The organism is Cognatundibacterium aquatile (assembly GCF_014699135.1).
GTDB classification, from domain to species: Bacteria; Pseudomonadota; Gammaproteobacteria; order Burkholderiales; family Burkholderiaceae_D; genus Undibacterium; species Undibacterium aquatile.
In genome coordinates this window covers 173302-228633 of the sequence record NZ_JACOFT010000005.1, presented here as the reverse complement: position 1 = coordinate 228633, position 55332 = coordinate 173302, and the positions used below count along the sequence as shown (strand labels likewise).

The 55332-nt window shown below is 51.8% G+C and carries 63 protein-coding genes (2 of these 63 cut by a window edge); 23 read left to right on the top strand and 40 right to left on the bottom strand.

All coding sequences use genetic code 11. From position 1 onward, the window contains the following. Positions 1 to 933: the 3' portion of a GGDEF domain-containing protein gene (locus H8K26_RS14375; RefSeq protein WP_190480479.1), read on the top strand. 198 nt of this gene lie to the left of the window's left edge; 933 of the gene's 1131 nt are visible here — the last part of the coding sequence; its start codon lies off the left edge, out of view; its stop codon occupies positions 931 to 933. An 18-nt stretch (positions 934 to 951) separates the two neighbouring features. Here the strand turns inward: H8K26_RS14375 and H8K26_RS14370 are convergent, their stop codons facing one another. The 3 genes from H8K26_RS14370 to rsmD form a co-directional block, all read right to left on the bottom strand. Next, a complete protein-coding gene (locus H8K26_RS14370) occupies positions 952 to 1209 on the bottom strand; it encodes a YfhL family 4Fe-4S dicluster ferredoxin (RefSeq protein ID WP_186884475.1) in 258 nt (85 codons plus the stop codon). Between the two features lie 51 nt (positions 1210 to 1260). Next, a complete protein-coding gene (gene coaD, locus H8K26_RS14365) occupies positions 1261 to 1755 on the bottom strand; it encodes a pantetheine-phosphate adenylyltransferase (RefSeq protein ID WP_186884474.1) in 495 nt (164 codons plus the stop codon). 64 nt (positions 1756 to 1819) lie between these two features. Continuing rightward, positions 1820 to 2479 carry a 16S rRNA (guanine(966)-N(2))-methyltransferase RsmD gene (gene rsmD, locus H8K26_RS14360; protein ID WP_190480477.1) on the bottom strand — a complete coding sequence of 220 codons (660 nt, stop codon included), beginning with the start codon at positions 2477 to 2479 and terminating at the stop codon, positions 1820 to 1822. Between the two features lie 111 nt (positions 2480 to 2590). Between rsmD and ftsY the strand changes: the two genes are divergently transcribed. The 4 genes from ftsY to rpoH all read left to right on the top strand — a co-directional run bounded on the left by ftsY (position 2591) and on the right by rpoH (position 6534). After that, positions 2591 to 3703: a signal recognition particle-docking protein FtsY gene (gene ftsY, locus H8K26_RS14355; protein ID WP_190480475.1), complete on the top strand. Its 1113-nt coding sequence runs from the start codon at positions 2591 to 2593 to the stop codon at positions 3701 to 3703. A 26-nt stretch (positions 3704 to 3729) separates the two neighbouring features. Next, a complete protein-coding gene (locus H8K26_RS14350; protein WP_190480473.1) occupies positions 3730 to 4404 on the top strand; it encodes a cell division ATP-binding protein FtsE in 675 nt (224 codons plus the stop codon). Positions 4405 to 4439: 35 nt separating this feature from the next. After that, positions 4440 to 5354 carry a cell division protein FtsX gene (locus tag H8K26_RS14345; protein ID WP_190480471.1) on the top strand — a complete coding sequence of 305 codons (915 nt, stop codon included), beginning with the start codon at positions 4440 to 4442 and terminating at the stop codon, positions 5352 to 5354. Between the two features lie 289 nt (positions 5355 to 5643). After that, positions 5644 to 6534, top strand: a complete 891-nt coding sequence (rpoH, locus tag H8K26_RS14340) for an RNA polymerase sigma factor RpoH (protein WP_186884469.1) — start codon at positions 5644 to 5646, stop codon at positions 6532 to 6534. A 199-nt stretch (positions 6535 to 6733) separates the two neighbouring features. Here the strand turns inward: rpoH and H8K26_RS14335 are convergent, their stop codons facing one another. Genes H8K26_RS14335 through H8K26_RS14315 form a run of 5 tightly spaced genes read right to left on the bottom strand, consistent with a single transcriptional unit; the run spans position 6734 to position 10602 of the window. Further along, positions 6734 to 7315, bottom strand: coding sequence for an SCO family protein (locus H8K26_RS14335; RefSeq protein ID WP_190480469.1), 582 nt, complete (start codon positions 7313 to 7315; stop codon positions 6734 to 6736). Continuing rightward, positions 7312 to 8196 (bottom strand): heme o synthase, encoded by an 885-nt coding sequence (gene cyoE / locus H8K26_RS14330; RefSeq protein ID WP_186897727.1) that lies wholly within the window; start codon positions 8194 to 8196, stop codon positions 7312 to 7314. The genes H8K26_RS14335 and cyoE overlap by 4 nt, the downstream gene beginning before the upstream one ends. A 5-nt stretch (positions 8197 to 8201) precedes the next feature. After that, positions 8202 to 9275, bottom strand: coding sequence for a COX15/CtaA family protein (locus tag H8K26_RS14325; protein ID WP_190480467.1), 1074 nt, complete (start codon positions 9273 to 9275; stop codon positions 8202 to 8204). A 3-nt stretch (positions 9276 to 9278) separates the two neighbouring features. Beyond that, a complete protein-coding gene (locus tag H8K26_RS14320) occupies positions 9279 to 9827 on the bottom strand; it encodes an SCO family protein (protein ID WP_223827047.1) in 549 nt (182 codons plus the stop codon). A 46-nt stretch (positions 9828 to 9873) separates the two neighbouring features. After that, the gene (locus H8K26_RS14315) at positions 9874 to 10602 is read right to left on the bottom strand and encodes an SURF1 family protein (protein WP_190480464.1); all 729 of its coding nucleotides are present in this window, start codon (positions 10600 to 10602) and stop codon (positions 9874 to 9876) included. 59 nt (positions 10603 to 10661) lie between these two features. Here H8K26_RS14315 and H8K26_RS14310 point away from each other — a divergent pair, with 59 nt between their 5' ends. Further along, on the top strand, positions 10662 to 10862 hold the full coding sequence (locus H8K26_RS14310; protein ID WP_186884463.1) for a twin transmembrane helix small protein: 201 nt from the start codon (positions 10662 to 10664) through the stop codon (positions 10860 to 10862). 89 nt (positions 10863 to 10951) lie between these two features. Here the strand turns inward: H8K26_RS14310 and H8K26_RS14305 are convergent, their stop codons facing one another. From H8K26_RS14305 to H8K26_RS14280, 7 genes are all read right to left on the bottom strand, one after another. Beyond that, on the bottom strand, positions 10952 to 11812 hold the full coding sequence (locus H8K26_RS14305; protein WP_190480462.1) for a cytochrome c oxidase subunit 3: 861 nt from the start codon (positions 11810 to 11812) through the stop codon (positions 10952 to 10954). Between the two features lie 39 nt (positions 11813 to 11851). Then, entirely contained in the window at positions 11852 to 12067 is a 216-nt protein-coding gene (locus tag H8K26_RS14300; RefSeq protein ID WP_186884461.1) for a DUF2970 domain-containing protein, read from the bottom strand. Further along, the gene (locus H8K26_RS14295; protein WP_190480460.1) at positions 12064 to 12654 is read right to left on the bottom strand and encodes a cytochrome c oxidase assembly protein; all 591 of its coding nucleotides are present in this window, start codon (positions 12652 to 12654) and stop codon (positions 12064 to 12066) included. The genes H8K26_RS14300 and H8K26_RS14295 overlap by 4 nt, the downstream gene beginning before the upstream one ends. A gap of 13 nt (positions 12655 to 12667) precedes the next feature. After that, positions 12668 to 12775, bottom strand: coding sequence for a cytochrome oxidase small assembly protein (locus H8K26_RS17800; protein WP_222610806.1), 108 nt, complete (start codon positions 12773 to 12775; stop codon positions 12668 to 12670). 49 nt (positions 12776 to 12824) lie between these two features. Continuing rightward, the gene (gene ctaD, locus H8K26_RS14290; protein ID WP_186884459.1) at positions 12825 to 14420 is read right to left on the bottom strand and encodes a cytochrome c oxidase subunit I; all 1596 of its coding nucleotides are present in this window, start codon (positions 14418 to 14420) and stop codon (positions 12825 to 12827) included. Positions 14421 to 14452: 32 nt separating this feature from the next. Continuing rightward, positions 14453 to 15625 carry a cytochrome c oxidase subunit II gene (coxB, locus tag H8K26_RS14285; RefSeq protein ID WP_186884458.1) on the bottom strand — a complete coding sequence of 391 codons (1173 nt, stop codon included), beginning with the start codon at positions 15623 to 15625 and terminating at the stop codon, positions 14453 to 14455. A 232-nt stretch (positions 15626 to 15857) separates the two neighbouring features. Beyond that, on the bottom strand, positions 15858 to 16772 hold the full coding sequence (locus H8K26_RS14280; protein WP_190480458.1) for a methyltransferase domain-containing protein: 915 nt from the start codon (positions 16770 to 16772) through the stop codon (positions 15858 to 15860). 89 nt (positions 16773 to 16861) lie between these two features. Between H8K26_RS14280 and H8K26_RS14275 the strand changes: the two genes are divergently transcribed. Then, positions 16862 to 17608, top strand: coding sequence for a ComF family protein (locus H8K26_RS14275; RefSeq protein ID WP_223827037.1), 747 nt, complete (start codon positions 16862 to 16864; stop codon positions 17606 to 17608). 9 nt (positions 17609 to 17617) lie between these two features. Then, complete coding sequence (trmL, locus tag H8K26_RS14270; protein ID WP_190480456.1) at positions 17618 to 18088, top strand: tRNA (uridine(34)/cytosine(34)/5-carboxymethylaminomethyluridine(34)-2'-O)-methyltransferase TrmL; 471 nt, start codon at positions 17618 to 17620, stop codon at positions 18086 to 18088. Between the two features lie 46 nt (positions 18089 to 18134). On the opposite strand, the gene rfaE2 is transcribed toward trmL, so the two are convergent. From rfaE2 to H8K26_RS14205, 13 genes are all read right to left on the bottom strand, one after another. Beyond that, entirely contained in the window at positions 18135 to 18614 is a 480-nt protein-coding gene (gene rfaE2 / locus H8K26_RS14265; protein ID WP_190480454.1) for a D-glycero-beta-D-manno-heptose 1-phosphate adenylyltransferase, read from the bottom strand. Positions 18615 to 18766: 152 nt separating this feature from the next. After that, positions 18767 to 19699 carry a CysB family HTH-type transcriptional regulator gene (locus tag H8K26_RS14260; RefSeq protein ID WP_190480452.1) on the bottom strand — a complete coding sequence of 311 codons (933 nt, stop codon included), beginning with the start codon at positions 19697 to 19699 and terminating at the stop codon, positions 18767 to 18769. A 13-nt stretch (positions 19700 to 19712) separates the two neighbouring features. Continuing rightward, positions 19713 to 20777: a sulfate/molybdate ABC transporter ATP-binding protein gene (locus tag H8K26_RS14255; RefSeq protein WP_186884453.1), complete on the bottom strand. Its 1065-nt coding sequence runs from the start codon at positions 20775 to 20777 to the stop codon at positions 19713 to 19715. Between the two features lie 15 nt (positions 20778 to 20792). Beyond that, on the bottom strand, positions 20793 to 21698 hold the full coding sequence (gene cysW / locus H8K26_RS14250) for a sulfate ABC transporter permease subunit CysW (protein ID WP_190480450.1): 906 nt from the start codon (positions 21696 to 21698) through the stop codon (positions 20793 to 20795). Further along, complete coding sequence (gene cysT / locus H8K26_RS14245; protein WP_190480448.1) at positions 21698 to 22558, bottom strand: sulfate ABC transporter permease subunit CysT; 861 nt, start codon at positions 22556 to 22558, stop codon at positions 21698 to 21700. The genes cysW and cysT overlap by 1 nt, the downstream gene beginning before the upstream one ends. 175 nt (positions 22559 to 22733) lie before the next feature. After that, a complete protein-coding gene (locus H8K26_RS14240; protein WP_190480446.1) occupies positions 22734 to 23603 on the bottom strand; it encodes an EAL domain-containing protein in 870 nt (289 codons plus the stop codon). 96 nt (positions 23604 to 23699) lie between these two features. Beyond that, positions 23700 to 23915 (bottom strand): TOBE domain-containing protein, encoded by a 216-nt coding sequence (locus tag H8K26_RS14235; RefSeq protein WP_186884449.1) that lies wholly within the window; start codon positions 23913 to 23915, stop codon positions 23700 to 23702. A gap of 167 nt (positions 23916 to 24082) precedes the next feature. After that, the gene (locus tag H8K26_RS14230) at positions 24083 to 24892 is read right to left on the bottom strand and encodes an ATP-binding cassette domain-containing protein (RefSeq protein WP_190480628.1); all 810 of its coding nucleotides are present in this window, start codon (positions 24890 to 24892) and stop codon (positions 24083 to 24085) included. A gap of 230 nt (positions 24893 to 25122) precedes the next feature. Then, positions 25123 to 26019, bottom strand: coding sequence for an aliphatic sulfonate ABC transporter permease SsuC (gene ssuC, locus H8K26_RS14225; RefSeq protein WP_190480443.1), 897 nt, complete (start codon positions 26017 to 26019; stop codon positions 25123 to 25125). A gap of 9 nt (positions 26020 to 26028) precedes the next feature. Continuing rightward, positions 26029 to 27174: an FMNH2-dependent alkanesulfonate monooxygenase gene (gene ssuD, locus H8K26_RS14220; RefSeq protein ID WP_186897829.1), complete on the bottom strand. Its 1146-nt coding sequence runs from the start codon at positions 27172 to 27174 to the stop codon at positions 26029 to 26031. 19 nt (positions 27175 to 27193) lie between these two features. Next, positions 27194 to 28252 carry a sulfonate ABC transporter substrate-binding protein gene (locus H8K26_RS14215; RefSeq protein WP_190480441.1) on the bottom strand — a complete coding sequence of 353 codons (1059 nt, stop codon included), beginning with the start codon at positions 28250 to 28252 and terminating at the stop codon, positions 27194 to 27196. 172 nt (positions 28253 to 28424) lie between these two features. Then, positions 28425 to 29009, bottom strand: coding sequence for an NADPH-dependent FMN reductase (gene ssuE / locus H8K26_RS14210; protein ID WP_190480439.1), 585 nt, complete (start codon positions 29007 to 29009; stop codon positions 28425 to 28427). Positions 29010 to 29041: 32 nt separating this feature from the next. Next, entirely contained in the window at positions 29042 to 30055 is a 1014-nt protein-coding gene (locus H8K26_RS14205) for a sulfate ABC transporter substrate-binding protein (protein WP_190480437.1), read from the bottom strand. 168 nt (positions 30056 to 30223) lie between these two features. On the opposite strand from H8K26_RS14205, the gene H8K26_RS14200 reads away from it, so the two are divergent. Further along, complete coding sequence (locus H8K26_RS14200; protein WP_190480433.1) at positions 30224 to 30802, top strand: glutathione peroxidase; 579 nt, start codon at positions 30224 to 30226, stop codon at positions 30800 to 30802. 120 nt (positions 30803 to 30922) lie between these two features. Here H8K26_RS14200 and H8K26_RS14195 read toward each other — a convergent pair whose 3' ends face one another. Beyond that, positions 30923 to 31552 (bottom strand): TetR/AcrR family transcriptional regulator, encoded by a 630-nt coding sequence (locus H8K26_RS14195; RefSeq protein ID WP_190480431.1) that lies wholly within the window; start codon positions 31550 to 31552, stop codon positions 30923 to 30925. 221 nt (positions 31553 to 31773) lie between these two features. On the opposite strand from H8K26_RS14195, the gene H8K26_RS14190 reads away from it, so the two are divergent. From H8K26_RS14190 to H8K26_RS14160, 7 genes are read left to right on the top strand one after another with little or no spacing between them, the layout of a single operon-like run. Beyond that, the gene (locus H8K26_RS14190) at positions 31774 to 33057 is read left to right on the top strand and encodes an NAD(P)/FAD-dependent oxidoreductase (protein ID WP_190480626.1); all 1284 of its coding nucleotides are present in this window, start codon (positions 31774 to 31776) and stop codon (positions 33055 to 33057) included. 31 nt (positions 33058 to 33088) lie between these two features. Further along, positions 33089 to 33916, top strand: a complete 828-nt coding sequence (locus tag H8K26_RS14185; protein WP_190480428.1) for a DUF1365 domain-containing protein — start codon at positions 33089 to 33091, stop codon at positions 33914 to 33916. Beyond that, a complete protein-coding gene (locus H8K26_RS14180) occupies positions 33913 to 35157 on the top strand; it encodes an SAM-dependent methyltransferase (RefSeq protein WP_190480425.1) in 1245 nt (414 codons plus the stop codon). The genes H8K26_RS14185 and H8K26_RS14180 overlap by 4 nt, the downstream gene beginning before the upstream one ends. After that, the gene (locus tag H8K26_RS14175) at positions 35154 to 35720 is read left to right on the top strand and encodes a chalcone isomerase family protein (protein WP_190480423.1); all 567 of its coding nucleotides are present in this window, start codon (positions 35154 to 35156) and stop codon (positions 35718 to 35720) included. Before H8K26_RS14180 ends, H8K26_RS14175 begins: the two co-directional genes overlap by 4 nt. A 25-nt stretch (positions 35721 to 35745) precedes the next feature. Further along, positions 35746 to 36303 (top strand): DUF3833 domain-containing protein, encoded by a 558-nt coding sequence (locus H8K26_RS14170; protein ID WP_190480421.1) that lies wholly within the window; start codon positions 35746 to 35748, stop codon positions 36301 to 36303. Next, a complete protein-coding gene (locus H8K26_RS14165; protein WP_190480419.1) occupies positions 36300 to 37067 on the top strand; it encodes an SDR family NAD(P)-dependent oxidoreductase in 768 nt (255 codons plus the stop codon). The genes H8K26_RS14170 and H8K26_RS14165 overlap by 4 nt, the downstream gene beginning before the upstream one ends. Continuing rightward, a complete protein-coding gene (locus tag H8K26_RS14160; RefSeq protein ID WP_190480417.1) occupies positions 37068 to 37508 on the top strand; it encodes a nuclear transport factor 2 family protein in 441 nt (146 codons plus the stop codon). Positions 37509 to 37561: 53 nt separating this feature from the next. On the opposite strand, the gene H8K26_RS14155 is transcribed toward H8K26_RS14160, so the two are convergent. Continuing rightward, positions 37562 to 38008 (bottom strand): nuclear transport factor 2 family protein, encoded by a 447-nt coding sequence (locus H8K26_RS14155; protein ID WP_190480415.1) that lies wholly within the window; start codon positions 38006 to 38008, stop codon positions 37562 to 37564. 23 nt (positions 38009 to 38031) lie between these two features. Continuing rightward, positions 38032 to 40047, bottom strand: coding sequence for an NADPH-dependent 2,4-dienoyl-CoA reductase (locus tag H8K26_RS14150; RefSeq protein ID WP_190480414.1), 2016 nt, complete (start codon positions 40045 to 40047; stop codon positions 38032 to 38034). Between the two features lie 149 nt (positions 40048 to 40196). On the opposite strand from H8K26_RS14150, the gene H8K26_RS14145 reads away from it, so the two are divergent. After that, positions 40197 to 40754: a PadR family transcriptional regulator gene (locus H8K26_RS14145; protein ID WP_190480413.1), complete on the top strand. Its 558-nt coding sequence runs from the start codon at positions 40197 to 40199 to the stop codon at positions 40752 to 40754. Between the two features lie 127 nt (positions 40755 to 40881). Next, a complete protein-coding gene (locus H8K26_RS14140) occupies positions 40882 to 41751 on the top strand; it encodes a hypothetical protein (protein WP_190480411.1) in 870 nt (289 codons plus the stop codon). Positions 41752 to 41876: 125 nt separating this feature from the next. Here the strand turns inward: H8K26_RS14140 and H8K26_RS14135 are convergent, their stop codons facing one another. The 3 genes from H8K26_RS14135 to H8K26_RS14125 form a co-directional block, all read right to left on the bottom strand. After that, entirely contained in the window at positions 41877 to 42566 is a 690-nt protein-coding gene (locus H8K26_RS14135; RefSeq protein ID WP_190480410.1) for a VIT1/CCC1 transporter family protein, read from the bottom strand. Between the two features lie 48 nt (positions 42567 to 42614). Further along, positions 42615 to 43481, bottom strand: coding sequence for a PhaM family polyhydroxyalkanoate granule multifunctional regulatory protein (locus tag H8K26_RS14130; protein WP_190480408.1), 867 nt, complete (start codon positions 43479 to 43481; stop codon positions 42615 to 42617). 72 nt (positions 43482 to 43553) lie between these two features. Continuing rightward, on the bottom strand, positions 43554 to 44825 hold the full coding sequence (locus H8K26_RS14125) for a branched-chain amino acid ABC transporter substrate-binding protein (protein WP_190480406.1): 1272 nt from the start codon (positions 44823 to 44825) through the stop codon (positions 43554 to 43556). 112 nt (positions 44826 to 44937) lie between these two features. Between H8K26_RS14125 and H8K26_RS14120 the strand changes: the two genes are divergently transcribed. Both H8K26_RS14120 and H8K26_RS14115 read left to right on the top strand, forming a co-directional pair. Then, positions 44938 to 46107: a DUF3108 domain-containing protein gene (locus tag H8K26_RS14120; RefSeq protein WP_190480404.1), complete on the top strand. Its 1170-nt coding sequence runs from the start codon at positions 44938 to 44940 to the stop codon at positions 46105 to 46107. Position 46108: 1 nt separating this feature from the next. Further along, a complete protein-coding gene (locus H8K26_RS14115; protein ID WP_190480403.1) occupies positions 46109 to 46864 on the top strand; it encodes a DUF3108 domain-containing protein in 756 nt (251 codons plus the stop codon). A gap of 160 nt (positions 46865 to 47024) precedes the next feature. Here H8K26_RS14115 and H8K26_RS14110 read toward each other — a convergent pair whose 3' ends face one another. Then, positions 47025 to 48323 carry a lipopolysaccharide biosynthesis protein gene (locus tag H8K26_RS14110; RefSeq protein WP_190480400.1) on the bottom strand — a complete coding sequence of 433 codons (1299 nt, stop codon included), beginning with the start codon at positions 48321 to 48323 and terminating at the stop codon, positions 47025 to 47027. Positions 48324 to 48426: 103 nt separating this feature from the next. On the opposite strand from H8K26_RS14110, the gene queC reads away from it, so the two are divergent. The 3 genes from queC to H8K26_RS14095 all read left to right on the top strand — a co-directional run bounded on the left by queC (position 48427) and on the right by H8K26_RS14095 (position 51414). After that, positions 48427 to 49146, top strand: a complete 720-nt coding sequence (queC, locus tag H8K26_RS14105) for a 7-cyano-7-deazaguanine synthase QueC (protein ID WP_190480398.1) — start codon at positions 48427 to 48429, stop codon at positions 49144 to 49146. A 95-nt stretch (positions 49147 to 49241) separates the two neighbouring features. Beyond that, on the top strand, positions 49242 to 49985 hold the full coding sequence (locus tag H8K26_RS14100; RefSeq protein ID WP_186884423.1) for a metallophosphoesterase family protein: 744 nt from the start codon (positions 49242 to 49244) through the stop codon (positions 49983 to 49985). A 1-nt stretch (position 49986) separates the two neighbouring features. Then, a complete protein-coding gene (locus tag H8K26_RS14095) occupies positions 49987 to 51414 on the top strand; it encodes a bifunctional serine/threonine-protein kinase/universal stress protein (protein WP_186884422.1) in 1428 nt (475 codons plus the stop codon). A 41-nt stretch (positions 51415 to 51455) separates the two neighbouring features. Here H8K26_RS14095 and H8K26_RS14090 read toward each other — a convergent pair whose 3' ends face one another. The 5 genes from H8K26_RS14090 to H8K26_RS14070 form a co-directional block, all read right to left on the bottom strand. After that, on the bottom strand, positions 51456 to 52649 hold the full coding sequence (locus H8K26_RS14090) for an ABC transporter substrate-binding protein (protein ID WP_186884421.1): 1194 nt from the start codon (positions 52647 to 52649) through the stop codon (positions 51456 to 51458). A gap of 856 nt (positions 52650 to 53505) precedes the next feature. Beyond that, positions 53506 to 53862, bottom strand: coding sequence for a hypothetical protein (locus H8K26_RS14085; RefSeq protein ID WP_190480396.1), 357 nt, complete (start codon positions 53860 to 53862; stop codon positions 53506 to 53508). Continuing rightward, the gene (locus H8K26_RS14080; protein ID WP_190480394.1) at positions 53859 to 54113 is read right to left on the bottom strand and encodes a hypothetical protein; all 255 of its coding nucleotides are present in this window, start codon (positions 54111 to 54113) and stop codon (positions 53859 to 53861) included. The genes H8K26_RS14085 and H8K26_RS14080 overlap by 4 nt, the downstream gene beginning before the upstream one ends. Positions 54114 to 54165: 52 nt before the next feature. Continuing rightward, the gene (locus H8K26_RS14075; protein WP_190480392.1) at positions 54166 to 54465 is read right to left on the bottom strand and encodes a hypothetical protein; all 300 of its coding nucleotides are present in this window, start codon (positions 54463 to 54465) and stop codon (positions 54166 to 54168) included. 264 nt (positions 54466 to 54729) lie between these two features. Continuing rightward, positions 54730 to 55332 carry the 3' portion of an alpha-D-ribose 1-methylphosphonate 5-triphosphate diphosphatase gene (locus H8K26_RS14070; protein ID WP_190480390.1) on the bottom strand. 552 nt of this gene lie beyond the right edge of the window, so only the last 603 of its 1155 coding nucleotides appear in the window; its start codon lies off the right edge, out of view; it ends in the stop codon at positions 54730 to 54732.

Below are 55332 nucleotides of genomic sequence, written 5' to 3'. Positions count from 1 at the left end.
TTCAGCGAACTGGCAAACACGTCCGATCTTGATATCGTGACCCTCGCTCTGGTCGATCCGCGTCAGGATTTACAACAAATGCTGAACGATCTGCGCATTGACCTGCAAGAGTTTCCCGGCCTGCTTTTTGTCCGCCACGAACACGAATTACAGACCAAAGCACTGCTGTCTTACAAACCGTTGTTAGGCAAATATCAGGGTCATCTGTACGGTAACTTATATCGCAGCTGCGCCAAAAAACCCGCCAGTGTTGCGGTCATTCCGCTGCTGCGGCAAAACCGCCTGATCGGCTATCTGAATCTGGGCAGCTTCAGTGCAGAGCGTTTCCTGACAACGATGGCAACCGATTTCATTGAGCGCCTGGGTTCCATCATTGCGATCTGTTTAGAAAATGTTCTGAATAATGAACGACTCGTTTATATCGGTCTGACAGACCCACTGACGAATGTCAGTAATCGCCGCTATGTCGAACAACGCACGCTGGAGGAAATTGCTCGCGCCCGTCGCCAGTCTTACGGCATCGCCTGTATGTATCTGGACATCGATTTTTTCAAGAAAATTAATGACCAGCATGGTCATCAGGGCGGTGATGATGTTTTGTGTGAAGTGGCAAAGCGGATCAAGGCAGAGTTACGGCTCAGCGATACGCTGGGGCGTTTCGGCGGTGAGGAATTTGTAGTTTTACTGATTAACGCCAATCTGCAGGACGCCATGCTGGTAGCAGAACGCATACGTCGCAGCATCGCAGGCAAACCATTTACACTGTCAGATAAGGGACATTGTTCCACCACGATTTCTATCGGATTGACGACCGTGTCGGAGAAACACAATCTGGGCGAGGCGACTGCGGTGGCAAGAGAAATGATCTCTCGCGCCGACCGCGCTTTGTATGATGCTAAACGTTCCGGCAGAAATCAGGTGCGTTGCGAATAACCGGCTGCGGCAACGAAATTATTTAACTTGTGCCGCTTGTAAATGTTCGTATTTCGCCTGCAACTGCGCTGGCGTCTCACGCCATTCAGGATTGAATGGAATACAGTTCACCGGACAAACCTGCTTGCATTGCGGTTCTTTGTAGTGACCAACACATTCCGTACATTTATGCGGGTCGATTTCATAAATCTCCGGCCCCATAAAAATCGCGTCATTCGGGCATTCGGGTTCACACACGTCGCAGTTAATGCAATCGTCAGTAATCATCAGGGCCATACTTACTTCACTTTCATTTCATCTGCGCATCTGCGGCATGGCAGTAACGCTTTATTTACTTTCGTTCAGCGCGTCAACCTTCTGCTTGAGCCAACGATCAACCGAAGGGAAAACGAACTTGGATACATCACCGCCAAACATCGCGATTTCACGCACGATCGTACCTGAGATAAACTGATACTGGTCAGACGGCGTCAGAAACAGCGTTTCCACATCCGGCAACAGATAACGGTTCATCCCTGCCATCTGAAACTCATATTCAAAATCCGACACGGCCCGCAGACCACGCACGATCACGCGGGCATCATTTTTCCTGACGAAATCCTTGAGCAAGCCAGAAAAACTCTCCACCCGCACATTCGGATAATGTCCCAGCACTTCATTCGCAATGCTCAGGCGTTCTTCCAGAGAGAAAAATGGCCGTTTATTTTTACTGTCGGCAACACCAACCACCAAAGTATCAAAAAGACCTGAGGCGCGACGCACCAGATCTTCGTGACCGCGGGTCAGCGGATCAAATGTTCCCGGATAAACGGCTGTGACCATCTTGACTCCTTATTTTCGCTATTTGCGCTGTTTGCATAATGATATGCACTAAATTGATCTGGCATTATGCCTGATTTTCGTGCGCATTATGCTGCAAAATGTTGCGTTGCAGAATATGGAAATACACACTTCCGGCTTTATCCGCCCGTATCACCTGCCATCCGCTCAGCAATTCCTGCATATCCGGGTCACTACTTTGCTCGTCGAGCGGGAATTCTGCTTCGACGTAAACATACCCATCATTACTCAGCGCTTCGCGGCAAACAGGCAAAATTTTTGCCAGCCAGCCCTGCCCGAAAGGCGGATCGAGCAGGATCAGGTCAAATTTTTTCCCTTCGGCAGCAACGCTCGTGATCACTTTACCAGCATCGCCCCTGAGCAACTGGCACTGATGCGCTTCGAGTTTAGCTTTAACCTGTTCGAGCTGCTTGAACGCCGGCGTATGTGACTCCACCATCGTGACCAGACGCGCACCACGGCTGGCGGCTTCAAATCCCAGTGCACCGCTGCCGGCAAATAAATCCAGGCAACTGACTTGCGCCCAATTCGCGTTAAAAAGATGGTTCAACCAATTAAATGTCGTTTCACGGACACGGTCTGGCGTTGGTCTCAGGCCATCGGCCTCAATCACGCTTAACAAGCTGCGCTTCCACTGGCCGCCAATGATTCGCACCTGATGGGCGACTCTTTGAGGAGATACGGGTTTTTTAGTCTTGGTTTTCATTAGTTGAATGACACTGGTAAGTCAAATTACCCGGCGCGGTCTGTTAGAATGGCTGCATTCTAATACTTGGGTCAGCAGTTTGCAGCTTCCCCTCTCCGACAAAATCATCCGATGTTTAGTTTTTTCAAAAGAAAACCCAAAGAAGAACCGGTAGTAACGCCAGAAGTCGTTGCTACGCCTGCTTCTGCGGCAATACCGACTACGCCTGCCGAGCTGCCGCAGACAATTGCTGAACCAGCAGCACAGCCAGTGACCACGACGGCGACAACGGCAGTCGACGAAGTTGCATCTACGTCTGCGTCGGCTCCTGCGCCACAACCTGAACAAAAGCGTTCATGGCTGAGCCGTCTGAAAGCTGGTCTGGCCAAAACCTCATCGAATCTGACCACGCTGTTTATCGGCGCGCGTATTGATGATGAGCTATATGACGAACTCGAAGCAGCGTTATTGACATCTGACGCAGGCGTTGAAGCAACCTTGTTTTTGCTCGATACGCTGAAAAAGAAAGTCAAAGAAGAAAAATTAACCGAAGCAGAACAAGTCAAAACAGCGCTCAAAACGCTTTTGCTGGAATTGCTCACACCTTTGCAAAAGCCGCTGGAACTGGGTCGTCATCAGCCGCTGGTCATGATGATTGCCGGCGTTAACGGCGCAGGAAAAACCACCACCATAGGCAAACTCGCGAAGCACATGCAAGTGCACCATCAGTCCGTGTTGCTGGCGGCTGGCGATACTTTCCGCGCTGCAGCGCGCGAGCAATTATCGGTCTGGGGTGAGCGCAATGATGTGACGGTGATTTCGCAGGAATCCGGCGATCCGGCAGCGGTTGCGTTTGACGCCGTTGCGTCCGCGCGTGCACGTGGCACAGATGTGGTGATGGTCGATACCGCAGGGCGTTTGCCGACTCAATTGCATCTGATGGAAGAACTGAAAAAGATCAAGCGTGTGATTGCCAAAGGCATGGAAGGCGCACCGCAGGAAGTGTTGCTGATCATTGATGGCAACACCGGACAAAACGCGCTGGCACAAGTCAGGGCGTTTGACGATGCATTGCAACTGACCGGTTTGATCATCACCAAATTAGATGGCACAGCAAAAGGCGGCGTTCTGGCTGCAATTGCGAAGACCCGCCCGATACCAGTCTATTTCATTGGCATCGGCGAGCAGATCGAGGATCTGCAACCATTCAACGCGCAGGAATTCGTCGACGCCTTGTTTAATTAAAATCACAGACAGTCAGTGCAACGATCATGATCGAATTCGATAACGTCACTAAACAATATTCGCGTGATGCCTACGCTTTGCGCGATATCTCTCTGACCATCCAGGATGGAGAACTCATTTTTCTGGCGGGCCCCTCTGGTGCCGGAAAATCGACTTTATTAAAAATGATCGCAGGCATAGAAAAGCCGACCAGCGGCCATGTCATCGTCAATGGTCAGGATGTCAGCAAACTCAAAACCGGTAGCCTGCCGTATTTGCGCCGCAAGCTCGGATTAATTTTGCAGGATCAGAAATTACTGACCGACCGCAGCGTTCTCGACAACGTCATGCTGCCGCTGATTGTGACCGGCGCTACTTCGAATGAAGCAGAATCACGTGCCTGCGTCGCACTGGAAAAAGTCGGATTGCTGGATAAAGCCAATGCCTTGCCGCTGGAGCTTTCCGGTGGCGAACAGCAGCGTGTTGCCATTGCGCGTGCGATCGTGAATCGCCCCAAAATTATTCTGGCTGACGAACCTACCGCGTTTCTGGACAGAGACAATGCGAATAAAGTGCTGAGCGCGTTAAAAGCATTCCAGAGCGCCGGCGTCACTTGCATCATATCCAGTCACGATGAGCAATTCCTGGATCAGGCCGACCGCGTGATCTATCTGAGCAATGGACAAATCTCGGATTCATGGACAACAGGCGCTGCCGCCTGACTTCCGCCTGCTATTACGCCTTCAAGGAAATCCCTATGACCATCTGGTTTCGTGAACATCTGTTTGCACTGAAAAGCGCATTCACCCACTTGCGCGCCGGTACCGGAAATTTTATCTTCAATGTGCTGGTGGTCGCCATCGCGCTGGCGCTGCCGATTGCCGGACTCACGCTGATTGAAAATATCCGTCCTATCTCTTCACAGTTATCGATAGAACCGGAAATCAGTATATTTATGACGACCGACACCGCGCGTGAAAATGCGACCGCTTTGTCAGTACCAATCAAGCGTCTGCTGAAAGACAGCAACATCAGCGGCAAACTGAGCTTTACACCAAAAGAAAAAGCACTGGCGGCGATGCAGGATGCGTCCAGCCTCGCAGAAGTGCTATCAACACTGGGCGGCAATCCCCTGCCGGATGCTTACGTGCTTTCGCTGTCGAATAATGATGCAGCAAAACTCGATAAACTGGTCGAACAACTGCAGGCCTTGCCCGATGTTGAGGTGGTTCAGGTTGACTCAGCATGGGTTAAACGGCTGGCGGCACTTGTGCAGATATTGCAGATAGGTTTGCTGTTTCTGGCAACGACACTGGGCGTAGTCGTGATTGTGGTCGTGTTTAATGCGACCCGTCTGCAAGTGATTTCGCATCAGGCTGAAATTTCCGTTACCCGTTTGTTAGGTGCGACCAACAGCTTTATTCATCGCCCCTACTATTACACCGGCGCGCTGCTGGGTTTGCTGGCAGGAAGCCTGGCACTGGCCGCCATTGCTGCCTCTCTGCAGCCACTGAATCAGGCCATTGCGGAATTTGCCAAACTTTATGCCTCCGAATTCCGGCTGGTACCGCTGGGCATATTACCCAGCCTGATGTTGCTGGGTGTCAGCATGTTACTGGGTCTGGCTGGGGCTTATCTGTCCGTCCGCCGTCAACTGGCGCGAACAAACTGATACATAATGATTTGCAACTTTCCCAAAAATCGCTGCTCTAACCGCCTGTTTAAAGCAGAGTAAGAAAGCCGATTCCAGAAATTTCTGCAGAGTTACCAGTGGCGACCACTGGCAACAATACTCGGCGAGAGTCTGGAATACCCGCTTTTACCTCTGACCTCATCTTGATGAAATCATCATTTTCACGAGAATTAGCACTCTTCTCAAGAGAGTGCTAATATTAGGAAATAGTACGTTTGTTCAGAGTTATTTTTTTGCTCGGACTGCAGTAATTGAGAGGAACAACACAATGACTTCAAGACAACTTATTCCAGCATCAGACAGCACAGCGCTGGCGCTCGGCTTTACAGGTACGCTGGGCAATATTGACGCTTATATTTCTGCGGTCAATCGCCTGCCTATGCTGACGCATGAAGAAGAAATCGATCTGGCGACTCGCCTGCGTGACAATAATGATCTGTCCGCTGCGCAACAGATGGTGATGTCGCATCTGCGTCTGGTTGTATCCATTGCCCGTGGTTACCTCGGCTATGGCTTGCCACACGCCGATCTGATCCAGGAAGGCAATATCGGCCTGATGAAAGCAGTCAAACGCTTTGACCCAGACCAGGGCGTGCGTCTGGTGTCATATGCGATGCACTGGATTAAAGCCGAAATGCACGAGTACATTCTGAAAAACTGGCGTTTAGTCAAAGTCGCGACGACCAAAGCGCAACGCAAACTGTTTTTCAATCTGCGCAGCCACAAAGAAGGTCTGGAAACCATGTCGCCTAAGCAAATTGATGCGCTGGCGAAGACTCTCGATGTGAAACGCGAAGAAGTCATCGAAATGGAAATGCGTCTGTCTGGTCGCGATATCGCGCTGGATGCACCGACCGATGATGATGACGATAAATTCGCACCGATCGCTTATCTGAAAACAGAATCAGAAGAGCCTACGCAGGTACTGGAATCACGCCAATACGATCGCTTGCAAAGCGAAGGGCTGGAATCGGCATTGTCAAAACTGGATGCCCGCTCACGTCATATTATCGAGTCGCGCTGGTTGAAAAATGACGATGGCTCTGGTGCGACGCTGCACGAACTGGCAGATGAATATGGTGTTTCAGCCGAACGCATCCGTCAGATTGAAAGTGCGGCGCTGAAAAAAATGAAAGGTGCGCTGGTCAGCTTTTCCTGATCACACCGCACATGAAAAAAGGCACTCTGCGGAGTGCCTTTTTTTATTGTTTATTCCCTGAAAATCGATAAAAAGGGGGAGTATCTGTGATTTTGCACCTGATCTCCTTGAAAACATTGGGCATTTAAATATACTCCCCCCAGTATATTTAAGGCTCAGCAGGCCGTTTTATATGCCCGCGCCAGGCTGTTCAGAAAAATTACTTCAGTAACAGCTTTAAATCGTGAACGATAGGTTCTGCACCTTGTCCATGGCGCAGGAATAAACGGATGCGGCCTTCGGTGTCAAAGGCATAGCTGCCCGCCGTGTGATCCATGGTGTAACTGGTCGGCGTTTTTCCGTCCACTTTCTGGTAATACACTTTGAAGTCTTTTGCCACTTTTGCCGTCGCGGCGGCATCGCCATACAAACCGAGGAAGCGCGGGTCAAAGTTCGGCACATACGCCGCCATCAATGCCTGCGTATCGCGTTCAGGGTCTATCGTGACGAACAAGACCTGCACTTTATCTGCCTGCGGCCCCATTTTCTGCATCACGTTCGCCATTTCCACCATCGTGGTCGGGCAGACATCAGGACATTGGGTGTAACCGAAGAACATGACCACCAGCTTGCCGCGAAAATCCTTCAGCGTACGGGCTTTGCCATTGTGATCGGTGAGGGAAAAATCCTGCGCATAATCGAGCCCGGTGAGGTCGGTATTATTAAATTTTTCTCCGGGTTTGCCGCAAGCCGCCAGCCCTGCGATCAGAGCGCAAGCGAATAATTTTTTGAGTAAGTTCATAGTCGTATGTAATGATCGACCAGCAGCGCGGCAAACAGCAGCGATAGGTAAATGATCGAATAAGCGAATGTTTTGCGGGCGAGAATATCGTTGTAATTGCGATAAATCCGCCATGCGTACCAGAGGAAAATCGCCCCGAGAATGACGGCACTGACAAGATAAATCAGGCCGCTCATCTGCACGGCATACGGCAGCATCGTCGTCGCAAACAAGGCGATGGTATATAGCCAGATATGAAAACGGGTAAATTCGGGGCCATGCGTAATCGGCAGCATAGGCAGACCTGAGCGCGCGTAGTCATCGCGCCGGTACATCGCCAGCGCCCAGAAATGCGGCGGCGTCCAGACAAAAATTATCATCACCAGCAACCACGCTTGCATAGGAACATCGTTTGCTACCGCGGCCCAGCCGAGTGCCGGTGGCATCGCGCCAGACAAACCGCCAATCACAATATTCTGTGGCGTCGCTGGCTTCAGAATAATGGTGTACACCACGGCATAACCGACAAAGGTGGTAAAGGTGAGCCACATCGTCAGCGGATTCACCAGCGTGTAGAGCACCCACATACCAGCACCACCGATCACGCCTGAAAACAATAAGGTCTGGGATGCACTGATTTCACCGGCGGCTGTGGCGCGCCTTGCGGTACGCGCCATGCGCGAATCAATCTCGCGCTCGACCAGGCAATTCACCGCAAAAGCGGCACCAGCCAACAGCCAGATGCCGATGGTTGCGGCCACCACGACACGCCAGTCGGGTAAATCGGGCGTGGCCAGAAACATGCCGATGACGGCACAAAACACCGCCAGTTGCGTCACGCGCGGTTTGGTCAGCGCCCAGTATTGAGCAAAACGGTTGGAGGTCAGGCTTATTGTCGTCATATCTGTCAGTGTGTGGCAATCAGTTTCGTCTGCCTGACCCGGTAGTTTAACATGGTCAGCAACAGCACTAAGGTAGCCGCCCCACCGTTATGTAATACCGCCAGCAACAAGGGCCAGGAAAAAAAGACGGTCGAAACCCCGATCAGGAATTGCGCTGCCATCGCCAGCATGAGTTGACGACCCAGACGTTGAAATCCGGGTAAGTGCATGGCACGCCACGCAACCACGGCAACCACAACCGCGACCAGCAGGGCGAAATTGCGGTGTACCCAATGAATGGCAACCAAGGCCGTAAATGGTAAATAATCGCCGCTCGCAGTCTGCCCCAGTTGCCGCCACAAACTGAATCCGTGTTCAAAATCCATTGTCGGTATCACTGCGCCATTACACAAGGGATAATCGTGGCAAGCCAATGCAGCGTAGTTGGTACTGACCCAGCCACCCAAAGCAATTTGCATGAAGAGTAAGACTAAGGCAATAGTCGCAGGCCAGCGCAAGCCGGATACCTGAGCCGTCTGAATGACATGCGCCTGACTATGCTGCTCGAGCGACGCCGATAGTAGCGCCAGCAAGCCCATCCCGAGTAGCAGATGCGTAGTCACGATCACGGGTTGCAGTTTGAGTGTGACGGTCCACGCGCCGAATGCGCCCTGCAGACAAACAAATGCCAACAAAAAGCTGGCCAACCACGGCGAGATGCCTGTGGCATGGCGTCGTCGCCACGCGAGATAAACCTGGGCGATGATCAGTACACCGACACTCATCGCCAGATAACGATGGATCATTTCTATCCAGGCTTTTTGCAGTGTCACCGGGCCATGCGGCATCGCCGCCTCTGCCGCACGGATATCGGCGTGTGATTGCAAAGGATTCGCCTGACCATAGCAACCGGGCCAGTCAGGGCAGCCGAGACCGGAATCTGTCAGTCGGGTGAAAGCACCGAACATAATCAGTTCAAACGTCAGCGCCACGGTGACCGCAATCAGCTTGCGGTGTTTGTCGGTGTCCCGCGACCAGATTACAACAGACAAGGGCAAAACGGCGACACACAAAGCTATCAGAGCGAGTTGTAAAAACATGCGTCACCCTATCGCAGATGCACGCAACAGCTTGCTGATATCTTTTTTGATCTTATTCGGATCGGCATTTTTCGGGAAACGCATCATCAGATTCCCCAATGGATCGATCATATAAATGTGTTCGCTGATCTGGCTTCCATTTTCTGTCGGCAGCCATTTTCTGAGCGCGTCTGCATCAGCTTTCAGCACATGCATGCCATCGTATTCACGCAGTAATAAGGTATCGACAGCTTGTTCGTCAACGACAGCCCAGACCCGTTCGATTCTGTCCATTTCCTTGCCCTGCGCAAGCCTCAGTTGGCGCAAGTCATACAGCTTTTTCTGACATGCGGCATCGCAGGAACCGCTGCTGATTGTCAGCATGATCCATTTACCACGATACGCCATCAAGCCATTCTGTTTGTCCGCATTGCTTGTATCGTTGGCATCGCTCGCACCCAGCAAGCGCGCATGTAGCTCTGGCATGGGGTACAGGCGCGGATCGAGTATCGTGCCGTAATTGGTTCGGCCTTCCGGCTTGATCACGTAATAAGCGAGATAAGACGCTATCATCGGTGCGGCACAGACGGCCAGCACGATGAGTAATTTCCAGCGTCCTTTAGTTTTTTGATTCTGCGTTTTTTCCACGACGTATTCCTGTCACTACAAAAAAAATCCCTGCCATCAATGACAAGGCATACCACTGAAATGCATATCCTTTATGTTTATCGATCCCCAGCGAAGGTGCTGGCCAATCGCGTTGCAGATGGTCTTCGGTTAGCGATGTCTGCTCGACGATCAAAGGATAAAATGCTAACCCGGTTTCCGCCGCGAGGCTGGCGATCTCCAGATTTTGCAAAATCGCACCGGGCTTATACGGTTCAGGCTGCCCCAGTTGCATGACACGATCAAGATGTTCTTTGACAATGCCTTGAATTTCTATCGTACCTGAAGGTGTGAACAAGCGCGGCAACACGGTTCTGTCCTGCGGGTTTCGGGCTTGCCAACCACGTGCAACCAGAATATGGCGGCGACTACCCTCAAGCTTAAATGGCATCAATACATACAGTCCTGCCCTGCCTTGCATGGGGCGATTATCCAGATACATAGGCCAGGTCTCGAGAAACTGCCCGCGCAACGTCACCTTACTGAAAGGCTGTAATTGTTCCTCCGGTGTGTCACTGCGCCATTGCGTGGCAGGGCTGTTCATACGTTCCGCCATCTTTGCGGCGATCGCTTCTTTTTCCGCAGCACGCCGGCTTTGCCACATGCCCAGATTCAGCCCCACGACAACGACAGCAATGGTCGCGAGGAAAGGTAATAGTCTGAAACGGAAAGAAATAGGCATGAAAAGCATTACAATAAGAGATCGGCCAACCCAGCATAACGCTTAGTCAAAGAGTCAGTATGAAAATTCTCGTCGCCATTGCTTTTTTCCTCATCATCTTCAGCATGGGATCGGCATTAGTTTATCTGATGAAGGACAAAGGGCGCAGTAACCGTACTGTCAAAGCACTCGCTTTCCGAGTCGGTTTTTCCATCAGCTTGTTTATCCTGATATTACTGGCCAATCATTTCGGGCTGATTCAGCCTACCGGCATCAGATAAGTCAGCGACATCTTTAGCGACAATAAAAAGCCGCAACACATGTGCGGCTTTTTTATTTGAAAACGAATCAGCTCAGTCTGCTGCGCGAATCAGAGCCAGTAGACAACGACATACAATCCCAGCCAGACCACGTCAACAAAGTGCCAGTACCACGCTGCGCCTTCAAAAGCGAAATGCTGTTCTGGTGTGAAATGCCCCTTCAGAACACGGTACAGCACCACCGACAACATGATCGCTCCCATCGTCACATGGAAACCGTGGAAGCCGGTCAGCATAAAGAAAGTCGAACCATAAATGCCGGAGGTCAGTTTCAGATTCAGTTCACTGTAGGCATGCATGTATTCATAAACCTGGAAGCCCATGAACACCGCGCCCAGCAAGACGGTGGCAGCCAGCCAGAAAGCCGTAGTGCCACGGTGGCCGGCACGCAAGGCATGATGCGAGATCGTCAGTGTGACGCCCGATGTCAGCAGCAATGCGGTATTAATCGTCGGGATAGGAAATGGTCCCATCGTTTTAAACGCTTCAACCGTGCCGGCAGGGCCAGCATTACCCCACTGCGCTGAAAAATCCGGCCATAATACTTTGTGATCCAGATCGGCCAGCCATGGCATGGAAATACTTCGGGCATAAAACAATGCGCCAAAAAAAGCAGCAAAGAACATGACTTCTGAAAAAATGAACCAGCTCATGCTCCAGCGGTAAGAGACATCAATCCGGGCGCTGTATTTGCCGCTTTCCGATTCGGCAATCGCATCACCAAACCAGTTATACAACACCACCATTGTCAGAAAAATACCCGCAAAGTTGACATAAGAGCCCCAGCTCACTGCATTCACCCAGGCAGATGCGCCTATCATGGTCAGCAACAAGGAGGCTCCCGCCAACACCGGCCACTTTGACGGTCCAGGCACGAAGTAATAAGGGGCTTTCGCGTTTGAAGTACTCATTTCCATCTCCCGATACATTTGAATGTACTACTCGAATTATTATTTTGCGACGACAGACTTGACGACCAGCACCAGCACAAAAATGAAGATCAGGGCGCCGATGATGCCCGCAATGATCACGTGCACCGGATTCAGATGCGCGGCGTCCTGCTCGTAATCATTTTTCTTACGGATACCCAGAAATGACCAGAACACCGCTTTCATCGTCGCCAGAAACGATACCTTACGTTGCGTCGCCTGCTTCAGATCACTCATGTTTTTCCTTGTGTGCCAGAACTTGCTACCTTGCTCTTACCACCGACTTCAAAAAACGTATATGACAAGGTGATGGTTTTCACGTCTTTCGGCAACGCAGGGTCAATGTAAAACACCACTGGCATTTGCCGTGCCTCGTTCGCATTCAGCGTCTGCTGTTGAAAACAAAAACACTCCATCTTTTTGAAGTAATTACTTGCCTGCTGCGGTGCATAGCTCGGTATCGCCTGCGCATCCATCTTGTAAGACTGTTTGTTCACCACCTCATAAACAACTTGCGTCATTTCACCCGGATGCACCTTGATGCTGGAAACCGTAGGGCGGAAACGCCATGGCCCTTGCGTGTTCGCATCAAACTCAACAGTAATTTCACGCGTTTTGTCGATTTGAGAATTGCTGACTTCTTTTAACGAAATATCTTTTGGCGTCAGGATATTCACACCAGTCAACTCACAAATCTGTTTGTAAATCGGTACCAACGCATAGCCAAAACCAAACATCATGACCGCGATCAACAGCAGCTTGCCAAACATTCTGGCATTCAGCTGATGGGCTTCAGTCTTCGAGTTTTCGTCTGATCCAGACATCAGGTATTCCGCTTCACCGCAATAAGCCCTGTTTGACAAACACGCCGATAAAAAATATCAACGCGACAGAAAGCAGGATTAATGCAGTGCGTAAGTTGTTAGGTTTGTTGTCGTTTTTCATTTTTATTCAGATGTAGCGGAAAATTATCCGGCACCTCTGCCTTTATTCATTATTTAACGACAGGAGGCTCTTCGAAGGTGTGGAACGGTGCCGGACTTGGTACTGTCCACTCCAGCCCTTCTGCGCCTTCCCATGGTTTTGCTGGTGCAGCTTTTCCACCTCTGATCGAAGGAATCACGACCGCCAGTATGAAATACACCTGCATCAGACCGAAACCAAACGCACCGACCGAAGCGACCGTATTCCAGTCAGTAAATTGCGCCGGATAATCAGCATAACGACGTGGCATCCCGGCCAACCCCAGGAAATGCATAGGGAAGAAAGTGATGTTAAATGTGATCAGCGACAGCCAGAAATGAATCTGACCGCGAGTTTCGTTATACATGAAGCCTGTCCATTTCGGGCTCCAGTAGTAGTAACCCGCGAACAAGGCAAACAGCGAACCGGCGACCAGCACATAATGGAAATGCGCGACCACGTAGTAAGTATCCTGCAACTGAATATCAATCGGCGTCACCGCCAGTATCAGTCCAGTGAAACCACCGATGGTGAAGACGAAAATGAAACCAACCGCAAACAACATCGGCGTTTCGAAAGTCATCGAGCCCTTCCACATCGTTGCCACCCAGTTAAATACTTTCACACCGGTAGGAACCGAGATCAGCATGGTGGCATACATGAAGAACAACTGCGCCGTCACTGGCATACCGGTGGTAAACATGTGATGCGCCCAGACGATGAACGACAGAATCGCGATCGATGCAGTTGCATACACCATCGATGCATAGCCGAACAAAGGCTTGCGCGCAAACGCAGGCACGATCTGGGAAATAATACCGAACGCTGGCAAAATCATGATGTACACCTCTGGATGTCCGAAGAACCAGAAAATGTGTTGATACATCACAGGATCACCGCCACCGGCAGCGTTGAAGAAGGACGTGCCGAAATGACGGTCAGTCAGGGTCATGGTGATCGCACCAGCCAATACCGGCATCACCGCGATCAGCAGGTAAGCCGTAATTAACCAAGTCCAGCAGAACATCGGCATTTTCATCAGCGTCATGCCTGGAGCGCGCATGTTCAGAATCGTAGTGATGATGTTGATCGAGCCCATGATGGACGATGCACCCATGATGTGGACTGCAAAAATCGCCATGTCCATACCAGGTCCCATTTGTGTGGACAACGGTGCATACAGCGTCCAGCCTGCTGCGGTTGCACCACCCGGTACCCAGAATGACGACACCAGCAGAATCGCGGCGGGTGGCATCAGCCAGAATGAGAAGTTATTCATCCGCGCAAACGCCATATCGGATGCGCCGATTTGCAGCGGGATCATCCAGTTGGCGAAACCAACGAAGGCCGGCATGATCGCACCGAACACCATGATCAGGCCATGCATGGTCGTCAATTGGTTAAAGAATTCCGGTTGCACCAGTTGCAGCCCGGGCTGAAATAACTCAGCACGGATAATCAGGGCGAGAACGCCGCCTGATAACAGCATCGTGAATGCAAACCATAAATACAGACTACCGATATCTTTATGATTGGTGGCAAACAACCAGCGGCGGAAACCATGAGGATGGTCGTGCGCGTGGTCGTGCGAATGATCGTGAGCGTGATCAACAGTTGTGGTGCTCATCTTGTCTCCTGTTTCCGGTACGTTTAGTACGTTTACTTACGCGCAGCCAGAACTTCAGCTGGTTGGACGATATTTTCAGCGGCTTTATTAGACCAGCTGTTACGGGTATAGGTGATGACGGCGGCGATTTCCGTGTCGGACAAAGTGGATTTCCACGATGGCATCGCATTTTTGCCGTTCAACAAAATACCAACCTGACCCGCTTTGGCACCGTTGACAATCAGCGACCCCTCTAATGCAGGGAATGCACCCGGAACACCTTTGCCGCTAGCCTGATGGCAGGCAACACAGTTGGCGGCATAGACTTTCTCACCACGCTGTTTTAACTCGTCGACCGTCCAGACTTTATTCGGGTCATCCGCTTTGGCGGCCATTTCTTTTTTCTTGGTATCGACCCATTTTTTATAGTCGTCGTCAGAAACCACATTCACAACGATAGGCATAAATGCATGTTCTTTACCGCACAGCTCCACACACTGACCGCGATAGACGCCAATTTTTTCTGCTTTGAACCAGGTATCACGGACGAAGCCGGGAATCGCATCCTGCTTCACACCGAAAGCCGGAATCGTCCAGGAGTGAATAACGTCGTTGGCAGTGGTGATAATGCGTACTTTTTTATTCACAGGGACGACGACCTGATTATCGACTTCAAGCAGATAATTATCGCCACGGGCTTCGGTCGGCGCAACGCCGGGAGAGCCAACCTGGGTGCGGGGTGTGGATAAGGTCGATAAGAAAGAAATGCCTTCGCCTTCACCTTTGAGGTAGTCATAACCCCATTTCCACTGCATACCAGTGGCTTTAATCGTGATATCAGCGTTCGAGGTATCTTTCATCGCCACGACTGTTTTGGTCGCTGGCAGCGCCATGCCGATCACGATCAGAAAAGGCACCACAGTCCATGCAATTTCGACTGTCGTACTTTCGTGAAAAGAGGCTGCCTTATGGCCGAGAGATTTCCTGTGTTTCAGGATGGAGTAAAACATGACTCCGAAGACGGCCACAAAAATGACCAGACATATAACCAGCATCAGGTTATGTATCGAGTAAATTTGTTCCGCTATTTGTGTGACAGGTGTTTGTAAATTTAACTGGCGCACTGCCGGTCCACCCTGGCTGTCGACCACTGCCCACGCGGGCAGTCCTGCCGCCAGGAGCGAGGCACCCAGCATGAACGACTTTAATCGCTTTCCATGTTTCATGATATCCCCAAAACCCCGTTTAGAATTCTTATGAATTTGTCGTACCAGGACGCGGAATATTGTTACAAAGTGCGTGCTGGCAACTTCTACAACGTCGTGAGTATAAGGTGTAACTTAAAAGGATATCAAGCAGAATACAAACAAGAAATCAATGATCTGGCGCAAATGAAACAACGAATAATAGCGCTTGCTTATCACTTTAAGATGCTTCTTTAATCCAGATCAAACAAAATCAAGGCCGTTTTTTTGGTAAATCGAAGCGGACGATGGATTCGCCTGCAGCCGTTTTCTTATTGACTGGCTTAAAAGCGTGCCCGTAAACCACCTCAAAACTCAAGGCAATACGGCCATCGGCAGCGCGTTGCTGCTCCAACGCCTTCAGCATTGCCTGATGCGCATGTTTTCCGCTCAGACCCTGACGACGGCTCAGCAGCGGATTGCCGCCAAGCGCACGCACGTCGGCCAGCAATTTTTCTGTGTCCTGATACGTCAGCGTGATTTTTTCCATATCCATCACAGGTGTGGAAAAACCGGCATTCACCAGCATGTCGCCGAAATCATGCATATCCACAAACGGCAAGGTGTGCGGAAATTCATCAACGTCAGCATAAGCCTGGCGTAATTCTTTCAAAGTATCCGGCCCGAAGCATGAAAACATCAGCAAGCCATCGGTGCGCAAGGCGCGGCGCCATTCCGCAAACACCAGATCGGGTTGCGGATGCCAGTGCAAGGCCAGATTCGACCAGATCAGATCGAGTGACTGCGATGGCAAAGGCAATTTGGCAAAGTCGCCACAAATCAGATTTGCGCCCTGCTCACCACGTAAGGCGACCGGCGTCCATTTTGCAAACAAACGGCCAACCGCACTCATCGCTGCCCGTTCTTGGTCCTGAATTTCTGCCAGCATCGCGGGTGCGGCATCCAGCGCCAGCACTTGCGCTCCGGCATACATGCGTTGAAATTCAGCGACATCGGCACCGGTTCCGCAACCGGCATCGAGTATCTGCGCGGGTGTGATCCGCACCAGTTCCAGCTTTTCCCGCATACGCCCGGCAATCTCCCGACGTAAAAAATCAGAACCCGCGATTTTTGCCGGGTGAGAAAAAAGCTGACGAACCAGCCTTGTGTCGATAGGTGCACTGAGCATAAGGAAAACGATCTTGGCGTCTGTTTGAGTGAGATAATGCGGGAGTTTACACGCTTGTGATTACGGCCGCTGCATGACGGCACAAACAGATGATGCACTTACGGCAAATATTGCATAAAAGCTGGCAAGCTTCGTTGACACAACTGCTGCCGTGCAGTTGTGCCTTATGTCATGCCCAGAATCCGGATGTCATTTGCGAACAGTGTCTGATCACCTATTTTCCGCGCGACATCTGTCGTTGTGAACAGTGCGGTTTGAGTATGCCGCCGGGTGCCAATACGCCGCGTTGTGGCGACTGTCTGCAAAATCCACCGGCCTTCGACAGCACCATCGTTGCCTGCGATTACGAAGCACCGCAAGACCGCCTGGTACTGTCGTTAAAATTCGGCCATCATCTGGCGCTCGCCCCGGTGTTTGCCGCAATGTTGCGCGATGCCATTCTGCGCCAGCAGCATCAGGATTTGCCCGACTTTCTCTGCGTCGTGCCATTAAGCCAAAACAGGCTGACAGAACGCGGATTCAATCAGGCACTGGAAATAGCCAGACCACTGGCGCAACATCTCGGCATCCCCTTGCATCCACAGACATTGCACAAAACCAGAGAAACCGCCAAACAAAGCAGTCTAGCGCCCGATGCACGTATGCGGAATGTGAAAAACGCCTTTGTTCCTGACGATCAGCTACTGCAAACCATCAAGGGCAGGCATATCGGTATCGTAGATGATGTCATCACCACTGGCATGACCCTGCACGAAATCGCTACAATGCTGAAACGTTTTGGCGCACGCAAAGTCAGCAACTATGTTTTTGCCCGCACTCCACATCACACTTATTAAGGAAACGCCTTGTTTCACGTCGTCCTCGTAGAACCTGAAATTCCGCCGAATACCGGCAATATCATCCGCTTATGCGCAAACACCGGAGCCCAGCTACACCTGATAGAACCGCTGGGTTTTCCACTTGACGACAGTAAGATGAAACGCGCTGGCCTTGATTATCACGACTATGCGACGATGAAAGTGCATAAAAACTGGGAAGCGTTTCTGGCGAGTGAACAACCGGACACACAAAGAATGTTTGCAATGACCACGCATGGCTCGACGGCATTTTCCAGCGTCGCCTTTCACCCCGGCGATTATTTCGTCTTCGGTGCAGAAACGCGCGGACTTGCGACAGAATTGCGTGAATCTTTTCCTCTCAGTCAGCGCATACGCTTGCCGATGCGGCCAGACAATCGCAGCCTGAATCTGTCGAATACCGTGGCGGTCGTCATTTACGAAGCCTGGCGCCAGAACGGTTTTACCGGCGGCGCCTGACCTTAAAAAAATGTGTCCGGCATCACAGAAAAGCCGGACGCCGGTGTCAGTTTTGCGCCCGGACTTTCGCCAGCAACTTGCTGGTGGAACGATCGTGTTCAAAATCAATCGCTGCCACCTGACCGCCATACGCCAGCACCGCCTGCCCTTCCGGAATCGCGCTCATGTCGTAATCACCGCCTTTGACATAGATATCCGGATGCGCGCTGAGTACCGCTTCCAACGCGGTATCTTCATCGAAATCGACCACCAGGCTGACTGCTTCTAATGCCGCAACCACGGCCATGCGATCAGCACAGGTGTTCACCGGGCGGTCATCCCCCTTACCCAAACGCCTGACCGAAGCATCCGTATTCAGTGCTACCACCAGCGACGCGCCGTGTTCTCTGGCCTGAGCAAGATAGGTCACATGACCACGATGCAAAATATCAAAGACGCCATTCGTCATCACCACGGGTTTGGGTAATGCAGCAACCCGCTCTGCCAATGTGGCACGGGTACAGATTTTTTGTTCAAATTCAGGCATACGGATTCATTCAGAAAATAGCGACGAAAAAATAGCCGCCTGGAAAAGCGGCCATTGTACACGGCGTATTTCGGCCATCACGCAGATAGACGTGAATGCCAGTTCTTATGTCGATTATTAAGCAGGCTGCGCAAGCAGCGTTCTGCGGTCAATCAGTTATTGTCAGCGTCCGCAATCGCCTTGCGGATGTCTTCCTTACTCAGCGCTGGCGCAAACTGGCGGATAAAATCATAAGTGTAGGTGCGTAAATACGCACCGCGCCGCACCGCCAGCCGGGTCACATTCGGCGTGAACAAATGATCGGCAGCGATGGTGCGTAAGCCATTGGTACGATTCGTTTCTATCGCCATCGACGCCACGATGCCTACGCCCAATCCAAGCGCGACATATTGTTGAATCACGTCAGAATCCATCGCGGTCAGCACGATGTCGGTGCGCAAACCGGCATCGACAAAAGCCGCATCAATATGACCGCGACCGGTGAAACCGACGTCATACGTGATCAACGGATAATTTGCCAGATCTTCCAGCGTCAGCATTTCTTTACGCAACAAAGGATGGCCTTCCGGCACGACGATCACGTGATTCCATTCGTAGCATGGGAACGACACCAGATCCTTGAATTGCGATAAGCCCTCAGTCGCAATACCGATATCGGCTTTACCTGACATCACCCATTCAGCGATGTGTTCGGGTGAGCTTTGTTGCAAGGCGATGCGTACTTCTGGAAATGCCTGACGGAATTGTTGCACCACTTTCGGCAACACATAGCGCGCTTGCGTATGCGTGGTGGCAATCGCCAGCGTGCCTTTGGTCTGATCTGAATATTCACTGCCGGCCTGATGCAGATTTTCAGCTTCCAGCAGCAAACGTTCTATGATGGGCAGGATGCCTTTTCCGGGCTCAGTCAGGCCGGTCAGACGTTTGCCATTGCGTTCAAAAATATCCACGCCCAGCTCTTCTTCCAGCTCGCGGATCTGGCGGCTGACACCTGGCTGCGAAGTGAATAAAACATTGGCGACTTCGGTCAGATTAAAACCACGTCGGGAAGCTTCTCTGATCGAGCGTAATTGTTGAAAATTCATGGTATATCTCCGCTCAGTTGTTATCGACAAAGACGTGTAAGCGCTTGGGTTTGACCACCAGAGACTCGCCGACTTTCAGTTGTAATTGCAGATAACGCTCGCTCGATATCATCGCTTCGACCAGATCGCCGTTATCATCACGCTCCATTTCCAGTTGCGCCAGCGGGCCTATGCTGTGCACGCGCCGCAATTGCACAACCAGCCCCTCGGCACCCGGCGCATAGCGGTCGATCTCGAATTCATGTGGACGCACATACGCCGTGCCGAAGGCATCTTTGGTATCGGCATGACCCGGTGCTTCAAACGGCACACCACCGGCATCGAGTATGCCTTCATGTACACGACCACGGAACAGATTGACGTTACCCAGAAATCCATACACAAACGGTGTGGCCGGATGCTGATATACCTCGGCAGGCGCACCGACCTGTTCGACCTGACCCTGATTCATCAACACGATCTTGTCGGCGACTTCGAGTGCTTCTTCCTGATCATGCGTGACGAAAATACTGGTCACATGTAATTCATCATGCAGACGACGCAACCAGCGGCGCAGCTCTTTACGCACCTTCGCATCGAGCGCACCGAAAGGCTCATCGAGCAACAGCACGCGCGGCTCTACGGCAAGTGCACGTGCCAGCGCGATACGCTGCCGCTGACCGCCGGACAATTGCGGTGGATAACGATCCGCCAGCCAGTCCAGCTGCACCAGTTCCAGCAGTTTCGTGACTTTTTCTTTGATCTGCGCTTCCGACGGACGCACATTTTTTGGCTTTACCCGCAAACCAAATGCGATGTTTTCAAATATCGTCATGTGCTTGAACAAGGCATAGTGCTGAAACACAAAGCCAACCTGACGATCACGCACATGCTGTTGCGAAGCGTCCTGACCATCGAGCAAGACCTGGCCGCTGTCGGCAAATTCCAGACCGGCGATGATGCGTAGCAAAGTTGTTTTTCCGCAGCCGGACGGCCCTAACAAGGCCGTCAGTTCGCCATCGGGAAAATCCAGCGAAACATTATTCAGCGCAGTAAATTGACCAAAACGTTTATTTAATTGATGAACGGCGATACTCATGATTTTCGCTCCAGCTTATTCTTCAGAAATGGGGGCGCGACTCTCATTGGTGCGCCATTCAACGATCGTTTTTAATGCCAGTGTCAGCAAGGCCAGCAAGGTCAGCAACGAGGCCACCGCAAACGCCGCCACGAAGTTGTATTCGTTATATAAAATTTCGACTTGCAAAGGCATGGTGTTGGTCTCGCCGCGAATGTGACCAGACACCACTGACACCGCGCCGAATTCGCCCATCGCCCGCGCATTACACAGGATCACGCCATACAGCAAACCCCATTTGATGTTCGGCAAAGTCACATGCCAGAAGGTTTGCCAGCCTGATGCGCCCAGCACCAGCGCGGCTTCTTCTTCCTCACTACCTTGCGCCTGCATCAACGGAATCAGCTCACGCGCGACAAACGGAAAAGTGACAAAAATCGTCGCCAGTACGATGCCCGGAACTGCGAACAGAATTTTGATATCGTGATCGCGCAACCATTCGCCAAACCAGCCCTGCGCACCGAACAGCAACACATACACCAAGCCTGAAATCACGGGCGACACTGAAAACGGTAAATCGATCAGCGTCAGTAAAACGCTCTTGCCACGAAACTCAAATTTCGCAATCGTCCAGGCGGCGGCGACACCGAAAATCAGGTTCAGCGGCACCGCAATGCCCGCCGCAATCAGCGTTAATTTAATCGCCGACAAGGCATCCGGTTCGACGATCGCTTCCAGATATACCTGCCAGCCTTTTTTCAAGGCTTCGGCAAACACCGCCGTCAGCGGCACAAATAAAAACAAGGTCAGAAACGCGAATGCGATCAGGGTCAGCGTGACGCGTATCCACAAAGGTTCCAGCGTCGCTGCCGGAGTGATCGCGGGTTCAGCACGACGTTGGTTTGCGACCGGTAAGGCTGATGAAATAGTGGTGGTGCTCATTATTCTTTTCCTCCTTGCCGGCTGCGCGTCCATGCCTGCAAAGCGTTAATTGACAGCAGCAGAACAAACGACAGCAACAACATCACGACAGCGATGGCGGTGGCACCGGCGTAATCGTATTGTTCTAATTTGGTAATCATGAACAGCGGTGTGATTTCTGAAATCATCGGCATGTTGCCAGCGATAAAAATCACCGAGCCGTATTCGCCGGTCGCCCGTGCAAACGCGAGCGCAAAGCCCGTCAGCATCGCAGGCAATATCGTCGGGAAAATCACCCGTGCGAATACTTGCCAATGGCTGGCGCCCAGACTCAGCGCGGCTTCTTCGAGTTCTTTTTCGGCTTCTTCGAGTACCGGTTGCACCGTGCGCACCACAAAAGGTAAGCCTATGAATGTCAGGGCGATCAGTATGCCTAAAGGTGTGAACGCGACTTTGATGCCGAGCGGTGTCAGCAATTTGCCTATCCAGCCATTCGGCGCATACAAAGTCGCCAACGTGATACCGGCGACTGCTGTCGGCAAGGCAAATGGCAGATCGACCAGTGCATCAATCAGACGCTTGCCTGGAAATTTATAGCGCACCAATACCCAGGCAACGATGCCGCCAAACAGCACATTGATCAGCGCGGCCAGAAAAGACGCACCGAAAGTCAGGCGATACGATGCCATGACACGATCAGATGTCACGGTTTCCCAGAACGCCTGCCAGGTCATGGTGAAGGTTTTCAGAAAAACCGCAGAAAGCGGGATTAAGACAATCAACGCCAGGTAAAACAAGGTAAATCCCAGCGAAAGATGAAAGCCGGGAAGCACGCGTTTACTGGTCGGTTGACCGCCTGTTGCAATTGCAGCAGATGCCATAGTCAGCCTTTATTACTGATTCAACTAAAGATGGCAAATATTGGCAGGATTTTGATATAAGAAAAACGAATTTTTTGTTATGTCTTTAGATGATAAACACATATAGCAAGGCCGAAGTCAGTCACCAGGGCGACTGCGACGACGGCAGCAACCGAGGCAACCGAAACACTGCGGCTCAGCCCGACAGTTCCGCCCCGGTAGCTGCAACGGTCGCGCTTACATGGGATGTGGCCGCTGGCAGCACCACTGCTTGTCCGACCAGCGTTGCTTTCGGTAAGTCAAACAAAAAGCCCTGTACCAGATACGGGCTGGCCGTGTCGTTCGCCTGTTGCAGCGATAGCAAGCGCGCTTCATTTTCTATGCGCCGGAAAATGATATTGCACTGCGCCTGATCTGCACGTTGCAGCAGACTGATCTGCGCTGGCGCATGATTAGCCGCGCAGATGTCGATTTTGATCGCATCAGGCCGTATGCGGTCAAGTAAATCACCCGCTTGTTCCAAGGTGCTGGCATTCACGCCGATGCGAAAACCGTTGCGGCGATAATTTTCAGCGACATGCGTCAGCACCCAGCGCTGGCTCGGCGTGATCAGCGGCAGTTGCAGAATAATCTGTTCATGCGGTATTTCCAGTGTATTGAGTATGCGGCGAAACGCGTTGCCGTGATTGCCTTCCACAGCGGCCAGCAAGCGGCTGTGTACGCTCAGATACAAATCCAGCCCCGGCTCTGGCTGCTGACGATAAAAATTCAGCGTATGCAGCAAGCGGCAGAGACGATCCAGCTCCACCGATTCATCATCATTCGCGACGTATTCCAGCAACTTCCAGATATTGAGTCCCTGATCGCCCGGATCATAGCTGCGGGCATAAGCTTCATAAGCAACGATCTGATGATCCACACCCGAGCGTATCGCCTGAAACGCACTGGTCAGGCTCGCATTGAAATAGCGTCCGCGGGCGCGCCCCTGCTCGTCCAGCCACAGATGGCTGCTGGCCATGGAATGACGCAGGCGGCTCAGATAATTTTGTAATGTCAGATGATGCATATTTCCTCCCTTCAGCGGCCACGCTTTGTTTCGCGCTGCAACGCCTTCAGTAGTAAGTCAGTGCGTGGTCGCTGTGAAGACGCGTAGTACGCGCAGTTACAGTTTCGCGATCGAGACTTCGGTGGCCTTCACCAGCGCCACCACGTCGCTGCCGACCACCAGATTCAGATCGCGGATAGAACGCGTCGTGATCACGGATGTCACGATGCCGGCCGGGGTTTCGACATCGACTTCGGAGACAACATCGCCTTCGATAATCGCTTTGATTTTGCCGCGGAACTGGTTACGTACATTAATCGCCTGAATTGTCATTTTTCTTCCTTTGTGATGCGGAAAATATCCCGAAAAACAGATACTCCCCCGCTTTTTTAATAAAACACCCCTAATGTCCTTGAATTCATTGGGCTTTAAAACATACTCCCCCGGAGTATTTTTATACTGATTTGATGCTGATTTGAAGCTGCCAGCAGAGCTGAAACCTAAATCGCCCAGGTCACCTGGTTGACCGTGCGGAGCAGCGACACGTCGCCGAGTTCCGCATCCGGCTGCTGCGCCGGGCGCTGCAACACCCGCGCCAGTATCTGCTCTTCCAGCGCGGCAAAGACCGGGTTGCCACGCGCGCGTGGCCGCGGCAAATCGATTTTCTGATCCAGCGTGATCTGACCGTCTTCAATCAGAATCACACGATCAGCCAGTGCAATCGCTTCCTGCACATCATGCGTGACCAGCAAAGCGGTGAAGCCGCGCTGTTGCCAGAGTTGCTCAATCAGGCTTTGCATCTCGATGCGGGTCAATGCATCAAGCGCACCCAGTGGCTCATCCAGCAGCAACAGGGTCGGCTCATGCACCAGCGCTCTGGCCAGCGCAACGCGCTGACGCTGACCACCGGACAACACCGATGGCCACTCGCCAGCGCGCTCAGCCAGCGCGACCTTGTTCAGCGCCGCAACTGCATCGCTGCGACGACCGCTTAAACCGAGGGCGACGTTATCGAGCACGGTTTTCCACGGCAGCAAGCGTGAATCCTGAAACATCACGCGGGTTTCCGGACGGCTGTTGTTTTGCCCGTTGTTCTGTCCATCGTGCTGCGCAAACTCCAGGCTGCCGCTGTCGGCTTTTTCCAGACCGGCGATCAGGCGCAGCAAGGTGCTTTTACCGCAGCCGCTGCGACCGATCACCGCGACAAACTCACCGGCTTCGATATCTAGTTGCAACGACTTCAGCACGCTGCGGGCCTTGTACGATTTTTGCAAATTCTGAATACGGATGGCCGTGCCTGATTGCGGCATCTGACGTGGCAAATGTGGCAGAGGTGAAATCTGCGGCGATTTCTGCGCTGGGCTCAGTTCTTTTCTACTGTCTTGTCTGCTGTCCTGCCCGCTGTATTGTCTGATCACGTCCGCAGCAGATGTCGGCTGCGCCGCATATTCAGTGACTTGGCTGATGCCGTCGTCCAGCTCTTGCCTGAGCGCGGCGATACGCGCCACCGCTGGTGAAGGTGAATATAAAATGTTCGGCATCATGCAAGCTTTCTCTGATAACCCGGATGCCAGCGCAGCCAGTAATGTTCAAGTGCGCGTGACAACACATCGGCGATTTTCCCCAGCAGGGCGTACAGCAAAATCCCCACCAGCACGACATCGGTCTGTAAAAATTCACGCGCATTCATGGTCATGTAGCCGATACCCGCCTGCGCTGAAATGGTTTCAGCAACGATCAGCAAGACCCACACCAGCCCCAGCGCAAAACGCACGCCGACCAGAATAGAAGGCAAAGCGCCGGGCAAAATCACATCGCGGTATAAAGCCCAGCCCGACAAGCCATAGCTGCGCGCCATTTCTATCAAGCCCTGATCAACCGAACGTATGCCGTGAAAGGTATTCAGGTACACCGGAAAAAATACGCCGACCGACACCAGAAACAGCTTCGCCGTTTCATCGATACCAAACCATAAAATCACCAGCGGTATCAGCGCCAGCGCCGGGATATTGCGTATCATCTGCAAGCTGGTATCGAGCAGGGTTTCAGCGCTGCGGAAAGTGCCGGTCAGCAAACCGAGTAACAAGCCCAGACCACCGCCAATCACAAAGCCCGACACCGCACGCCACAGGCTGGTTTTTGCGTGGATAAAAATTTCACCTGAAACGCTCAGATTCCAGAAGGCCTTCGCGACTGCCAGCGGCTCCGGCAGAATACGGCTCGATAACCAGCCCTGTTGCGCCGATACCTGCCAGATCACCAGCAATAACAGCGGCACCGCCCACGGTGCCAAGGCACGCAAAATGCGCAAGGCATGCTGACGCCACGGCGTGGCTGGGCGCGCCGATTCGCGACGTCGGAAGGTCTGCGACAAGTCGTCTGCAAGTGCAGCAAACTCATTGAATTCATTGATCTCAGTTTTAAGCGGCGACGCCATACTGTGCTCCTAGCTTTGCGAAACCTGCGGTGCGATGGAATTCGCGATCACTTCGCCGAAAGGGCCTGTGAGCGAACTCGTGACACGCGGCACCGATTTTCCTATCAGCGGAAAGACCAGTTCGGCGAAACGATACGATTCTTCCAGATGCGGATAACCGGAAAAAATAAAGGTCTCAATGCCGAGTGCCGCATATTCTTTGATGCGCGCCGCCACCGTTTCCGGATCACCGACCAGCGCCGTTCCGGCACCACCGCGCACCAGCCCGACGCCCGCCCACAGATTCGGCGAGACTTCGAGTTTGTCGCGCTTGCCGCCATGCAGTGCCGACATCCTTTGCTGACCGACTGAATCCATCTTCGCAAACGCTTTCTGCGCGCGCGCAATCACCTCATCATCAACATAACGGATCAGATCATTTGCCGCCGCCCAGGCTTCTTCATTGGTTTCACGCACAATCACATGCAGGCGGATACCAAAGCGCAAAGTGCGGCCATGCTTAGCGGCGCGTGCGCGCATGTCGGCGATTTTTTCAGCGACGGCCGCAGGTGGTTCGCCCCAGGTCAGATAAACGTCAACCTGTTCCGCTGCGAGCTCGTGCGCCGGTGCCGATGAGCCGCCGAAATACAAAGGCGGATGCGGCTTTTGCACCGGTGGATAGAGAGTCTTCGCACCTTTCACAGTCAGGTGTTTGCCGCTGAAATCATAACCGGCATCGCCGCCCTCACCGGCCAGCGACGCGCGCCAGATACGTAAAAATTCTTCCGTGATTTCATAACGTTTTTCGTGGTCGGCAAAGACGCCATCGGCTTCGAGTTCGCCCTGATCGCCACCGGTAACGATATTGACCAGCAAGCGCCCGTTCGACAAACGATCAAAGGTGGACGCCATGCGCACCGCCAGACCCGGACTGCTCAGCCCGGGACGAACCGCCACCAGAAATTTCAGTTTTTTCGTCGCACTGATCAAACTCGAAGCAACGACCCAGGCATCTTCGCAAGAGCGACCGGTCGGCAGCAGCACACCATCGTAACCCTGAGTGTCGGCTGCCACCGCGATTTGTCGCAGGTAGTCATAACTGATTTCGCGCGCACCGTGGCTGGTACCGAGATAGCGCGTATCGCCGTGGGTAGGAATAAACCAGAAAATATTCAAGCTCATCGCATTTCTTTCTTTATTTCAGGACAGATGTTTTAGCGCCGGATGGCAGCCAGACTGCATCGCGTACGTTGATGCGTTTCGGAATCAGCTTCAGATCGGCAAAGGTATCTGCAATGCTTTGCTGTTCCTGAATCACGGCCTCAGACAAGGGCTTCACTCCATAAGAAAAACGGCCGACGGACAGTTCAACGATTGTCGGTTCCAGACCGACCTGCACCGACAGAATTGCTGCGGTTGCCTTGATGTTCTTTGCGCTCCAGTCGCCGGTCTTGGCGATCTCATCCAGAATCACACTGATGATCTCGGGATGCTTCTGTGCGTAAGAGCGTGAAGCGAGATAGAACTGGTGGTTGCTGACAGCGCCTTTACCGTCAGCCAACACGCGGGCGCCGAGCTGCTTTTCAGCGGCCGCCAGAAACGGATCCCAGATCGCCCAGGCATCAACGCTGCCGCGCTCAAATGCGGCACGCGCATCGGCGGGCGCGAGAAATACGACTTCCACATCTTTGTACGCAAGCCCGGCTTTTTCCAGCAGCTTCACCAGCAGGTAATGCACATTCGAGCCTTTGTTGAGTACGATTTTTTTGCCCTTCAGGTCCGCCACCGATTTGAGTGTAGAGCCTTTCGGTACGACGATCGCTTCGCCTGCAGGAGCCGCAGGTTCATTGCCGACGTACAGCAAATCGGCACCGGCCGCCTGTGCGAAAATCGGTAGCGCTTCGCCAGTTGTGCCGAAATCAACACTGCCGACATTCAGACCTTCCAGCAATTGCGGGCCCGCCGGAAACTCTGTCCATTTCACTTCCACACCCAGCGGCGCAAGGCGTTTTTCGAGGCTGGCACTGCCTTTCAGCACAGTCAGCGTGCCGTACTTCTGGTAGCCGATGCGCAAGACACTTTTCGCTGCGACTTTCGTTTGCGCATGAGCGACATTCAGGCCTCCGGCAAAAGCAATCGCCGTCAATGCCAGCATGCCGGTCAGCACGCTGCGGCGCAGTGCAGTGGTCTTTTTCACCTGTTCAACGTAACGTGTATGACGGCGTTGCAGGATAGTATTCTGATTTTCACTCATTTCATTTCCTTGACTGATAAGGCAAGACTTACCCCTGCCGGAAATCTGGCATTGCGGTAACGCTTACGGGATTGCTGGTAAATATCCGGTGTTGCAGCGGTTCAGAAAACCACGATTGATGAACCTGTCATTTCCTGAACCCGCATGAGTTCAGGTGCAAGTCAGGCACAATTCAGGCACGACAGCACATCAGTTCTGCGACTGCCGGTTTCGATGCCTGTATATGCCGTAAAGACGAGAGGCTCTCGGCCAGTAATTGTGCTCCGTCAGCAACTCGCTGTGCTATCGCGGCATCCAACTGTAAGCCTTGCTGTTCGTGCCACTGAACCTGTGCATCGGTTGCATAGACGCCCGGCAGTACATGACGTGCCGACAGCGATGTCAGTACCGGGCGCAAGGCGTAATCGAGTGCCAGCATGTGCGATTGGCTACCGGCTGTCGCCAATGGCAATACAATTTTTCCGCTCAGGCCGTCTTGCGGCAGTATGTCTAAAAATGCTTTTAACAAGCCGCTGTAAGCCGCTTTGTAAATCGGCGTGGCAATCACCAGCGCATCGGCGCGCTCGACCAATAATCTGGCGACATTCAGTTCGGTATCGGAAAAATCCGCATTCATCAGCGCTTCCGCCGGCAGATCGCGGACATGCAGGCTGACGGTACGTTGTCCGAGCGCATTGAGTTTCTCACCGGCATACTGCAGCAGACGAGTGGAGCGCGACGGCGAAGACGGGCTACCGGAAAGCAGGAGAATAGTCATAGTGATTCCTTCAATGCGCTCGATAGCGTCAATTATTTTTTATTTGGCTGATAAATCTGATCAAATACACCGCCATCGGCAAAATGGGTTTTCTGAGCAACAGTCCAGCCACTGAAGGTGTCATCAATATTGAATAACTTGATTTTCGAGAATTGCCCGGCATATTTTTTCGCCGCTTTTTCACTGACCGGACGATAGAAATTTTTACCGATAATGTCTTGTGCCTCGTCGGTGTAGAGGTAATTCAGATAAGCCTCAGCCACTTTGCGCGTGCCGCGTTTATCGACCACTTTATCGACGACGGACAACGGTGGCTCAGCCAGAATACTGATGGACGGTGTGATGATTTCAAATTTATCCGCGCCGAATTCTTTGAGTCCCAGATAGGCTTCGTTTTCCCATGACAACAGCACGTCGCCAATACCGCGTTCGGTAAATGTCACCGTTGAACCGCGCGCACCGGAATCCAGCACAGGCACATTTTTAAACAGCTTTTGCACATATTCTTTTGCCGACGCGTCGCTACCGCCTGGCAATTTCAGCGCATAACCATACGCCGCCAGATACGACCAGCGCGCACCGCCGGAAGTTTTCGGATTCGCAGTAATCACAGATACGCCGGGCTTAATCAGATCGGCCCAGTCTTTAATGCCTTTAGGATTCCCTTTACGCACGAGGAAAACGATGGTGGATGTGTAAGGCGAAGCATTGTGTGTCAGACGCTTTTGCCAGGCTTTTGACAGCAAACCCACATTCGCAATCGCGTCGATGTCATACGCCAGCGCGAGTGTCACGACATCGGCATCCAGACCATCGATCACCGAACGTGCCTGTTTGCCGGAGCCGCCATGCGACTGTTTGATCGTGACTTTGTCGCCGGTTTTTGCCTGCCATTGTTTTGCAAACGCCTGATTCACGTCCTGATACAGTTCGCGTGTCGGATCGTAGGAAACATTCAGCAGCGTGATGTCTGCAGCTTGGGTGCCACCATGAATCGCACCGGCAAACGCGAAGCTGGCGAGGAGCAGGAGTTTTTTTGCTTTCATCTGGAATCCTTGGAATCAGTGTTTAACGAGGATGTCAGAATAATTCGCGACTTTATATTTGAAAACGAAGTATTTTTACGATCTATATTCATTTTTCATATAAAGAGCCTGATCAGCAGTTTTTTACTGGCTAGGCTACTATGTGCTTCTTTCATGAAGGAGACCTCCATGCTGCGACATTTTGTTGTGTATTCTGTTGTCTGTTCCGCCGTTATTGGCAGTCTGGCTGCAATCAGCAGCCCGGCCTTCGCTGAGGAAGCGGATGCCTGCCCGGCCATCCTGAATCACAAATTCAATCGCCTGCAAGACGATGCGCCGCAAGATCTTTGTCAGTACAAAGGGAAAGTCGCATTGGTCGTCAATACTGCCAGCTATTGCGGCTTTACCAATCAATACGAGGGGCTGGAAAAAGCCTATGCCAAATACAGCAGCAAAGGTCTGGTCGTACTCGGTTTTCCGTCGAATGATTTCGGCAAGCAAGAGCCGGGCAACAGTAAGGAAATCGCCGATTTTTGCTACAACACTTATGGTGTGAAGTTTCCTATGTTTGCCAAGTCATCCGTGACCGGCAAAGACATCAATCCGCTGCACGCTCAATTGGTCAAAGCGACAGGCACAACGCCGAAGTGGAATTTCTACAAATACCTGATCGATCGTAAAGGCAACGTTGTTGCCGCTTACAGCAGCATGACTAAGCCGGACGATAAAAAGCTGGTCGCCGATATAGAAAAAGCGCTGGTGGAATGAGCTGACGACCTACAGACAAACACCGTTAATAAAAAGGCTGGAAGCCCCTGTTTATAAGGGCTTCCAGCCTTTTTTTGATGTAGTACACGGATTACAGGAACAACCAGAAGAGAGCGTATGTTACGCCACCGGTGCTCTCGCCTGCTCTGATAAAAATCCACCGATAGTCGCATGCACCATCGCTGCGACGATCTGCTCATGCGTCAACCGCTGGTCGCGCACCAGAAACTCCATCGTCGGATCGCAAGCACGTGAATACAAGGTGTACACCAGCACATCATCTGGCACCAACGCCGTCAAAGCGCCTTGCTTACGTGCGGTTGCCACCAGTGCATAAAAACGCTTGTTGATCCGCAAAGCCACTGTCACGTAATCGAGATTCAGCATCAGGCTACGTTGCAACGCGCGGCTTGTCGATGGCAGATGCGGCACGCCCCCTTGCAAACGCAAACGCAGTGACCAGGCAAGAATGTGCCTGATTTTTTCTATCGCAGGCATGTCTTCTGGCAGGGTGTCTAATTCTTCCAGTGTTGCTTTCAGCAGACGGGTCAGCGCGGCCGCTGCCAGCTTTTCTTTCGAAGAAAAGTGTTTGTACAGACTACCTTTCGCGATGCCGACCGCATCAGCGACATCATCCATCGTCATCAGGTCATACCCTTTATCAGATAAAAGATGATTGACCGCATCAATGATCGCTTCTTCACGCGCGTCAAACTGCTGTTTTTTAAAGGGAATTTTTAGCTTTATCATTTTTTTCTGTACAACTTTAAACTTTGTAGTATATTTCATGACTGATCAGTCATGAAATGAAACACCAGGTCATATTTTAACTCAGGCGTATCGGCAACGGGTAGAAATCTGTATTTCCTCCCGGTCAGGTCGGTAACAGAACATGGCTGAAATAAGCGTAAGTCGGGAATGCAAGCTTGTTGGGCGGCATTCATTACAAAAAAATTTATCGTTAAAAAATGATGAAAATTGCGGTCATCGGTTCCGGCATCTCCGGCCTCTCCTGCGCTTATGAATTATCCCGCGCACACCACGAAGTCAGTCTGTTTGAGGCAGACAGTTATTTTGGCGGACACACGCATACCGTTGATGTGACGCTGGAAGGAAAAACCTATGGCGTCGATACCGGCTTCCTGGTGTTTAACCACAAAACCTATCCGAATCTGGTCCGGTTATTTAAAGAACTGCAAATAGAAACTGTCGCGACTGATATGTCGTTCTCGGTCAAAATGCCGATAGCCGGAAGATATCTGGAATGGGCAGGTGCCAATCTGGATACCGTGTTCACACAACGACGTAACCTGTTGAATCCACGCTTTCTGCGCATGTTGCGCGACATCCTGCGTTTCAATAAACAGACGACCGCGATGGCAAAAGCGGAAGCAACGCATGATTTCCACATTCCGTTGGGTCAGTTTTTGCAGCAGCATCGTTATAGCGAAGAATTTATCCACTGGTATCTGTTGCCGATGGCCGCCTGCATCTGGTCTTGCCCGACTGCGACCATGATGGAATTTCCTTTATCGTCGTTCGTCAGTTTTTGCCACAACCACGGCTTATTACAAGTCAACGACAGGCCGCAATGGCGTACCGTCAAAGGCGGTGCCCGACATTATGTTGAACAGCTTCTGCCACATATTGCCCACACCTATCTGCATACGCCAGTCAGTGCGGTACAGAACAGTGCATCAGGACGGGTCAGCGTCATATCGGCAAAAGGCATTGAAGAGTTTGACCACGTCGTCATGGCGACACACAGCGATCAGTCGTTGAAAATGCTGACAGACAGCAGCGCCGCGGAACAACAGATATTATCGGCAGTGAAATACCAGCCTAACCGCGCGGTACTGCACACCGACGCCAGCTTCCTGCCGGAGAACCGCAAAGCCTGGTCCGCCTGGAATTACCAGAGTGCGAATGGAAAAGAGCCGCAAGTCTGCGTGCATTATCTGATCAATCAATTGCAGCCGCTGCCATTCACAACCCCGGTTATCGTCAGCCTGAATCCAATTCAGGACCCGGCACCGGAAAACATCATTGCCAGCTTTGATTATGCCCATCCTGTGTTCGATGCCGCAGCAGTGAAAGCGCAAACGATGCTGAATCAGATACAGGGCCAACGACAGATCTGGTTTGCTGGGGCCTGGACGGGTTACGGCTTCCACGAGGATGGCCTGAAATCCGGCTTGCGAGTCGCAAAAAATATTATCGCCAGCCAGACGCTGGTGAGGCCACTTGCAGCCTGACACCGATCGCTTTATCTCAGCCCAATAAACGATGACACAAACAGATAACGCTACACTGAAACAGCAGACCGCATCACCGACGATACGTCTGTGTACCGGTGAGGTCATGCATAAACGCCTGCGCCCGGCAAAAAATGCGTTTCGCTACGGCGTCTTTTTTATCCGTGTACCTGTACGTGTGCTGACGTCACAAACCTTGCCGGTGCATGCCCGCTTTTTTTCACACAATCGTTTTAATCTGCTGTCATTTTTCGACAAAGATCATGGCGATGCTCAACAGCCGCTCAGCAACTGGCTCGATGCGATATTGCACGAGCACGGCATCAACGATGCTGATGGCGAAATCTGGCTGCAATGTTTTCCACGCGTGCTTGGCTATGTGTTTAATCCTGTGTCTTTCTGGTTTTGCCACCGCCGCAATGGCAGCCTCAGAGCGATTGTCTGTGAGGTTCGCAATACCTTTGGTGAAAAGCATATCTATTTACTGGAGCAAGGCGACACGCTGCTCAACGGGCAGGAATTGCATGCAAAAAAAATCTTTCACGTTTCGCCTTTCTGTGCAGTAGAGGGCAATTACCGCTTCCGTTTTTTACAGACGCAGCAGCACGATGCGCAACACAACATACGTCACATTGCCCGAATTGATTATGACGATCGTCAGGGGCCGGTGCTGATCACCAGCGTCTCTGGTGAGGAGCAGGCAATGACCGATCAACAGATCGTCAAAGTGATGTTGCGCTACCCGCTGATGACTTTCGGTGTCGTTGCCCGCATCCATCTGCAAGCATTGCGCCTGTGGTTAAAACGAGTTCCATTTTTTTCCAAACCAACTCCACCATCGCAAGAGGTTAGCCGATGAGCACTTTGCATCCTACTTTGTCGCCTGACAACAGCCAGACAAAACAACTGGACACCACGCAGTTTCCTGCCGAAGCCCGCTTTGTTATTGGCTTACTGAACCGGCTGGAGCACGGTAGTCTGAGCATACAGTTTCCGGATGGGCAGATCGCGCGCTTTGGCCGTGCTGATGACGGCAACCGCCACGTGATGCTGGAAATGAATAACTGGCAGCTCTGCCGCGCAGTACTGAAATCCGGCGACATCGGTTTTGCCGAAAGCTATATTGCCGGTCACTGGACAAGCACACATCTGGCGGGACTGATAGAACTGATAACGCGTAACCGCGCGCAACTCGAATCCGTCATCTACGGCACCTGGTGGGGTAATCTTTTGTACCGCATCAAACATCTGCTGAACCGGAACTCGAAAGCGGGCAGTAAAAAAAATATTCATGCCCACTACGATATCGGTAACGACTTTTATCGTCTGTGGCTGGACCCTTCCATGACCTATTCCAGCGCCATCTTTTCCTCGGATCAGGTGGAAAGTCTGCACGATGCGCAACAGATGAAATACCGCCGCATCCTGCAACAACTGAATCTGCCTACGCAAGCCAAAGTGCTGGAAATCGGCTGTGGCTGGGGTGGTTTCGCTGAGATGGCAACACGCGATGCACAAGCCCATGTGACAGGATTGACGCTATCGACCGAACAATTACATTTTGCCCGCGAACGCCTGCAACGCGCCGGTCTGCATGCACGCAGCGATCTGCAGATACAGGATTACCGCGATGCCCATGGTGACTACGATGCCATCGCTTCGATAGAAATGTTTGAAGCAGTCGGGGAAGAATACTGGCCCGGCTATTTCGCCTGTCTGCAACGTAATCTGAAACAAGGCGGGCGAGCCTGCATACAAAGCATCACGATTGCGGATGAATTATTTGAGCGTTATCGCAAAGGCACCGATTTTATTCAGCAATATATTTTTCCCGGCGGCATGTTGCCGTCGATAGAAAAGTTTCACCAGCTGGCAGAGCAACACGGCTTACAGGTGATTGATACTTTTACCTTTGGCCTCGACTACGCACGCACTTTACTGGAGTGGCGTAAAGCATTTATGGAAAAACTGTCGGAAGTCAGGGCACAGGGATTCGACGATGAATTTTTACGCACCTGGGAATTTTATCTCGCGTATTGCGAAGCCGGATTCCGCGCCGGAAATATCGATGTGGCGCAATTTACCTTGGTCAAAAAATGATAACCGTTGCCGCACACCGTTATCTGTCTACTCTCTTGCTGAGCATCTGCAGTCTGGCCTGTAGTGTTAAGGCTGCGGCAAATGAGGCACCGCCGCCGATACGTGATGAGATACCGCATGCAGTGTTGCAGGGAACCGGCACCTACCGCTGGTTCGGGCTGGCAATTTATGACGCTGCGCTTTGGATGTCGACAGGAAGTCCATCCGACATGCGGCAACGTTTCGCGCTGGATCTGACCTACGCCAGAAATCTCTATGGCAGCAAAATCGCCGAAGCCAGCATCGATGAAATCGGCAAACTGAAACTCGGCACAACGGAAAAACGGCAGCAATGGCTGCTGCAGATGAAGGGAATTTTTCCGGATGTCAAAGAAGGCAGCCGGATTACCGGTATTCATATTCCGAATGAAGCGGCGCGTTTTTATCTGAACGGCAAACTTCTCGGTGAAATTCGCGACCCGGAATTTGCACACTCTTTTTTTGCGATCTGGTTAGACAAAAAAACCTCTGCGCCTGATTTACGCAACAAGTTGCTGGGCAATTCGGAAAAAACCTATCAATGACTGAATGTCTCCGCTGAAAGACACTATGAAACTACATCACGTATTTAAAAATATTGTCGTACTGGCTGCCAGTCTGTTGCTGGCATCCTGCGCCAGCACTTATGACCCGGCTCTTTATGCGAAGGAAAAGCCGCAGCTCGTATTGCAGCAATACTTTAATGGCACGCTCGACGCGTGGGGTATGTTTCAGGACCGTTCCGGCAAGATAGTCAAACGCTTCACCGTCGTCATGCGTTGCCAATGGAATGGCGATACCGGCACGCTGGATGAAGACTTTACTTACTCTGACGGCACTAAACAAAAACGTATCTGGACCTTGAAACAGACTGCGCCTGACCGCTTTACGGGTACTGCCCCGGACGTGATCGGAGAAGCGCAGGGCATCGTTTCCGGTAACACTCTGCATTGGAATTATGTGTTGGCACTTCCTGTTGATGGCACTGTGTATCACGTTGATTTTGACGATGTGATGGTGCTGATGGATGAAAAGGTCATGCTGAACCGTGCGATCATGCGCAAATTTGGCGTTGATCTCGGCAGTGTCACCTTGTCATTCACAAAACGCGATGGACAGACAAAATGAATCCACGCATACGCGACTGGCAAGGAAAGCGTGTCTGGGTCATCGGCGCATCAACCGGGATAGGCGCCGAAGTAGCACGGCTGCTACTGACCAAAGGCGCGACAGTCGCTCTCTCTGCCCGTAACAGGGAGCAACTGCAACACATCGCACTAGCCTACCCGAAAGCATTGCCCTTGCCACTGGATATGACAGCTCTCGTCAGTTTACAAACAGCGCATACGCAGTTGCTCGCAGAGTGGCAACAGCTTGATCTGGTTTTAGTGGTCGCCGGCGCCTACAATGAAATGCGGGCAGACAGTTTTAATCTCGCCGACGCCAATCACGTGCTCGACGTCAATGTGCGTGGGGTGTATCAGTGCCTGGAGGTAATACTGCCCACCTTGTTAAAACAGGGTGCGGGCGGTATCGGCATCGTCGGTTCGGTTGCTGGCTATTCCGGTTTGCCAAAAGCACTGGCGTACGGACCAAGTAAGGCGGCGATCATTAATCTGTGCGAATCACTGTATGTGGATCTGCATCCGAAAAACATTGGGGTGTATATGATTAATCCCGGCTTTGTCGCCACGCCGATGACGGCAAACAACGATTTTGATATGCCGGCCTTAATGACAGCACCGGCTGCAGCGCAAGCATTGGTGCGGGGTCTGGAGCAAGGGGAATTTCATATTCATTTCCCTAAACGTTTTACCAACTGGCTGCGACTGGCACGTTTACTGCCTTATCGCGGTTATTTTTATCTTGTACATAAAGTGACAGGACTATAAATGAGCCCTCAGGAACATCAGGCCAGTCTGGATAAACTGGTGAGTTTTTTTGAAACCATCAGCCTCAACGGGGTCGATGATATTGGCCGGATTTATACCGAAGATGCTTATTTCAAAGACCCGTTTAATGAAGTGCGTGGCACAAATAATATCAAACGAATTTTTCTGCATATGTTTGAGCAGGTGGATCAACCGCGTTTTCTGGTCACCTCTACCGTACTGCAAGGTGACAATGCATTTTTATGCTGGGATTTCCTGTTCACGATGAAGCGTTTCAGCAGGGAAGAACAATGCATACGCGGTGCGACCCACATCTGCTTTGCCACCGATGGACGCGTCACCATGCACAGAGATTATTGGGATGCCGCCGAGGAACTGTACGAAAAGCTCCCGGTGCTCGGAGGTCTGATGCGTTTTTTAAAGCGGGCCGCGAACAAGTAAGCGCATACCGAATATGCGGCAATACCTGCCGCAGTATCCGGTATTTGTCAGAATCACTCTGCCGCTTTAGCAGTTTTAGCAGCTTTATAAGCAGGTAAATATTGTGCCAGTCTGGCGCCCATTTCCTGACCCAGCGCCTGTAAACCACTCATCGGTCTGACCATCACTTCAAAATCCCGTATCTTGCCGGTATCGTCAAAAGCAATCATGTCAATCCCCTTGAGCTGTTTGTCGCCGACTCTGGCACTGAATTCAAGCACCACATTGAGCCCATCGTCTGACACGAATTCGCGGTGATAAGTAAAATCCTGAAATACCTGTATCACCGTGCCCAGGATCAGCACGACCGCCTGCGCGCTGGCGTACGGCTGATGCGCCATCGGTGAGCGAAATACAGCTTCGGGATGAACGATCTCCGCCAGCCCGTTAAGATCACGTGCAGCAATCATTTGATGCCAGCGCTGTAAAGATGCCGCTGCTTGTGGGTGCAGTTGATTCATCAATGTCTCCTCCCTTTTTTTTATCAGATCGTTGCTGCCAGGCGTGTACCCTGATTAATCGCCCGTTTGGCATCCAGTTCGGCAGCGACATCAGCGCCACCGATCAGATGCACGGTTTTTCCTGCTGCTTCCAAAGCCGCCTGCAAATCACGGCGCGGCTCCTGACCTGCACACAGAATGACGTTATCGACCGGCAAAGTTTTTTGCTGACCATCGACCGTCACATGCAAGCCTGCATCATCAATCTTGTCGTAAGTAACACCGGCAAACATATGCACACCGCGGTTCTTCAGCCCGGTACGATGTATCCAGCCTGTGGTTTTACCCAGTCCGTCGCCCACTTTAGAGACCTTACGCTGTAACAAGAAAATTTGTCGTGCCGGCTTTTCAATATCTGCTTCTGCCAAACCGCCCACGGTCTGATAGCTGGTATCCACACCCCATTCCGCAAAGAATTTTTTCGGGTCCAGACTAGGGCTGGTGCCGCTATGACTCAGGTATTCCGCTACGTCAAAACCTATGCCTCCGGCGCCGATAATTGCCACGCTCTTACCAACGGTTTTCTTGTCCCGCAGCACGTCGAGGTAACTCAATACTTTTGGATGAGTCACGCCTTCAATTTCCGGCGTCCGTGGTGTGATGCCCGTTGCCAGCACGATCTCATCAAAGGAACTCAATTCATCGGCAGTGACCAGCGTATTCAGACGGAGTTTGACGCCGGTCAGCGTGATCTGCTTCGCAAAGTAACGCAGGGTTTCATAAAACTCTTCTTTGCCCGGCACTTGTTTCGCAATATTGAATTGCCCACCGATCTCGGCCCCCGCATCAAATAAGGTGACGTCATGCCCGCGGCTGGCGGCGGTCGTCGCAAAACTCAGACCGGCTGGTCCGGCACCGACAACAGCAATACGCTTGGCCTTGTCCAGCGTTGCATTGACGAGCTCGGTTTCATGACACGCACGCGGATTCACCAGACAAGACGTAATCTTGCCGCCGAAAGTGTGATCCAGACAGGCCTGATTACAACCGATGCAGGTATTAATCTCGTCGGCCTTGCCTTGCTCTGCCTTGCGCATGAACAGTGGGTCTGCCAATAAAGGACGCGCCATCGAGACCATGTCGCAGAAATCATCCGCCAGCAATTGCTCAGCCACATCCGGAGTATTGATACGGTTAGTCGCCACCAACGGAATACTCACATGACCTTTGAGTTTCTGCGTTACCCAGGCATAGGCCGCACGCGGCACCTTAGTTGCAATCGTCGGGATACGTGCTTCATGCCAGCCTATGCCGGTATTGATGATGGTCGCTCCTGCGGCCTCAATTGCTTTGGCAAGTTGAATGACTTCGTCCAGCGTGGAGCCGCCTTCGACCAGATCGAGCATGGAAAGGCGATAGATGATGATGAAATTGCTGCCGACTTTTTCGCGGATACGGCGCACGATTTCGACCGGAAAACGGATGCGGTTTTCATACGCCCCGCCCCATTCGTCATCGCGCTGGTTCGTGCGGGCAGCGATGAACTCGTTGATCAGATAGCCTTCCGAGCCCATCACCTCGACACCGTCATAGCCTGCAGATTGCGCCAGACCAGCGCAGCGGACGAAGTCATCTATCGTCTGAGCGACTTCCTCGGTCGTCAACGCATGTGGCGTGAACGGGTTGATCGGCGCTTTGATCGCGCTTGGTGCGACCAGCGTCGGCTGATACGAATAACGTCCGAAATGCAGAATCTGCATCGCAATTTTGCCACCTTCACGATGCACGGCATCGGTCACGATGCGGTGATGCGCCGCTTCTGCTTCGGTCGTCAGCATCGCGCCGCCATGCATAGGGCGCGCACGCTCATTCGGCGCGATACCGCCAGTCACGATCAGCGCAACGCCACCACGCGCACGTTCTGCATAGAAGGCAGCCATGCGTTCAAAACCATTGTCCACCTCTTCCAGGCCAACGTGCATGGAACCCATTAACAGACGATTTGGCAAAGTGGTAAAACCCAGATCAAGCGGTTTGCTCAGGTGAGGATAGAAAGACATGGCGTTTCCTTATTGGAGAAAAACAGTATCAGTCGCATGGAGCAGACGATACGAGGGATAGCGAGAGAATAACGAAACAACTTTATATATGCAACTGGTTGCATATAAAATGTCGCCAACCAAGCTCGAATAATTACTCTAGTACTGTTATGTCCCTGCCCCACGCCTTATTGACCTCCCTGATCGAAAAACCCTGTTCCGGTTATGAACTGGCACGCCGCTTTGATAAATCCATCGGTTATTTCTGGCATGCGACGCATCAGCAGATTTATCGTGAACTCGCACGTATGGAGGAAAACGGCTGGGTCAGCTCGAGTGAGGTCGAAGGTGGCCGCGCGGGTAAAAAGCGATTCGAGGTATTGCCAGCAGGACGTGCAGAATTGCAGCGCTGGGCCGCCGAAAGCGCCGCCCCACTGCGTCTGCGCGATGAATTGATGCTGAAACTGCGGGCTGAAGCTGCCATTGGTCCGCTGGGAATCAGCGAGGAACTGGAAAAACGCTTGCATCTGCATGAACAGGAGTTGGCCAATTATCGGACAATCGAAGAGCGTGACTTTAACGCGCCATCACTGTCGCGCGAAAACGAAATTCACTATCTGATTCTGAAAGCCGGAATCGCCTACGAAGAGGGGCGCATACAATGGACCAAAGAAGCATTGGCCGTGATCCACAAGCTAGATAACAATTCACAAACATCCTCCCGATGACCGAATCCGCTTGAATAGCCCTGCCATCTTGGATATTACCCGTTACAATACGGGCTTACCATGTTGTCAATGGGGCAGACCTGACCTGCTCATCATGAAATGTCAGCCGATTTTTTCAAGGACGTCTATGAAACCAGTTAGCAAAAACAGTCTGCTCATGATCACTATGATCGCCGCTCTCAGCGCGTGTGGTGGCGACGATACCAGCAAGACATCAGGCTCAACAACAGGAACCACGAGCGCTGGATTGACCGAAGCACTGACGGTATTCGCTGAAAGCTGGACTGGTACGCAAATGCTGGCAAACTTTCACGACATGGCTGTCATCGCTGGCAACAACGGCAGTTGCGGCGGTGGCGGTAGTGTTTCGTATCTCACCAGTCTGACAACGATGAACAACTGCATCCGCAGGTTTCCGGCGGACAACGGCTACCTGGGTGGGCTAACCGGTATCCCGGTTCAAGTCGGCAGCATCAAATCAGCGACACTGCAAAATAATGGTGATATCACTGTAAAAGATGGCAGCAGCATAGGCACAACACGCTATACGATTAACACCATCAATTTCAGCGCGACCGACGACACATCGACTACGGGCAAGGAAATGACTCAGGTGATGAATGGCACCCTGGGTATCTCCCTGACAACGGGCTCAAGCTTCAGCGTGGGGTCGGTTTCCAGCATCAGCACCAATAGCGGTAGCAGCCTGAGTACGACCAGCGGCTTTACTTATACCCGTAATCATGGCAACGCCAATCGGGTTGTCACATCCAGCAATCTCGTCGTCAATGCTGACTCAACCAATATGAGTCAGCGTCCTGCCAGCGGACAATACACGGTGGCTGTCGGTACGGCAGGTTCGACATGCGTCAATGTTGGCGTGCAATTCGTTTCAACCACACAGGTCAAACTCACCTGCAGTAACACGTCGGAAAGCCGTGTGATTAACTGGACTGATACAGATGTGAAAACAGCACTGGCACAGGCTCTTAGCTGATACGATTTTTCAGTATAAAAAAAGCCCGGCGTGACCGGGCTTTTTGCGGATGTCATTTTGCATACTGACACACTGATCCGCAGTCACAAGAATTCAAGACAGCTACGGAAAGACGGCAGACAGCCTCAGGCCGCAACGCCAAACAAGGTACCGACGCCGGCCGTCAGCGCCATCGCCAGCGCTCCCCAGAAGGTAACGCGGGCAGCCGCCACCGTCACCGAGGCACCACCGGCATACGCCGCAACCGACCCCAGTAAAGCAAGAAACAGCAGCGCACTGATCGCGACCGACCACATCAGCCAATGGACGGGAAACAAGAAAACCACCAGCAAAGGTAAAACCGCACCGATTGCAAACGTGGCTGCCGATGACAGAGCCGCCTGCACAGGCCTTGCCGCCAATGCATCGGAAATCCCAAGCTCATCGCGTCCATGCGCACCGAGTGCATCGTGTGTCATCAGTTGTGTCGCCACCGCAGCCGCCAGTTCTGCATCGAGGCCACGGGCAATGTAAATATCCCGCAATTCTTCATGCTCATGCGCAGGATCTGCCGCCAGCTCTTTGCGCTCACGTTCAAGATCCGCCGTTTCGGTATCCGCCTGCGAGCTGACCGATACGTATTCCCCCGCTGCCATCGACATTGCACCTGCCACCAGCGCAGCCACTCCCGCAATCAGAATATCTTTGGAAGCCGCTCCGGCTGCTGCCACACCGAGTACCAGACTGGCCGTAGATACAATACCGTCGTTCGCCCCGAGCACAGCGGCACGCAGCCAGCCTATGCGGTGCGTTTTGTGTCGTTCTATATGTCGCATGAGGTCACTTTACGTTGAATTTTCGGGGCAAAAGACACAGAGGATTTATTATTTTTGCGGCGTTTTTGTAGTTGTTTTGGCTGCTGTTTTTGTGGCCGTTTTTGGCGTACTTTTGCTTGCGGTCTTGCTGCTTACTCCGGTTTTATTTTTTGATTTGGTAGCGGCAGAGGCACTCGCTTTCGCTGTTGATTTTGCCGCTGTTTTTGCTGAAGCTGTCGCAGATTTTCCTGGGCGGGCATTCGTTTTTGGCTTTGTCGCATCCGCTTTACTCAGTGTTTCTTTTGCCAGACCATCTCCTTCCATTGCCTGGCTGACCGCTTGCTTGAATTGATTTTGCAGCAGATTCCACCAGGCTGCCGGGTTCGCAAACGGTGCGCTGGCATCATTGCCAGAGGAGGAATTTACCGTTTTCTCTGCAGTCTCCGCTGTTTGCTGCGGGATACTTTCCGGCTCAGGCTCAGGCTCAGGCTCAGGTGCTGGCGCAGGTGCAGACTCCTGCTCTGGCGCTGGTGCAGGCGCCGATGCCGGTGGCATAGGCCAGCTGGTATGATCAGACGCGTTAGACGAACCGGGTTTCGGAATATCCGTCTGCGCCGCACTGGCTTGTGCATTGGCTTGCGCACTTGCCTGCTGCATGTGCTGGGCAAAATTTTCACCCAGTGATTGCAATGTCGCAATCGTTGCACGCTGGACTTCGAGCGCCTGTATCGTGCCGCGCAACATGTTCATATTCACATTCAGCCACGATTCTACGGTTTTCAGATCCTGAATTTTTTTATCCAGTTCATCAACCGACATCGGCGGTGCGACCATGCCCGGAACATTCATACTGCCCCAGAGTTTTTTGATAAATCCGAGCGGATCACCCATAGAATTCATGCCGGGAATATCAGAACCAGAAAAAGGATTGCTCATCGGTGTACTCCTTATGTAGGCGCCGTCTGCACGCCATGATGACACTGCATGTGAAGACTGAATAGTGTTCTGCTAACGTCTCTCCATCTTGCATGAGCTGGGTAATGCAGTCAATCCGGATTCAAAGAATCGCTCGGTTTTAAAACCGTAACCGCTGCCTTCATTGTCAAAACGCGTTCCGGCATCGCCTTTTTTCTGCATGACGGATACGTACAAAGGCTGCAATAACTGATGATCTTCCGCGCGCATCAGTGCCTGGTGAAAACCATTGCTGAAACTCGCATTTTCCAGCGCCCGTGCTACCGCTGCTGCTTCGGTAGTTTTTGCCTTTTCTATCGCGCTGGCCAGCATTTCCACCATCAGTTGCATACGCAGATGGACATAATCATCCTTTGCCAAAGGATAGCGCTTACGGAATGCCTGATAGAAATCGTCGCTCGCTTTGCCGCCCACATTCGGATGCCATTCGGCGACCGCACGCACCCGCCCGATACCCGCATCACCGATCGCGGCCGGCGCGCCCAAGCCATTCGCATAGAAAGTGTAAAACTTGATGTTCATCCCGGCTTCTTTGACCGCTTTTACCAGCAAAGTCAGATCATTGCCCCAGTTGCCAGTGATCACGGTATCCGCGCCGCTGGCTTTGATTTTTGCGGCATACGGCGCGAAATCCTTGACCTTGCCTATCGGATGCAGATCTTCGCCGACGATGCTGATATCCGGTCGTTTGCGCGCCAGCATCGTGCGTGCGGACTTACCGACCTGACGCCCAAAACTATAATCCTGCCCGATCAGATACACTTTTTTGGCGCGGCTATCGTCTTTAATGACCTCGGTCAGCACGTTCATACGCATATCCGCATGCGCATCAAAACGGAAATGCCAGAAACTGCACTTTTCATTCGTCAGCACCGGGTCCACCGCTGAATAATTCAGAAACAATACGCGGTGATCAGGCATGCGCTGGTTATGTTTGTTGATCGCATCGATCAGCGCCGCAGCGACAGCAGAACTGTTGCCCTGCACCACGAAAGGAATTTTCTGGTCAGTCACCTGCCGTAACAAGGTCAGGGATTCTTCCACACCCTGCTTGTTATCAAACACGCTCAGACTCAGCGCATGCTGGCCATCCGGCAAACGGACACCACCGCGCGCATTGATGTTGTCGATCGCAATTTGCAAATTACGCTGCACCGCTTCGCCGGCATTCGTGAACGCTGCGCTCATACCATCGATCATCGCAATGCGTATCGGTGGCAAAGGTTCTTTAGACGTTACGGCAAACGATGTGGAAAACGGCAGGCTCAGGAATGCTGCAATTGTGATGCGCAGAAAAAAAGTCATAACCAGAAATAAATAATCAAAAGTGATACTGAGGCAAAGACCTGCATTCTACGCCGTATAAAATTCCTGCAATGTCATCGCAGCTAAACCTGCAAGCGTTTACACTGTCGCCATGAATCGCATTACCCTTTCCACTTTACCTGCCCGCTTCCGCTCTCGCGCCCTGATCTTCATAGGCATGGCGATCGCTTTTCACCTATTTTTATGGCATTTACTGTCGGGAAGCCTTGTTACCGAAAAGCCAGCGGCGACACCGGCAACCACCAGCATAGAAGTTCAGTTAAAAGAAGCCCCGGCTACCATCGCGCACGCTGTTCAAGCTCCCCAAAAAGTAAAGCCAAAACCACAGGCACGCAGAAAGACAGCAACACCGGCGACCACAGCAGCCAGGTCGGATCAAACACTGAACGACACGCCGCCCACGGCCACAAGCGATGCGGAAACTCCACCAACAACACCCGTAGCCGAACCCGCGCCAAATCAGGAGCTTGCATCTCCGGCACAAGAGATATCTGCGCCGGAACCAGTGCCGGCAACAGCCGCAGCGTCGGCAGCCAGCACCAATAATGCGGATAATCCGGTGACCGAATTAGCTGGGCTGAAAATCACCGCACCGCCATCCGGCAAAATGCATATGAAAGTCGTGCGTATTTCGCCGAACATGAACCCGGTATATGGCCTCGGTGAAATCAGCTGGCAAGCGCAGGACGGGCAATATCAGATGCAGGTGCAGGCATCGTTGGATTTGCTGTTCACCAGCCTGAATTTGTACAAACTGCAAAGCGAAGGCAATCTGTCCGCAAATGGAATACAACCTAAGCGTATGAGCGAAACGCGGCGCGGGCGCAGCGAAACGGCCACGCATTTTGATTACGATGCCAACCAGCTGAGCTTTTCATCATCGAATAAAAACACCGAGCTGAGCAAAGGCGCGCAAGACCGGGCGACAATCTTTATGCAACTGGCCGGATTAGGGATCGCCTCGCCGGAACAGTTTCAACCCGGCAGACAAATTTCGGTGCAGGTTGCCGAGGATCGTGACGCGAACCAATTCATCTTTGTCGTCATCGGCCAGGAAGAAATCGATACGGCGCTCGGCAAAATCATGACCTGGCATGTCAAGCGTCCGCCGCGCACAGGACTGTATAACTCCACGCTGGAACTCTGGTTCGCACCTGCGTATCAGTGGTATCCGGTACAAATTCGTAATACTGAAACGAACGGCGCCGTCACGACGCAGACGGTCAGTAAAATTCAGCTTCAATCCACTTCTGGAAAATGATATGTCCCACCCTTTTTCTCTTCGTCTGATCGCCGCTGTACTTACCAGCGCTGCTCTTAGCACTACGCTGGCAAACGCAGGCACAACGGAACATTTCAATAAAATGGCCTTTAATCTGCCGCCGGCGGCCGAGCTTTCATACACCATCAAGGCAAAGCAAAGCGGCATTCCGCTGGGTGGTGCGGCGACCGTCAAATGGGAAGTCAGCGACAAAAAATACAGCATCGTGACAGAAACGCGCGCGATGCTGGTCGGCAAAATCCTCGATGCCAGCAGTCAGGGTCATATCAGTGATTACGGTCTGGCACCGGAAAAATTTGTCGAAAAACGCTTTCGCAAACCTGAGACCGTCACCAGCTTCGAGCACGATAGCAAAACCCTGCGCTTTACCGCCTCGGATGAAACCTACACGCTGAAAGGTGGCGAACAAGACAGAACCAGCGCCACCTGGCAACTGATTGCGTATGCGCGTGCCGCTGGTGATAAGTTCAAACCGGGCAGCGAATGGAAAATGTTTGTCGCCGGACGGCGCGATGCCGAACCCTGGAGTTTCAAAGTGCTGGCAAGTGAAAAAACCAGCACGCCTCTGGGTGAGTTCGCGACGATCCATATCAGTAAAGCTCCGCCGCCGGATTCTAAAGATCAGGCGCTCGATATCTGGCTTGCACCTGCCCTGGATTGGTATCCGGTACGTCTGAAATTCAGCGATGCGGATGGCGACTATGTTGATCAGATCATAGAAAGCGTGAAGAAATAACGATGAGTGTGGCCGGAATGATGGAATATGGCGCGCATCGCTGCACCAATACCGAAAAATGAATGACCGCTGGAACCCCGCGTATTTATTGAGTCTCCAGCCGGTCAAAAAATGCTTCAGAATGCAGTCCACACCGATGAAGCAGTCGTAACATCGCTGTTCAGGCGGGTGATTGCGGTTGAGGGCGTTTCTGTAAAGCGGGCAAAATATATTTCCAGACCACCACCGTTTCGAACACTTCGACAGCGATCAGCGCAAAGATTGCACCGGCAGCGCCCCAATACGGAATCGCCTGATAGGTAATCAGCACCACCAGTATCAAGGTGACCGTTCCAAGAAAAAACATAGAGCGGAAAGCGCCGCCGCTCATCAGCCATGACGTTCCTATCGTGCGTACAGAATTGATTGCGAAATAGCCGCCCCAAAGCATAATCAAAGGTCCGAGGCCGCTGTATTTGCTGCCGATCACATATGCTTCCAACCACGGCAAAGTCAGTAACATCGCGCCCACATACGCAAACACAACGAGTTCAATGCCTAAGATAGAAACGATGGTCAGCTTGCGCAGACCGCTCCAGTTATGTTCTGCCATCAGACGACTCGCTTCTGGTCGTGCGACCCGGGACCAGGCTGCCACTGCCAGCGGAATTGGCATCAGCAGCAAACGCGACGCATTCAGGTCGGCAATCGCCGCCAGCCCCAGCCATGCACCGGAAAGATAGACGTAACTGTAATTTGACAGCCAGCCAACGATAACCCCCAGCACCGCCCAGCGACCATGGCCGCGTATGGTTTCCTGATGTTCATGCAGAATATCAGCGTCTTCCGCATCAACCTGACGGACCTGCGTTGCCGTGCGATCCATGATGCGATGACGACCAAATAACGCACACAGAAATGAAGCAGATGCCAGCACGATGAAAACATGGGCAACATCGATCACTTCAAATAAATACAAACTGAGCATCCCTGCTAACACCGCCGCGACGTACACCAGATCCTGCCGCAATACGCTATGAATATCGGATTGTATAAAGCCGACAGTGCGACCGTATTCGCGCAGGCCATTGCCGATCACATAGAGGCCGAACGCGGCCGCCATTAACCAGTTTTTATTACTATGATGCGTGGCGGCTGGGACAAATTCGACGATCAGAAACGCCGCTACGCCCATCGCCACCGTCCAGAAGATCTGCCGCTGCCAGTAACGGCGCAACAATAGCTTGCGAGTATTTTCATGCACCGCACTGGCGACCGTTGTCAGCGGCCCGGCTATCCATGAATCAACGATCAGGCCCGCCAGCAGCCCGCCAGCATATAACTGACCATACAGACCATAATCGTCTTTATCTACCAAGCGGATCAGCAAAGCGCCGATGCAGAAGTTCAGGGCACTCAGCATGCCCTGATCGATGACGGACAAAAACGAGGAGGATAGAAATTTTTTAGGAAAACTCATGGGCTTGCGATAACATTCATCTCACACGAACCTTACCATCATGACAGAATGAAGTACAAAGGGTTTCTCCCTACTTCATCCATCCTTATTTTTAGTTTGCAAAATGAATAAATTTAGTAATAGCGACCGTGCGCTGGTGTTGTTCAGCGGCGGGCAGGACTCTACCACTTGTCTCGCATGGGCATTGTCGCGTTATGCCCACGTGGAAACCATCGGTTTCGATTATGGCCAGCGCCATGCGATCGAGTTAACGGTACGTCCGACCTTATTGGAGAAAATCCGCAGTTTCTCGCCAGAATGGCAAACGCGGCTTGGCGAAGATCACATGATAGATCTGTCACTGATTTCGCAATTATCCCATACGGCAATGACGGAAAATATTGCCATAGAAATGCAGGCTAACGGCTTGCCGAATACCTTCGTACCGGGGCGCAATCTGATGTTCATGATGGTGGCTGCCACGCTCGCCTATCGCCGCGATTTGAATGTATTGGTGGGGGGCATGTGTGAAACCGATTTTTCCGGTTATCCGGATTGTCGCGACGACACCATGAAAGCCTTGCAAGTCGCGCTGAATCTGGGCATGGCAACCCGCCTCAAACTGGAAACACCACTGATGTGGATAGATAAAGCGCAAACCTGGGAACTTGCGGGACAGCTCGGCGGTACAAGCCTGATTGATCTGATCCGTGCCGATACCCACACCTGCTATCTCGGCGAACGCGGTCAATTGCACGACTGGGGTCATGGTTGCGGTACCTGCCCTGCCTGCGAATTGCGCGCACGCGGCTATCATCAATATCAGGCATCATTACCCAAATAAGCTTAAAAATAAGCTTGTAAGCTGGCCGTTAGCCAGCTAACTTAAAATGATATCCGCAAGACAGATAAAACTAATTATATAAATGGAAGAGACCTATGCTGCTCGCGCTGATGACCGACCTGCATGCGAACCGCGAAGCATTTGCCGCATGTCTGGCACATGCAGAACAACAAAACGTAACGCGCTACGCTTTCCTTGGTGACCTGATAGGCTACGGTGCTGATCCTGCCTGGGTTGTACAAACCGTGATGGAGTATGTCGGCAAAGGCGCTTACGTTCTGATGGGTAACCACGACGTCGCGATTCTGCAGGAAGATAAACAAGGCATGAATCCGACCGCGCGTCAGGCGATTGAATGGACGCGTGCTCAGTTGAATCCGGCACAAATCGATTTTATTGCAAAGCTGCCCTACCGGATTGAATTACAGGATCTGCTGTTAGTCCACGCCAATGCCTGGGCGCCGGAAAAATGGGAATACATCGACGGCGTGATGGAAGCCATGCGCAGCATGCATGCCTCGAAAGCAGCTATCACCTTTTGCGGGCACATGCATGTGCCAACGCTGTATCACATGACGATGACCGGAAAAACCGGGGAGTTTCTGCCAACGCCGGAAAATGGCATACCGCTGAGCAAGCAGCGGCGCTGGCTGGTCATTCCCGGTTCTGTCGGCCAGCCGCGTGATGGCAACCCTGCGGCGTGCTACGCGACCTTCGATACCGAGACGCTGGAGCTGACCTATTACCGCGTTCCTTACGATCACGAAACCGCTTCTGCAAAAATTCTGCGCGCGGGTCTGCCAGCCGCACTGGCATCCCGCCTTCTGACGGGAAATTAAGATGAGCCCGCACAGCCTGCAGGCCGGGATGGAATTTGATGGCTACCGCTTAGAAGAAAAATTACATACCGGCGGGATGGCCGCACTCTGGCGCGTCACCGATTTACGCCAGCGTCATGTCGGCAAACCTGGGCTGGAAGACGGTGTGCCGCCATTGATCATGAAAGTACCACTGCTGTATTCCTCTGACGACCCGACCGCCATTGTCGCGTTTGAAGTCGAACAGATGATCATGCCTAAGCTCAAAGGCGTACACGTGCCGCGTTTTTTCGGCTCTGGTGATTTTGATGCGCAGCCGTATATCGTGATGGAACAGATAGCCGGAGAATCCTTACGCAGTCGTTTCGCACAAGCGCCGTTACCGATCAGCGAAGTTGTCACTATCGGCATTAAAGTCGCGAATGCTTTACAGGATTTACACCGGCAGAATGTGATTCATCTGGATATTAAACCAAGCAACATCATGTTCCGCGATGGGGTCGCGGTGCTGATCGATTTTGGTTTATCACGCCATGATCGCTTGCCTGATCTGCTGGATGAAGAGTTTCGCCTGCCTATGGGCACAGGGCCGTATATCTCACCGGAACAAGTGCTGGGTGTGCGCAATGAACCCCGCAGCGACTTATTTTCACTCGGGGTTTTACTTTACCATCTGGCGACTGGCGAACGGCCTTTCGGTCATCCGACCTCCGTTTCAGGTTTAAAGAAACGCTTATACCGCGACCCGATTCCACCACGCAGCCATCGCCCGGATATCCCAGCCTGGCTGCAAGAAATTATTCTGCGTTGCCTGGAAGTAGAACCGGCGGCGCGCTTTGACACGGCGTCACAGTTAGCGTTTTTGCTGCAGTATCCGGAACAACTGACGCTGACCGGGCGTGCAGAAAAAGCGCAACAGGATGGCTATCTGTCTGTGATCAAACGCCGTCTGAAAGCCTCAGGCATAGAGCCAGTCTTGCAACACAGTATTTCGGAACAATTAGCGAAGGCGCCGATCATTGTCGCCGCACTTGATCTGACGCGCGGCTCTGAAGCACTGGCAGAAAACCTGAGAAATATCACACGGCGGATGCTGCAGACCGAACCCGGTGCAAGGCTGGCCTGCCTGACCATACGCAAAACCAGCCGCATAGGAATGGACGACAGCCTGATCAAACAGGGCGAAAACATCCACGTCAAACAACTGGTCGATCTCAAACACTGGGCCAGACCGTTGAATATCAGCGCGGACAAAATCACGTTTCACGTGATTGAAGCGCCGGACCCGGCAGGTGCGATTATCGAATATGCGCACAACAACGATGTCGATCACATCATCATTGGCTCGCGCGGCACTTCAGCGTTAAGACGCTATCTGGGCAGCGTATCCGCGCAGGTGGTGGCAGAGGCAGCCTGTACTGTAACGGTCGTTAAAACGACCGAAAAATAAGCTGCCTGCTGCCTTTGCAGAAAAGTCAGGTGCTTTCTGAATTATTTAGTACGCACAATCAGGCCGCTGCTGGCATCCTCTTTATACGCGTAGGAAACTTTGCCCTTACGAATCTCGCCCATGACGACCATCGATTGCGTGATCGCTTCATGATCTGCTTTCGTGTAAGGCTTTTTATAGCGTGTCACGACCGTCGAGGTAGCTTCGTATTTCATATCTTCCAACGCATCTTTGATCTTTTCAGATTCGGTCGAGTTCGCCTGCATGATCGCCAGACTCAACAAACGCAGGGCATCATAAGTCTGCGCCGCTGCTACCGCCGAAGGAATAATTTTGGCATTATTTAAACGCAGATAAGATAAAGAAAAACTGCTGCTGCGGGTGGAATCACTCTCGATAAATGTCACTGGCATACGCGCACCTTCTGCATTGCCACCGGCAGTATCAGCAAAACTCTTTTGCGACAGAATCCAGCTGCCGACCAATGGCAGATTCACTTTTGCCTTGCTCATGCTGTTCGCGGCTGCTGCGGCCTCCGAAGACAGGCAATACAAGATAATGACCTGCGCGCCAGCCTGCTTCGCCTGCGTCATCTGGCTGGTCATATCCTGTTCACCGATTTTCACACTCTGCACGCTGACTGGTGCCAGCTTACGTTTTTGCAGCTCAGCAACCAGATTATCTTTACCGAACTGACCGTAAGGCGTGTCGTCATGCAGAATCGCAATCTGCGTCAGCTTACGTTTGTCGACCACATCATGCAGCATCGCAACGGGTTGAATACTGTCGCTGGCCGATAAACGGAACACATAACTGTGCGGAACCGCTGGCGGCATGAATTTGCTTAAGCCAGCTCCTGTGGCAACGCTGACGATCAGAGGAATTTTCGCGTCCTGAAATACTTTCGCCGCCTGCAGCGCAACACCCGTATTCGCAAAACCAACCACCGCTACGACTTTTTCTTTTTCTATCAGTTCTTTTGCCATCGCCACACCCAGCTCTGGCTTGGCCTGATCATCGCGTTCAACGAGTTCGATTTTGCGCCCGAGTACGCCGCCAATCTGATTCAGATCAGCCTGAAATACACGCGCGCCACCGCGCATGCTTTCCCCCATATCGGTTGATGATTTGCCGGTGAACGGGCCAATAACCCCGATCCGGATCGGCGGCTCCTCCGCGTATGCTGCGCCGCACAGGCACAATACAAGACTACTCAGTAGCGAACGAATGCGCATTTTTATCTCCAATTTTATTAAACACCCCGGCATGTTGACACCGCAAATAGCAGGGCAGATTTTCTCGTGCTGAGAACGTAACCGTGCACCATATAGTTGTCAATTGGAAATATAAATTAAAAAACAAAGTGCCTTCTTGATTTCCAACATAAATCAATCGCATAAAATTTCCGCAATGCAATACGTATCAATACGTATGCCTGAGTAAAGGTTGGCAGACTACCCAGAATTAGTTTGCGATACAGGCATTTTTGTCAGTGCAAAATAATTACTTAAGTGTTGTAATTTCACACGCTACTGTCGCCTGATTCTCGTTACGACCAGGCAATAGGACTAGCGGCTTTTAATATTCTGGCGAACGGTATTTCGGTATATCTGCTCTACCACCAGTATGTTCTTCTTTGGAACATGAGCCTGGCAGAAGAACTATGGTTATGCGCGGTTCGTGTTTTCGGGGGGATATAAATTTCGGCACTCACATTACGCAATTCAAACACTATGAAGCGGATGAGGCGGATGAGGCGCAGCCGTCATTGGATATCTTCAGGAAGATTATTGTGGCCTTCAGCTTATCGACTGACTGGTCGATTTTTGAGGAAGGGGAGCGGGAGCCGCGAGATGAACTGAAGTTGAACAAGCTAACATCCTTTTAAACTACCTTGTCGTTTCTTCTTTAGCCTCTAAAGAAGAACCTTAAAAACTAAAAGCATCACCGAAAGCCCGGCATTTGCTATGGGTGTTGGGGGTGGCTTTTTTTTTCTTAAAATAAGCGAGAACCGCAGAGATTTCTTTACGGATGATTTGTGTTCAACTGCCCCCCTAAGTACCGTTTCCATGCGACTCAATTTATTGTGTTTTACGCTCCTCCGGCCTTTACGAGGACTCTCCACTTGCAAACTCTTTTTAAAGGACTAAAAAAAGTGGGGGACCATACCAACTCATCATATCCCCACGACTCAATATCCTCACTAGCAAAAGTAGGCTCTATCCAGTAACCATGACCAATGTCAGCAGCCTCACCTTTTACAACACCTTCACTATCAACTTTTATAAATAATATACGGGTATCTTTTAAGCGAATTTGTACTGCTTGACCATTTTTTTTAAATTGATCTAACTGATATTGGGTACGCTTTTTCCCATCTTTAAATAGCCGCGTTTTTAAGATACTCCATATAGATGAAGGGATTCTTAATGGTGAATTATTGCTCATAAAAACAATATCCATCCTTTAGCCCAAGGAGCCGTTCTATCAATAACCGACTTAGAAATTTGCGTATTTCCACCGGGGAGAACGTATCCTCCCGTTTTCGTGAATACCTTTTGCGGAGCGGTTGTTCCTTTAAAATAAAAACCCTGAGTGATCACCACTTCATACAACTGAGTAGCTTCATTACCCCAGTTTGGATGAAATGCATTATTTTGAATTACACTTTGTGGGCTGACAGGCAGCTGAAAAGACATCTATTCTCCTTTCTCTAATCCTCATGCTTCCGTGTTGTGAGCTCGATAATCGTTATTTCGCCATTCGCACAACTTCCAAGACTTTGCCGTCTTTGTCGAAATATTCAATCAACAAACTTGTCGCCAGCTCCTTCTGGACTAGCTTGCCTGCATTATCAACTTGAGAAACCCTGATTTCCGCGACGGGAACCATAATTGTTCTTTCCACGTCTTTGCAGGTGCGCAGCTGAGGTTTGTATCTAACGTCATCAGGCAGGCTTTCAAAGCGTTCAGTTTTCCGCTCTTTAGAAACCTTATCGACAATTACAACCGTTGGACTAGCATGAGATGGCTCATAACACATTGCATCCATTTTCTTCCCTAAATATCTAACCTACTTATTACGTGGAGCCACAGACGCATGCAAATTATCAAGGATGCCATATCTGGCCTGGAAGAATTACCGCGCCACCGGTTCGTACTTTGGAGTTCCCTTACTCATTCGATACCTCACCAAAGCTTCAAAGAAATCCGCTGTTACTATTGCGCTTGCATAGGCGGAAGGATATTGTGCATCTAAGGTCATTGCGGCAGTTCAAGCTTATTTAACTGGCTAGCTTTTCCAGAACTTAGCCCATCACGCAATCTGCAGACCTTGTTTCCAGACGCCCATCACAACAGGAATCCCTTCAATGATGCGGACGCGGATAAAATCGGCACGCAGGCCGTGGGCGATCTGACCGCGATCCTGCAAACCTATCTGCCGCGCGGGTTGCAGGCTGACGGTGGACACGGCTTTCGGCAAAGAGTAACCATCTTCCTGCAATAAAAAAGCGGCGTGCAGCAAGCTGGTCGGAACATAATCCGACGAAAAAATATCGAGCAAATCATGGCGCGCTAATTCACTCGCAGAGACGTTGCCGGAATGTGAGCCGCCACGCACCCGGTTCGGTGCGCCCATGACGATGGATAAACCGTGCTGATGCGCAAACTGTGCTGCTGCCAGCGTGGTTGGAAATTCAGAAATCGTCACGCCATCGCGCACGCCTTCAAGCACGTGATTATGGGTGGTGTCGTCATGGGTCGCCAGTGGAATACCATGCGCCTGTGTACGGCATAGTTTGACGATCTGCGCGCGGTTCTGTTCTGCATACTGCTGCTGACGATCACTCAGCACTTCCAGCATCTGATCGACTTTTTGATGCGTCCAGCCGCGCTTGCCAGTGACGTAGACGCGGTA

Excerpts from the sequence above, each read along its gene's own strand:
- H8K26_RS14140 (WP_190480411.1), top strand. The coding sequence starts at position 40,882 with ATGAAACCAGTTAGCAAAAACAGTCTGCTCATGATCACTATGATCGCC.
- H8K26_RS14115 (WP_190480403.1), top strand. The coding sequence starts at position 46,109 with ATGTCCCACCCTTTTTCTCTTCGTCTGATCGCCGCTGTACTTACCAGC.
- H8K26_RS14295 (WP_190480460.1), bottom strand. The coding sequence starts at position 12,654 with ATGTCTGGATCAGACGAAAACTCGAAGACTGAAGCCCATCAGCTGAAT.
- H8K26_RS14275 (WP_223827037.1), top strand. The coding sequence starts at position 16,862 with ATGATGCACTTACGGCAAATATTGCATAAAAGCTGGCAAGCTTCGTTG.
- H8K26_RS14090 (WP_186884421.1), bottom strand. The coding sequence starts at position 52,649 with ATGCGCATTCGTTCGCTACTGAGTAGTCTTGTATTGTGCCTGTGCGGC.
- H8K26_RS14170 (WP_190480421.1), top strand. The coding sequence starts at position 35,746 with ATGAAACTACATCACGTATTTAAAAATATTGTCGTACTGGCTGCCAGT.
- H8K26_RS14075 (WP_190480392.1), bottom strand. The coding sequence starts at position 54,465 with ATGGATGCAATGTGTTATGAGCCATCTCATGCTAGTCCAACGGTTGTA.
- H8K26_RS14195 (WP_190480431.1), bottom strand. The coding sequence starts at position 31,552 with ATGATAAAGCTAAAAATTCCCTTTAAAAAACAGCAGTTTGACGCGCGT.
- rpoH (WP_186884469.1), top strand. The coding sequence starts at position 5,644 with ATGACTTCAAGACAACTTATTCCAGCATCAGACAGCACAGCGCTGGCG.
- H8K26_RS14185 (WP_190480428.1), top strand. The coding sequence starts at position 33,089 with ATGACACAAACAGATAACGCTACACTGAAACAGCAGACCGCATCACCG.
- H8K26_RS14320 (WP_223827047.1), bottom strand. The coding sequence starts at position 9,827 with ATGATAGCGTCTTATCTCGCTTATTACGTGATCAAGCCGGAAGGCCGA.
- H8K26_RS14120 (WP_190480404.1), top strand. The coding sequence starts at position 44,938 with ATGAATCGCATTACCCTTTCCACTTTACCTGCCCGCTTCCGCTCTCGC.
- H8K26_RS14260 (WP_190480452.1), bottom strand. The coding sequence starts at position 19,699 with ATGAATTTTCAACAATTACGCTCGATCAGAGAAGCTTCCCGACGTGGT.
- H8K26_RS14350 (WP_190480473.1), top strand. The coding sequence starts at position 3,730 with ATGATCGAATTCGATAACGTCACTAAACAATATTCGCGTGATGCCTAC.
- ctaD (WP_186884459.1), bottom strand. The coding sequence starts at position 14,420 with ATGAGCACCACAACTGTTGATCACGCTCACGATCATTCGCACGACCAC.
- H8K26_RS14305 (WP_190480462.1), bottom strand. The coding sequence starts at position 11,812 with ATGAGTACTTCAAACGCGAAAGCCCCTTATTACTTCGTGCCTGGACCG.
- ftsY (WP_190480475.1), top strand. The coding sequence starts at position 2,591 with ATGTTTAGTTTTTTCAAAAGAAAACCCAAAGAAGAACCGGTAGTAACG.
- H8K26_RS14370 (WP_186884475.1), bottom strand. The coding sequence starts at position 1,209 with ATGGCCCTGATGATTACTGACGATTGCATTAACTGCGACGTGTGTGAA.
- H8K26_RS14190 (WP_190480626.1), top strand. The coding sequence starts at position 31,774 with ATGAAAATTGCGGTCATCGGTTCCGGCATCTCCGGCCTCTCCTGCGCT.
- H8K26_RS14175 (WP_190480423.1), top strand. The coding sequence starts at position 35,154 with ATGATAACCGTTGCCGCACACCGTTATCTGTCTACTCTCTTGCTGAGC.
- H8K26_RS14235 (WP_186884449.1), bottom strand. The coding sequence starts at position 23,915 with ATGACAATTCAGGCGATTAATGTACGTAACCAGTTCCGCGGCAAAATC.
- H8K26_RS14240 (WP_190480446.1), bottom strand. The coding sequence starts at position 23,603 with ATGCATCATCTGACATTACAAAATTATCTGAGCCGCCTGCGTCATTCC.
- coxB (WP_186884458.1), bottom strand. The coding sequence starts at position 15,625 with ATGAAACATGGAAAGCGATTAAAGTCGTTCATGCTGGGTGCCTCGCTC.
- H8K26_RS14215 (WP_190480441.1), bottom strand. The coding sequence starts at position 28,252 with ATGAGTGAAAATCAGAATACTATCCTGCAACGCCGTCATACACGTTAC.
- H8K26_RS17800 (WP_222610806.1), bottom strand. The coding sequence starts at position 12,775 with ATGAAAAACGACAACAAACCTAACAACTTACGCACTGCATTAATCCTG.
- H8K26_RS14205 (WP_190480437.1), bottom strand. The coding sequence starts at position 30,055 with ATGAAAGCAAAAAAACTCCTGCTCCTCGCCAGCTTCGCGTTTGCCGGT.
- H8K26_RS14145 (WP_190480413.1), top strand. The coding sequence starts at position 40,197 with ATGTCCCTGCCCCACGCCTTATTGACCTCCCTGATCGAAAAACCCTGT.
- H8K26_RS14130 (WP_190480408.1), bottom strand. The coding sequence starts at position 43,481 with ATGAGCAATCCTTTTTCTGGTTCTGATATTCCCGGCATGAATTCTATG.
- H8K26_RS14150 (WP_190480414.1), bottom strand. The coding sequence starts at position 40,047 with ATGTCTTTCTATCCTCACCTGAGCAAACCGCTTGATCTGGGTTTTACC.
- H8K26_RS14095 (WP_186884422.1), top strand. The coding sequence starts at position 49,987 with ATGAGCCCGCACAGCCTGCAGGCCGGGATGGAATTTGATGGCTACCGC.
- H8K26_RS14165 (WP_190480419.1), top strand. The coding sequence starts at position 36,300 with ATGAATCCACGCATACGCGACTGGCAAGGAAAGCGTGTCTGGGTCATC.
- cyoE (WP_186897727.1), bottom strand. The coding sequence starts at position 8,196 with ATGACGACAATAAGCCTGACCTCCAACCGTTTTGCTCAATACTGGGCG.
- H8K26_RS14230 (WP_190480628.1), bottom strand. The coding sequence starts at position 24,892 with ATGCCGCAATCAGGCACGGCCATCCGTATTCAGAATTTGCAAAAATCG.
- queC (WP_190480398.1), top strand. The coding sequence starts at position 48,427 with ATGAATAAATTTAGTAATAGCGACCGTGCGCTGGTGTTGTTCAGCGGC.
- cysT (WP_190480448.1), bottom strand. The coding sequence starts at position 22,558 with ATGGCATCTGCTGCAATTGCAACAGGCGGTCAACCGACCAGTAAACGC.
- H8K26_RS14135 (WP_190480410.1), bottom strand. The coding sequence starts at position 42,566 with ATGCGACATATAGAACGACACAAAACGCACCGCATAGGCTGGCTGCGT.
- rsmD (WP_190480477.1), bottom strand. The coding sequence starts at position 2,479 with ATGAAAACCAAGACTAAAAAACCCGTATCTCCTCAAAGAGTCGCCCAT.
- H8K26_RS14315 (WP_190480464.1), bottom strand. The coding sequence starts at position 10,602 with ATGCCTATTTCTTTCCGTTTCAGACTATTACCTTTCCTCGCGACCATT.
- H8K26_RS14335 (WP_190480469.1), bottom strand. The coding sequence starts at position 7,315 with ATGAACTTACTCAAAAAATTATTCGCTTGCGCTCTGATCGCAGGGCTG.
- H8K26_RS14300 (WP_186884461.1), bottom strand. The coding sequence starts at position 12,067 with ATGAGTGATCTGAAGCAGGCGACGCAACGTAAGGTATCGTTTCTGGCG.
- H8K26_RS14110 (WP_190480400.1), bottom strand. The coding sequence starts at position 48,323 with ATGAGTTTTCCTAAAAAATTTCTATCCTCCTCGTTTTTGTCCGTCATC.
- H8K26_RS14280 (WP_190480458.1), bottom strand. The coding sequence starts at position 16,772 with ATGCTCAGTGCACCTATCGACACAAGGCTGGTTCGTCAGCTTTTTTCT.
- rfaE2 (WP_190480454.1), bottom strand. The coding sequence starts at position 18,614 with ATGCCTGAATTTGAACAAAAAATCTGTACCCGTGCCACATTGGCAGAG.
- H8K26_RS14080 (WP_190480394.1), bottom strand. The coding sequence starts at position 54,113 with ATGTCTTTTCAGCTGCCTGTCAGCCCACAAAGTGTAATTCAAAATAAT.
- H8K26_RS14125 (WP_190480406.1), bottom strand. The coding sequence starts at position 44,825 with ATGACTTTTTTTCTGCGCATCACAATTGCAGCATTCCTGAGCCTGCCG.
- H8K26_RS14180 (WP_190480425.1), top strand. The coding sequence starts at position 33,913 with ATGAGCACTTTGCATCCTACTTTGTCGCCTGACAACAGCCAGACAAAA.
- H8K26_RS14160 (WP_190480417.1), top strand. The coding sequence starts at position 37,068 with ATGAGCCCTCAGGAACATCAGGCCAGTCTGGATAAACTGGTGAGTTTT.
- H8K26_RS14310 (WP_186884463.1), top strand. The coding sequence starts at position 10,662 with ATGAAAATTCTCGTCGCCATTGCTTTTTTCCTCATCATCTTCAGCATG.
- H8K26_RS14100 (WP_186884423.1), top strand. The coding sequence starts at position 49,242 with ATGCTGCTCGCGCTGATGACCGACCTGCATGCGAACCGCGAAGCATTT.
- H8K26_RS14255 (WP_186884453.1), bottom strand. The coding sequence starts at position 20,777 with ATGAGTATCGCCGTTCATCAATTAAATAAACGTTTTGGTCAATTTACT.
- cysW (WP_190480450.1), bottom strand. The coding sequence starts at position 21,698 with ATGAGCACCACCACTATTTCATCAGCCTTACCGGTCGCAAACCAACGT.
- H8K26_RS14155 (WP_190480415.1), bottom strand. The coding sequence starts at position 38,008 with ATGAATCAACTGCACCCACAAGCAGCGGCATCTTTACAGCGCTGGCAT.
- H8K26_RS14345 (WP_190480471.1), top strand. The coding sequence starts at position 4,440 with ATGACCATCTGGTTTCGTGAACATCTGTTTGCACTGAAAAGCGCATTC.
- H8K26_RS14325 (WP_190480467.1), bottom strand. The coding sequence starts at position 9,275 with ATGTTTTTACAACTCGCTCTGATAGCTTTGTGTGTCGCCGTTTTGCCC.
- H8K26_RS14085 (WP_190480396.1), bottom strand. The coding sequence starts at position 53,862 with ATGAGCAATAATTCACCATTAAGAATCCCTTCATCTATATGGAGTATC.
- H8K26_RS14200 (WP_190480433.1), top strand. The coding sequence starts at position 30,224 with ATGCTGCGACATTTTGTTGTGTATTCTGTTGTCTGTTCCGCCGTTATT.
- ssuE (WP_190480439.1), bottom strand. The coding sequence starts at position 29,009 with ATGACTATTCTCCTGCTTTCCGGTAGCCCGTCTTCGCCGTCGCGCTCC.
- coaD (WP_186884474.1), bottom strand. The coding sequence starts at position 1,755 with ATGGTCACAGCCGTTTATCCGGGAACATTTGATCCGCTGACCCGCGGT.
- ssuC (WP_190480443.1), bottom strand. The coding sequence starts at position 26,019 with ATGGCGTCGCCGCTTAAAACTGAGATCAATGAATTCAATGAGTTTGCT.